The sequence below is a fragment of the Salibacter sp. genome, assembly GCF_031581065.1.
GTDB lineage: Bacteria > Bacteroidota > Bacteroidia > Flavobacteriales_G > Salibacteraceae > Salibacter.
Map to the genome: position 1 here is coordinate 1 of NZ_JAVLBN010000013.1, position 52,191 is coordinate 52,191.

The 52,191-nt window shown below is 38.7% G+C and carries 55 protein-coding genes and 1 tRNA gene; 35 read left to right on the plus strand and 21 right to left on the minus strand.

The genetic code is table 11. The features are described from left to right. From RI557_RS04975 to RI557_RS04985, 3 genes are all read left to right on the plus strand, one after another. The coding region (locus tag RI557_RS04975; RefSeq protein WP_310682536.1) for a hypothetical protein at positions 1-1,271 on the plus strand (1,271 nt) is incomplete at its 5' end. Positions 1,272-1,276: 5 nt separating this feature from the next. Continuing rightward, a complete protein-coding gene (locus RI557_RS04980) occupies positions 1,277-2,530 on the plus strand; it encodes a dihydroorotase (RefSeq protein WP_310682538.1) in 1,254 nt (417 codons plus the stop codon). Positions 2,531-2,537: 7 nt separating this feature from the next. After that, positions 2,538-3,206: a hypothetical protein gene (locus RI557_RS04985; RefSeq protein ID WP_310682540.1), complete on the plus strand. Its 669-nt coding sequence runs from the start codon at positions 2,538-2,540 to the stop codon at positions 3,204-3,206. Here RI557_RS04985 and RI557_RS04990 read toward each other — a convergent pair. Genes RI557_RS04990 through glmM form a run of 3 tightly spaced genes read right to left on the minus strand, consistent with a single transcriptional unit; the run spans position 3,203 to position 6,511 of the window. Next, the gene (locus RI557_RS04990) at positions 3,203-3,964 is read right to left on the minus strand and encodes an MBL fold metallo-hydrolase (RefSeq protein ID WP_310682542.1); all 762 of its coding nucleotides are present in this window, start codon (positions 3,962-3,964) and stop codon (positions 3,203-3,205) included. The two genes, RI557_RS04985 and RI557_RS04990, sit on opposite strands and share 4 nt — an antisense overlap. Further along, positions 3,964-5,115 (minus strand): cysteine desulfurase family protein, encoded by a 1,152-nt coding sequence (locus RI557_RS04995; RefSeq protein ID WP_310682544.1) that lies wholly within the window; start codon positions 5,113-5,115, stop codon positions 3,964-3,966. The genes RI557_RS04990 and RI557_RS04995 overlap by 1 nt, the downstream gene beginning before the upstream one ends. Before the next feature lie 4 nt (positions 5,116-5,119). Then, complete coding sequence (gene glmM, locus RI557_RS05000) at positions 5,120-6,511, minus strand: phosphoglucosamine mutase (RefSeq protein WP_310682546.1); 1,392 nt, start codon at positions 6,509-6,511, stop codon at positions 5,120-5,122. Between the two features lie 267 nt (positions 6,512-6,778). On the opposite strand from glmM, the gene RI557_RS05005 reads away from it, so the two are divergent. The 6 genes from RI557_RS05005 (at position 6,779) to RI557_RS05030 (ending at position 12,406) form a co-directional block, all read left to right on the plus strand. Further along, the gene (locus RI557_RS05005) at positions 6,779-7,933 is read left to right on the plus strand and encodes an ATP-binding protein (RefSeq protein WP_310682548.1); all 1,155 of its coding nucleotides are present in this window, start codon (positions 6,779-6,781) and stop codon (positions 7,931-7,933) included. 204 nt (positions 7,934-8,137) lie between these two features. Then, a complete protein-coding gene (locus RI557_RS05010; protein ID WP_310682550.1) occupies positions 8,138-9,577 on the plus strand; it encodes a tetratricopeptide repeat protein in 1,440 nt (479 codons plus the stop codon). Then, entirely contained in the window at positions 9,574-10,359 is a 786-nt protein-coding gene (locus tag RI557_RS05015) for a phosphosulfolactate synthase (protein WP_310667770.1), read from the plus strand. Before RI557_RS05010 ends, RI557_RS05015 begins: the two co-directional genes overlap by 4 nt. Positions 10,360-10,365: 6 nt before the next feature. Next, positions 10,366-10,683: a rhodanese-like domain-containing protein gene (locus RI557_RS05020; protein WP_310667771.1), complete on the plus strand. Its 318-nt coding sequence runs from the start codon at positions 10,366-10,368 to the stop codon at positions 10,681-10,683. Next, a complete protein-coding gene (locus RI557_RS05025; protein ID WP_310667772.1) occupies positions 10,680-11,627 on the plus strand; it encodes a DUF368 domain-containing protein in 948 nt (315 codons plus the stop codon). Before RI557_RS05020 ends, RI557_RS05025 begins: the two co-directional genes overlap by 4 nt. Positions 11,628-11,683: 56 nt before the next feature. Beyond that, positions 11,684-12,406, plus strand: coding sequence for a shikimate dehydrogenase (locus RI557_RS05030; RefSeq protein WP_310667773.1), 723 nt, complete (start codon positions 11,684-11,686; stop codon positions 12,404-12,406). Here RI557_RS05030 and RI557_RS05035 read toward each other — a convergent pair. Genes RI557_RS05035 through RI557_RS05045 form a run of 4 tightly spaced genes read right to left on the minus strand, consistent with a single transcriptional unit; the run spans position 12,400 to position 14,213 of the window. Then, a complete protein-coding gene (locus RI557_RS05035) occupies positions 12,400-12,999 on the minus strand; it encodes a hypothetical protein (protein ID WP_310667774.1) in 600 nt (199 codons plus the stop codon). The genes RI557_RS05030 and RI557_RS05035 overlap by 7 nt on opposite strands. Then, a complete protein-coding gene (locus tag RI557_RS05040) occupies positions 12,999-13,235 on the minus strand; it encodes a hypothetical protein (protein ID WP_310667775.1) in 237 nt (78 codons plus the stop codon). Before RI557_RS05040 ends, RI557_RS05035 begins: the two co-directional genes overlap by 1 nt. Next, positions 13,235-13,402, minus strand: coding sequence for a DUF6728 family protein (locus RI557_RS11740; RefSeq protein WP_409079675.1), 168 nt, complete (start codon positions 13,400-13,402; stop codon positions 13,235-13,237). The genes RI557_RS05040 and RI557_RS11740 overlap by 1 nt, the downstream gene beginning before the upstream one ends. Before the next feature lie 52 nt (positions 13,403-13,454). Next, positions 13,455-14,213, minus strand: coding sequence for a hypothetical protein (locus RI557_RS05045; RefSeq protein ID WP_310667776.1), 759 nt, complete (start codon positions 14,211-14,213; stop codon positions 13,455-13,457). Positions 14,214-14,442: 229 nt separating this feature from the next. Here RI557_RS05045 and RI557_RS05050 point away from each other — a divergent pair, with 229 nt between their 5' ends. Then, a complete protein-coding gene (locus RI557_RS05050) occupies positions 14,443-17,067 on the plus strand; it encodes a lectin-like domain-containing protein (RefSeq protein ID WP_310667777.1) in 2,625 nt (874 codons plus the stop codon). A gap of 35 nt (positions 17,068-17,102) precedes the next feature. Here the strand turns inward: RI557_RS05050 and RI557_RS05055 are convergent, their stop codons facing one another. From RI557_RS05055 to RI557_RS05070, 4 genes are read right to left on the minus strand one after another with little or no spacing between them, the layout of a single operon-like run. Further along, a complete protein-coding gene (locus RI557_RS05055; RefSeq protein ID WP_310682552.1) occupies positions 17,103-18,206 on the minus strand; it encodes a hybrid sensor histidine kinase/response regulator in 1,104 nt (367 codons plus the stop codon). After that, the gene (locus tag RI557_RS05060) at positions 18,196-20,349 is read right to left on the minus strand and encodes a 7TM diverse intracellular signaling domain-containing protein (RefSeq protein WP_310682554.1); all 2,154 of its coding nucleotides are present in this window, start codon (positions 20,347-20,349) and stop codon (positions 18,196-18,198) included. The genes RI557_RS05055 and RI557_RS05060 overlap by 11 nt, the downstream gene beginning before the upstream one ends. A gap of 2 nt (positions 20,350-20,351) precedes the next feature. Continuing rightward, complete coding sequence (locus RI557_RS05065) at positions 20,352-21,059, minus strand: hypothetical protein (protein WP_310682556.1); 708 nt, start codon at positions 21,057-21,059, stop codon at positions 20,352-20,354. After that, positions 21,056-22,084: a ThiF family adenylyltransferase gene (locus RI557_RS05070; RefSeq protein ID WP_310682558.1), complete on the minus strand. Its 1,029-nt coding sequence runs from the start codon at positions 22,082-22,084 to the stop codon at positions 21,056-21,058. The genes RI557_RS05065 and RI557_RS05070 overlap by 4 nt, the downstream gene beginning before the upstream one ends. Positions 22,085-22,261: 177 nt before the next feature. Between RI557_RS05070 and RI557_RS05075 the strand changes: the two genes are divergently transcribed. The 9 genes from RI557_RS05075 to RI557_RS05115 all read left to right on the plus strand — a co-directional run bounded on the left by RI557_RS05075 (position 22,262) and on the right by RI557_RS05115 (position 29,391). Next, complete coding sequence (locus RI557_RS05075; protein ID WP_310667782.1) at positions 22,262-22,741, plus strand: response regulator; 480 nt, start codon at positions 22,262-22,264, stop codon at positions 22,739-22,741. Positions 22,742-22,811: 70 nt separating this feature from the next. Then, a complete protein-coding gene (locus RI557_RS05080; protein WP_310667783.1) occupies positions 22,812-23,525 on the plus strand; it encodes a head GIN domain-containing protein in 714 nt (237 codons plus the stop codon). Positions 23,526-23,573: 48 nt separating this feature from the next. Further along, positions 23,574-24,092, plus strand: a complete 519-nt coding sequence (locus tag RI557_RS05085; RefSeq protein WP_310667784.1) for an IS1096 element passenger TnpR family protein — start codon at positions 23,574-23,576, stop codon at positions 24,090-24,092. Positions 24,093-24,097: 5 nt separating this feature from the next. After that, the gene (gene miaA, locus RI557_RS05090; protein WP_310682561.1) at positions 24,098-24,970 is read left to right on the plus strand and encodes a tRNA (adenosine(37)-N6)-dimethylallyltransferase MiaA; all 873 of its coding nucleotides are present in this window, start codon (positions 24,098-24,100) and stop codon (positions 24,968-24,970) included. A 98-nt stretch (positions 24,971-25,068) separates the two neighbouring features. Continuing rightward, positions 25,069-25,144 (plus strand) — tRNA-His (locus RI557_RS05095). 49 nt (positions 25,145-25,193) lie between these two features. After that, entirely contained in the window at positions 25,194-25,445 is a 252-nt protein-coding gene (locus RI557_RS05100) for a GIY-YIG nuclease family protein (protein ID WP_310682563.1), read from the plus strand. 452 nt (positions 25,446-25,897) lie between these two features. After that, positions 25,898-26,326, plus strand: a complete 429-nt coding sequence (locus tag RI557_RS05105) for a peptidylprolyl isomerase (protein WP_310667787.1) — start codon at positions 25,898-25,900, stop codon at positions 26,324-26,326. 99 nt (positions 26,327-26,425) lie between these two features. Beyond that, positions 26,426-27,376 carry an aldo/keto reductase gene (locus RI557_RS05110; RefSeq protein ID WP_310682565.1) on the plus strand — a complete coding sequence of 317 codons (951 nt, stop codon included), beginning with the start codon at positions 26,426-26,428 and terminating at the stop codon, positions 27,374-27,376. A 65-nt stretch (positions 27,377-27,441) separates the two neighbouring features. Beyond that, the gene (locus RI557_RS05115; protein WP_310682567.1) at positions 27,442-29,391 is read left to right on the plus strand and encodes a T9SS type A sorting domain-containing protein; all 1,950 of its coding nucleotides are present in this window, start codon (positions 27,442-27,444) and stop codon (positions 29,389-29,391) included. On the opposite strand, the gene RI557_RS05120 is transcribed toward RI557_RS05115, so the two are convergent. Both RI557_RS05120 and RI557_RS05125 read right to left on the minus strand, forming a co-directional pair. Continuing rightward, entirely contained in the window at positions 29,381-30,520 is a 1,140-nt protein-coding gene (locus RI557_RS05120; protein WP_310682569.1) for a T9SS type A sorting domain-containing protein, read from the minus strand. The two genes, RI557_RS05115 and RI557_RS05120, sit on opposite strands and share 11 nt — an antisense overlap. Before the next feature lies 1 nt (position 30,521). Continuing rightward, the gene (locus RI557_RS05125; protein ID WP_310667791.1) at positions 30,522-30,794 is read right to left on the minus strand and encodes a hypothetical protein; all 273 of its coding nucleotides are present in this window, start codon (positions 30,792-30,794) and stop codon (positions 30,522-30,524) included. Between the two features lie 115 nt (positions 30,795-30,909). On the opposite strand from RI557_RS05125, the gene RI557_RS05130 reads away from it, so the two are divergent. Genes RI557_RS05130 through RI557_RS05140 form a run of 3 tightly spaced genes read left to right on the plus strand, consistent with a single transcriptional unit; the run spans position 30,910 to position 31,610 of the window. Further along, positions 30,910-31,098 (plus strand): hypothetical protein, encoded by a 189-nt coding sequence (locus RI557_RS05130; protein ID WP_310667792.1) that lies wholly within the window; start codon positions 30,910-30,912, stop codon positions 31,096-31,098. A 4-nt stretch (positions 31,099-31,102) separates the two neighbouring features. Next, the gene (locus tag RI557_RS05135; RefSeq protein WP_310667793.1) at positions 31,103-31,435 is read left to right on the plus strand and encodes a hypothetical protein; all 333 of its coding nucleotides are present in this window, start codon (positions 31,103-31,105) and stop codon (positions 31,433-31,435) included. Next, positions 31,428-31,610: a CPXCG motif-containing cysteine-rich protein gene (locus RI557_RS05140; RefSeq protein ID WP_310682571.1), complete on the plus strand. Its 183-nt coding sequence runs from the start codon at positions 31,428-31,430 to the stop codon at positions 31,608-31,610. The genes RI557_RS05135 and RI557_RS05140 overlap by 8 nt, the downstream gene beginning before the upstream one ends. Positions 31,611-31,613: 3 nt before the next feature. On the opposite strand, the gene RI557_RS05145 is transcribed toward RI557_RS05140, so the two are convergent. The 4 genes from RI557_RS05145 to recF are packed head-to-tail and all read right to left on the minus strand — an operon-like array spanning position 31,614 to position 34,379. Then, positions 31,614-31,907 (minus strand): DUF721 domain-containing protein, encoded by a 294-nt coding sequence (locus RI557_RS05145; protein WP_310667795.1) that lies wholly within the window; start codon positions 31,905-31,907, stop codon positions 31,614-31,616. Next, entirely contained in the window at positions 31,904-32,572 is a 669-nt protein-coding gene (locus RI557_RS05150) for a PKD domain-containing protein (protein WP_310682573.1), read from the minus strand. Before RI557_RS05150 ends, RI557_RS05145 begins: the two co-directional genes overlap by 4 nt. 2 nt (positions 32,573-32,574) lie before the next feature. Next, entirely contained in the window at positions 32,575-33,261 is a 687-nt protein-coding gene (locus RI557_RS05155; protein ID WP_310667797.1) for a hypothetical protein, read from the minus strand. Positions 33,262-33,266: 5 nt separating this feature from the next. Beyond that, on the minus strand, positions 33,267-34,379 hold the full coding sequence (gene recF / locus RI557_RS05160; RefSeq protein ID WP_310667798.1) for a DNA replication/repair protein RecF: 1,113 nt from the start codon (positions 34,377-34,379) through the stop codon (positions 33,267-33,269). A gap of 122 nt (positions 34,380-34,501) precedes the next feature. On the opposite strand from recF, the gene RI557_RS05165 reads away from it, so the two are divergent. From RI557_RS05165 to RI557_RS05175, 3 genes are all read left to right on the plus strand, one after another. Further along, positions 34,502-35,197 (plus strand): tetratricopeptide repeat protein, encoded by a 696-nt coding sequence (locus tag RI557_RS05165; RefSeq protein WP_310682575.1) that lies wholly within the window; start codon positions 34,502-34,504, stop codon positions 35,195-35,197. 2 nt (positions 35,198-35,199) lie between these two features. Then, entirely contained in the window at positions 35,200-35,703 is a 504-nt protein-coding gene (gene ribH / locus RI557_RS05170) for a 6,7-dimethyl-8-ribityllumazine synthase (protein ID WP_310667800.1), read from the plus strand. An 84-nt stretch (positions 35,704-35,787) separates the two neighbouring features. Then, entirely contained in the window at positions 35,788-36,426 is a 639-nt protein-coding gene (locus RI557_RS05175; RefSeq protein WP_310667801.1) for an outer membrane beta-barrel protein, read from the plus strand. Here RI557_RS05175 and RI557_RS05180 read toward each other — a convergent pair. From RI557_RS05180 to RI557_RS05195, 4 genes are all read right to left on the minus strand, one after another. Beyond that, positions 36,423-37,307, minus strand: a complete 885-nt coding sequence (locus RI557_RS05180; protein ID WP_310682577.1) for a hypothetical protein — start codon at positions 37,305-37,307, stop codon at positions 36,423-36,425. The two genes, RI557_RS05175 and RI557_RS05180, sit on opposite strands and share 4 nt — an antisense overlap. 7 nt (positions 37,308-37,314) lie before the next feature. Further along, complete coding sequence (locus RI557_RS05185; protein ID WP_310682579.1) at positions 37,315-38,091, minus strand: DUF2490 domain-containing protein; 777 nt, start codon at positions 38,089-38,091, stop codon at positions 37,315-37,317. A gap of 44 nt (positions 38,092-38,135) precedes the next feature. Next, entirely contained in the window at positions 38,136-40,076 is a 1,941-nt protein-coding gene (locus tag RI557_RS05190) for a hypothetical protein (RefSeq protein ID WP_310682581.1), read from the minus strand. Positions 40,077-40,205: 129 nt separating this feature from the next. Beyond that, positions 40,206-40,595, minus strand: coding sequence for a nucleoside triphosphate pyrophosphohydrolase family protein (locus RI557_RS05195; protein WP_310667805.1), 390 nt, complete (start codon positions 40,593-40,595; stop codon positions 40,206-40,208). Between the two features lie 228 nt (positions 40,596-40,823). Between RI557_RS05195 and RI557_RS05200 the strand changes: the two genes are divergently transcribed. From RI557_RS05200 to RI557_RS05245, 10 genes are all read left to right on the plus strand, one after another. Further along, positions 40,824-41,786 carry an AAA family ATPase gene (locus RI557_RS05200; RefSeq protein WP_409079676.1) on the plus strand — a complete coding sequence of 321 codons (963 nt, stop codon included), beginning with the start codon at positions 40,824-40,826 and terminating at the stop codon, positions 41,784-41,786. 9 nt (positions 41,787-41,795) lie between these two features. Then, the gene (locus RI557_RS05205; RefSeq protein ID WP_310667807.1) at positions 41,796-42,671 is read left to right on the plus strand and encodes a DUF58 domain-containing protein; all 876 of its coding nucleotides are present in this window, start codon (positions 41,796-41,798) and stop codon (positions 42,669-42,671) included. Then, the gene (locus RI557_RS05210; RefSeq protein ID WP_310682583.1) at positions 42,668-43,603 is read left to right on the plus strand and encodes a hypothetical protein; all 936 of its coding nucleotides are present in this window, start codon (positions 42,668-42,670) and stop codon (positions 43,601-43,603) included. Before RI557_RS05205 ends, RI557_RS05210 begins: the two co-directional genes overlap by 4 nt. Further along, the gene (locus tag RI557_RS05215; protein ID WP_310667809.1) at positions 43,600-44,595 is read left to right on the plus strand and encodes a VWA domain-containing protein; all 996 of its coding nucleotides are present in this window, start codon (positions 43,600-43,602) and stop codon (positions 44,593-44,595) included. Before RI557_RS05210 ends, RI557_RS05215 begins: the two co-directional genes overlap by 4 nt. Then, complete coding sequence (locus RI557_RS05220; RefSeq protein ID WP_310667810.1) at positions 44,596-45,624, plus strand: VWA domain-containing protein; 1,029 nt, start codon at positions 44,596-44,598, stop codon at positions 45,622-45,624. A gap of 2 nt (positions 45,625-45,626) precedes the next feature. Beyond that, positions 45,627-46,454: a tetratricopeptide repeat protein gene (locus RI557_RS05225; RefSeq protein ID WP_310667811.1), complete on the plus strand. Its 828-nt coding sequence runs from the start codon at positions 45,627-45,629 to the stop codon at positions 46,452-46,454. Further along, complete coding sequence (locus tag RI557_RS05230; protein WP_310682585.1) at positions 46,454-48,274, plus strand: BatD family protein; 1,821 nt, start codon at positions 46,454-46,456, stop codon at positions 48,272-48,274. Before RI557_RS05225 ends, RI557_RS05230 begins: the two co-directional genes overlap by 1 nt. Continuing rightward, positions 48,271-49,032, plus strand: coding sequence for a tetratricopeptide repeat protein (locus RI557_RS05235; RefSeq protein ID WP_310682587.1), 762 nt, complete (start codon positions 48,271-48,273; stop codon positions 49,030-49,032). Before RI557_RS05230 ends, RI557_RS05235 begins: the two co-directional genes overlap by 4 nt. A 78-nt stretch (positions 49,033-49,110) precedes the next feature. Then, the gene (locus tag RI557_RS05240) at positions 49,111-50,175 is read left to right on the plus strand and encodes a branched-chain amino acid aminotransferase (RefSeq protein WP_310682589.1); all 1,065 of its coding nucleotides are present in this window, start codon (positions 49,111-49,113) and stop codon (positions 50,173-50,175) included. 334 nt (positions 50,176-50,509) lie between these two features. Next, complete coding sequence (locus RI557_RS05245; RefSeq protein ID WP_310682591.1) at positions 50,510-51,862, plus strand: lysine 2,3-aminomutase; 1,353 nt, start codon at positions 50,510-50,512, stop codon at positions 51,860-51,862. The last annotated feature ends 329 nt before the right edge of the window (positions 51,863-52,191 follow it).

A 52,191-nucleotide genomic window follows, 5' to 3' on the forward strand; every position in this document is an offset into this window, starting at 1 on the left:
CAGGAGATGAAAACATTTCTTCCTCGCTTGAAGTTCGCATAGACGGCAAAATGCAAAATATCCTCAAGGCTGATCTATCTCCCGGTCAAAACGATACCACAATTTACTTTACCGTTCAGGATGCTGGCGCGCACTACGGAATTATTCAAATTGAGAACGATGCTGCAGATTTCGACAACAGATTCCACTTCACATTTGAAGTTCCCAAAGCTTTAAATATTGTCGAGATCCAGCCTCAGGAAAGTACTAAAACAATCGAACGTATTTACGCAACTGATGAAGCTTTTAAATATCTCGGTCAGAGCCAAACGGAGCCGGATTTTGAGTCGTGGAAAAACGCATCGGCACTGATCGCAAATGGCGTTGATTTGAAATCGGCCGGATTTTGGTCAGAGTTTGAATCGTTCGTCTCGCAAGGTGGTACTGGCATTGTATTCCCGGGATCTGACCGTGAAGCAATTAACTTGCTGCTTGAAAAAATTGGAGCCGGAAGACTCGGTGAAGCGGATACGACAAAGAAACGAGTTGGAACGATAAATCTTGAGCATCCAATATTCAGAGGTGTTTTCAGCAAAAAACCAAAAAATCCTGTTTGGCCATCAATCACAAAACAATACCGATTTGAGCGCGGTGCAAAGCCGGCCATACCGGTTATCAAAACGGAAGACGACTCACCGGTTTTACTGGAAATCGAGCACGAAAACGGAAAAGTTTACCTGTGGACATCAGCCATTGAGGAAACAACCTTCAAACAGGGCGGACTCCTACTCCCCATCCTTTTTGAAATGGCATTTCAATCTCAAAATGCGGGTTCTTACTACAACACGATTGGCGAAAAAAGCAATTTGACAATCAATCGTTCGCAAGGAATGAAAGACGAGTTGGTAAAAATGGCTCCGATCGAAAACAGAGAAAACAAATTCATTCCGCAAGTTATTCCTCAAGGTGATAAACTGCTAATCAGTGCACGAGAAAACGTGACCGAATCAGGAGTGTATGAAATCACGAACGATACAGACTCGCTACTCACTTACACAGCATTCAATTATGGCAGTAGCGAGTCTGAACTGTCATTCATGAGCGAGAGTGAAATCGAGCAATTGATCGAGCAAAACAACTGGAATAAAGCACAGGTTTTAACGGGCGACAACACCTCACTGGGTAACTTTGTGAGTTCCATCGGGCAACAAAGTTCGCTTTGGAAATGGTGTATCGTCCTCGCATTGTTATTTTTGGGAATTGAAATTCTGTTATTGAGGTTCATAAAATAAAACGCATGTCAACGCTGCACATCAAAAACGCACAAATCATTTGGCCCGGGAGCAAGTGGCACCGCAAAACAGCCGATGTCATTATTGAAAACGGAATAACAAAAGCTATTGGTCAGAACCTCAACCAGCAGGCCGATGAAGTCATTACCGGCAAAAAACTCATCCTCACACCCGGTTGGTTTGATTTGCATGTTTCTTTCAACGATCCAGGTAATGAGCACAAAGAAGATATCACCTCAGGATCACAGGCAGCACAACATGGCGGCTTTACCGATGTTCTACTCATGCCCGATACACAACCCGCTATCGACTCGAAAAGCGTGGTGAACTATGTCAAAGGAAAAGCCCAACTAACCAAAACAAATATTCACATAGCCGGAGCCGCATCTGAAAGCTTGCTCGGTGAAGACATCACCGAGGTGTACGACATGAAAGATGCTGGAATCGTGGCACTTACCGATCACAAAAACGCCATCCAAAATGCCGATTTACTGAGGCGCGTTCTCTTTTACGCTAAAAATTCGGGAATGCCGGTAATGAGCTTTGCCAGCGACAAATCATTGAACAAAAATGGTCAAATGAACGAAGGCAAGATGAGCACTTCGCTCGGATTAAAAGGCATGCCTTCACTTTCTGAAGAAATTCAACTCAAGCGCGACATTGATCTCGCGAAATACTGCGACTCATCTATCCACTTCTCTTCTATTAGCAGCAAAGAAAGTGTGGAGATTATCAGATCCGCAAAAGATGACGGAATCCCGGTAACGTGTGATGTTTCGTACATGAATTTGGCTCTGACCGATAAAGACCTCGAAGACTTTGACACCAACCTAAAGTTGAATCCGCCACTCCGCACCGAGGCAGACAGGCAAGCTTTAATCGAAGGACTCAAAGACGGAACCATCGATGCTATTTCTACTGATCACACGCCTCAAAACATCGAGGAAAAAGCACGGGAATTTGACAATGCTGCATTTGGCATGTCATCGCTTGAAACTATTTATCCGGTTTACAATACGTTCCTCAAAAACGATATTTCGATTGAATTATTTGTCGATAAATTAGCCGTAGAACCCCGACAACTCATCGATTTACCAATACCGCAACTCGAAGAAGGAAAACCAGTTAGAGCAACGATTTTAGACTCATCTAAAAACTCGAAAATCGATAAAAGCTTCTTCAAAAGTAAGTCCAAAAACAACTACTGGCTGGGCAGTGAATTAAAAGGAATTGTGGTGAAAACTATCAACGGCAAATAGCCGCGTTTTGAAACACCCATTTTACCAAAAGACGAAGAAGGAACAACGCAATGTTCAGATAAAGGTAGGGCTTCTGGCTCTGACCATTATTATCATTTTTTCCGTGATCGGGTTTGTAGCGAACCTTTATTTGTTGCCCGCCCTACTCTTCCCGATTGTCATTACGATTATCGCTCCTTTTTTGGATGTTCCTGTAATGGTTGAGAAAGGCAAACTCACTTATCAATCACTTTTGCTTTTAACCGAAAATGGACAGGACGGAATTATCAAGCTTCACGGTGGAACGCTGCTGGATTATGTTTATGTAATTGATTCTAACTGGAATGCTCAACAACGAAAGCAATTCATCATTAAAGAATTTTTAAACGGACTCATCAACCTTATAGATGAGCAAAAGGAAAAGAAAGATCTCGATATTAAAATAAAAGGGACGAGTTACATTCTCAATGAGCGGACGGCTGAAAAATTAGGCTTTAAAGTTGTGAAAAAAGACTTTTTGCAACAAGCTATCCTAATTTTCAATTACTTCAATCTACTCGTCACAAACTCTATTGGTAAAGGGAGGCTTTCATTCCCCGTGATGAAGCAGATAATTACGATTGAAGCAAATATTTCAACATTGCTTGCAAAAGAATATGAAATAAGAGCTTTAAAAAATAAGATCGAAAACGACTAAAGCTCAATTTTAAGACCGTCATATCCCAAATGGATATTTTGAGGTAACTCGTTTTCAACTTCTTTGTGAAGCCCCATTTGGTGCGAAATATGCGTAATGTAAGCTTCTTCTACATCGAGTTCGTTGACGAGGTCAACAGCTTCATCGAGTGTGAAATGAGAAATGTGATCTGTCTTGCGCAAGGCATTGATCACCATCACTTTTGAACCTTTTATCTTCTCTTTTTCTTTACGTGAAATGTAATTTGCATCCGTGATGTAAGTGAAATCGCCAAAGCGAAAACCAAAGACAGGCATTTTATAGTGCATCACCTCTATCGGGATGATGTTGATACCTTCCACTTCAAAAGGCTCATTGTGTAAATCAGTTAAATGGATTTGAGGAACTCCGGGATACTTTTTCTCTTCAAAAGCATAGAAATAATCGCGCTTTAAAGCCTTTTGAACTCTGTCGCTGGCATAAACTGTCATTTCCTTGCGCTGAATAAAGTTGAAGGCTCTGATGTCATCTAGTCCGGCCATGTGATCTTTATGCTCATGAGTAAAAAGCACAGCATCGAGTTGATTTACATTTTCGCTGAGCATTTGTTGTCTAAAATCAGGGCCGGTATCCACGACTATCGTTTTTCCTTCCGTTTCAACCATGATAGAGGTTCTGAGTCTGTTATCTCTTGGATCTGACGATTGACAAACATCACACTTGCATCCGATAACCGGCACTCCCTGTGATGTTCCTGTCCCTAATAACGTTATGCGCACTAAACTTTTTCCTTTTGATAGATTTTCAACAAACAATCAATTGCGTAATCAACTTCTTCCTTCGTATTGTAGCGGCTAAATGAAAAACGCACACTCGGTCTCTCCATACTTACATCAATACCCCTCAACACGTGAGACCCTGTATTACTGCCTGATGTACACGCACTACCACCCGATACAGCTACTCCCATAAGATCCATATTGAATAACAATAATTCGGCCTTATCTGTTTTCGGTAATGTAACGTTCAGAACCGTGTGGAGCGATCGTTCGTGATCACAACAAATTCCGTTGTAGCGAACTCCTTCGAGTTCAGCATCTAACCTGCTCATCATGTGATCTTTCAATCCTTCGATGTGCTTTTCGTGCTCATCAGCATTTTCATGTGATAATTCGAGGGCTTTAGCCAGGCCAATAATACCGTAAACATTTTCAGTTCCGCCACGCATGCTGCGCTCTTGTGCTCCGCCCTGGATGAAGGGCTTAATTTTTACTTCATTCCTGATGTAGAGAAAGCCAACACCTTTTGGACCGTGAAATTTGTGAGCAGCACAGGTTGCAAAATCGATCGGTAGCTCCTGCAAATCGAATCGGTAATGCCCCATTGTTTGAACCGTGTCAGAATGAAATAGAGCATCGTATTTCCTGCTCATCTCTCCCACTTCTCTCAATGGAAGAAGATTCCCTATTTCATTATTGGCATGCATTAGCGATACAAGAGTTTTTTCATCACTCTGTTTGAGTAATTCTTCGAGATGATTGAGATCTACCTCACCATTGGCTGTCAACTTTACGTGATCTACTTTCACGCCATTGAGTCGCTCAACTTCCTCAACTGTATGAAGCACAGCATGATGTTCGATGGGAGACGAAATGATGCGCTTTACACCACAGTCTCTTACGGCTCCGACTATTGCCATATTATCAGCTTCGGTTCCTCCCGATGTAAAAACGATTTCCCCGGGAGTTACATTGAGCAATTTGGCTACCGTTCTTCTCGCCTGTTCAATTTTTCCTTTTACAGCTCTTCCGTATAAATGCGTAGAACTGGGGTTTCCAAAAACATCTTTTAGCATTGGTGCCATTACATCAAAAACCTCAGGGGCTAAGGGTGTTGTAGCGGCATTATCTAAATAAACCCTTTTTGACATCGCTCTATTCTTTAATAATTTCTCTAATATCTGACATTATCTTTTCTGCAAGGTTGTTCGCAGTTGATGTACTTTCACTTTCAGTATAAATGCGGATAATAGGCTCAGTATTTGATTTTCTCAAATGCACCCACTGATCTTCAAACTCAATTTTAACGCCATCAATCGTGTTGATATCATATTTCGCGTAACGCTGTTGCATACTCGACAAAATCTTATCCACATCAATTTCAGGTGAAAGTTCTATTTTATTTTTTGAAATATGGTAATTAGGATAGTCAGATCGCAGTGAAGAAAGACTTTTCCCCGATTTAGCGAGGTGACTCAAAATTAGCGCTACTCCAACAAGTGCATCGCGACCATAGTGCAACTCCGGATAGATAACGCCTCCGTTTCCTTCTCCTCCGATGATCGCATTGGTTTCCTTCATCTTTTCCACAACATTAACTTCTCCAACTGCCGATGCTGCGTATTGCTGGCCGTGTTTCTCAGTAACATCTCTCAAGGCGCGTGTCGATGAAAGATTGGAAACCGTATTTCCCGGAGTATTTGCCAAAACATAATCTGCAGCAGCAACGAGTGTATATTCTTCACCAAACATTTCACCATCTTCACAAACGAGTGCTAAACGATCTACATCAGGATCTACCACGATACCGAGGTCGGCATTTTGTTTTTTCACTGTTGAAGAAATCTCAGTGAGATTTTCAGGCAATGGCTCCGGATTGTGAGGGAAATGACCGGTAGGCTCGCAATAGAGTTCAATGACTTCCTCAACTCCAAGCGCTTTGAGTAATTTTGGAATTGCGAGTCCGCCCGTTGAGTTGACAGCATCAACAGCTACTTTAAACGTTGCTTTTTTGATCGCCTCAACATCTACGAGTGGTAAATCCAACACCGCCTGAATGTGCTTATCAATATATTTTTCGTCAACTGAATATTTCCCGATTTTATCCACAGGTGCGAATTCAAAATCTGCTTTGTCTCCAATTTCAAGAACTTCTTTACCGTCAGATCCGGAAATAAACTCGCCATTTTCATTCAAAAGCTTGAGTGCATTCCACTGAGCCGGGTTGTGACTTGCCGTGAGAATAATTCCGCCATTTGCTTTTTCATTAGCCACTGCCACTTCAACTGTTGGCGTGGTAGAAAAGCCGAGATTGAGCACATCAATTCCGAGTCCGCGCAGCGTTCCGACCACTAACTGCTCCACCATTTCACCTGAAATGCGCGCATCGCGACCGATAACCACACGTACTTCTTCATTGTTACTGCGATTTTTGATCCACGTGCCATAGGCAGCAGTAAATTTGACAATATCAGTTGGTGTTAACCCTTCGTTTGGCTTTCCTCCTATTGTGCCTCGAATTCCTGAGATTGATTTAATTAACGTCATTGTTAGGTTTTCCTTTAATTAAGGTCGCAAATATAAAGACCTCAATTCGATTAGTAGTGTTGGAATTTGAACTTGAATTTCTGGGATTATATTATCCCTGACTTAAGCTCAATTTAGGAGTTAGGAACTGTCATGATATCAAATAAAAACAGATTTTATTGAAGAATTTTACATTAATTACTTCAACTAACTGAAGGAATTAACGTTAATTTCTTCAGTAGAGTAAATCTTTATAACTTTGAACATTATCAATAACTGTTCTGAAAGATGAGTTTGAAAAAGATCAAAAGAGACATACTCCCGCTGGTTAAAAAGAAGTTACGCCCCGGAAAGGTTCTGATTATTTTAGGTGCTCGCAGAGTTGGAAAAACAGAGTTGATAAAATCCATCCTCAGTGAAATTAACCAATCAGAATATTTACTATTGAATGGTGAGGATTACACAACAATTGATTTATTGAGCGAACAAAGTCAGGGCAATTACGATCGATTATTGAAAAATATAAACCTACTGGTTATTGATGAAGCGCAACACATCCCTGAAATAGGGAATAAACTGAAATTCATAGTAGATACTTATCCTGCCATAAAAGTGATGGTAACAGGCTCATCAGTATTTGATGTGAGTCAAAAATTAGGTGAGCCATTAGTAGGAAGAGAAATTACTCTCAAACTACACCCTCTCTCCCAGTCAGAGTTTTCAAAAACAGAACAATTACCAGAAACCCATGACAGACTTGAAGAACGATTGATTTACGGAGGATATCCAGAACTAACACAATACGATGAACTGGATGAAAAAAAAGATTATTTAGATTCAATTGTCAATGCTTACCTTCTAAAAGACATTTTATCATTTGACGGCATAAAAAAGTCAGATAAAATAATGGACTTACTCAGGCTGATTGCATTTCAAATTGGTAAAGAAGTAAGCATTGAGGAACTAGCCTCTCAACTTAAAGGTATTAGCAGAAATACGGTTGAACACTATCTCGATTTGTTAACAAAGGTTTTCGTGCTGTATAAAGTCAGAGCCTACAGCGGAAACTTGAGAAAAGAGATTTCTAAATCCTCAAAATGGTTTTTTTATGATAATGGAATTCGGAATGCAGTAATTCAAAATTACGCTCCACTTCATTTAAGACAAGATAAAGGAGAACTATGGGAAAACTATATCATGACTGAGAGATTAAAATTCAACAGCTACACAAGAAGACGAGTCAACTCCTATTTTTGGAGAACTTACGATCAACAGGAAATCGATTTAATTGAAGAAGAAAACGGAAAGCTAAGTGCATTTGAATTCAAGTTCAACCCTAATAAAAAAGTAAAAGTGCCGGGTGGTTGGAAAAAAGGATACCCTAATGCAAACTTTCAGGTTATTCACCCAAAAAACTACCTGGACTTCATAACAAGTGATTAGCACTCAAAAAACATTAATTCCTTCAACCAACTGAAGAAATTAACGTTAAAATCTTCAATACGCAAATCAAAGCGCATATCATGATCGCTCGAGCAATTTTCAATAAAGCAGATTCAGCTTTAAAGGTTCTCGCCACATTCGTTAATAAGATTGTGAATAAGTCATAATTATCTCACAAATATTGCAAAAGGCTTTTTTCTAAATTTGAATGAAACCATCTTTGCAAAAGCAATGGAAGAAGATTTTAATTCATTATTCGGCAACTCCCCTAAAGAACTTATCAATCGTTACGAAAGTATGCTCGCTCGAGGCGATCAATACTTCTTTGACGTGGAGGAGTTTCAAAACCTCATTGACTACTATATCAGTGAGCGTAAAAATGCGCAGGCTTTTGAAGTTTTGGACATTGCGAAGAAGCAGCACCCTTCAACTTCAGACTTACTTATAAGAGAAGCTGAATTGCTGGCGCAAAACGAACGATTTACAGAAGCACTTACAGCGATAAACTCGGTTGAGGACTACGAGCCGTACAATCTCGAAGTATATTTAACAAAGGCCTCAATTCTCAGTCAAAACGGGAAGATCAAAGAAGCTATATCAACTTTAAAGAGGGCTCTGACCATTGCCGATGAATCAGAACTCGATGAAGTTTACATGGATATCGCTTTTGAGTATCAGAACCTGGGACAATACGACCCGGCTCTGAAATACCTCAAAAGAGCCTTATTTCGTAATCCTGAAAATGACGAGGCAATTTACGAGATTTCTTACTGTTATGAAGAACTCGACAAAATGACAGAGGGAATTGAATTCTACTCCAATTTTATCGATCAGAACCCGTACTCCTCGCACGCCTGGTTCAACCAGGGAAATATCTATGTACAGCTCGGTTTGTACGAAAAGGCACTGGAATCATTTGACTTTTGCACAATTGTCAACGAGGAATTTGCCAGTGGTCATTTCAATAAGGGATTAGCTCTTCGCAAATTAGAAGAATATGAAAAAGCAATAGATGCATTTCAGAGCGCTTTGAAATACGACCTCATTGAATCGGTTAATCTCTATTACATCGGGTTGTGCTATGAGGATATTGAATATTACCGCGAGGCTGAGATCTTTTACCGCAAGTGTGTAAAGAGCGATGAACGCATGAGTGATGCCTGGTTAGGTTTAGCCAATGTACTCAGCGAGCAGGATCAATGGATTGAAGCACTTCATCATGCTCGTCATGCTACCATCATAGACGAAAATAACCCAAAGACTTATCACAGGCTAGCCCAGCTACAGGGAAAAATGAATTATTTTGAAGAAGCTTTTGATTCATTTGAGATAGCTATTGATAAAGGCATGAAAGGAATTGATGTGTGGATTGATTATTGTGACACATTATATGATGCCGGTGAAGAAAATAACCTTTCTGTAGTTGTAAACAGAGCACTCGATAACTATCCACACAAATCTGAAATTTATTATAGATTTGCTGCCTATTTGACTAGATTAGGGCAATTAGACGAGGCCGAGAATATTTTGTTTCTCGCCCTGTCAATGGATAAGAGTAAAATAAATTATCTCTTTGAATTTACGCCTGAGGCTGAAGATTACGATTTCGTAAACAACATGCTTGAAGAATTCGAGAATAAATGAAAAATTTCGACTTACCCTTTCTTCCTGAAAGAACTCAAAAACCGCGTAAAAGCGGAATTACAATGATGATGGACAAAGGTTTGAGCAATACTCAAACAGAATACATCATTGAATCGTGTGGAGAACTCATCGATTTTGTAAAGTTTGGTTTTGGTACTTCTTACCTGACCAAAAACCTCAAAATAAAACTGGCTCTCTACAAAGAAGCTAACATCAACTGCTATCTCGGTGGTACGTTATTCGAGGCGTATGCAGTTCGCGATATGTTTGATGACTACCGCAAGCTCCTCGATGACCTCGATCTTGAAGTAGCAGAGGTTTCTGATGGTTGTATTCACATCGATCAGGAAAAGAAACTGAAGTATATTTCAGAATTGAGCAATCAGGTTAAAGTACTTTCTGAGGTTGGTAGTAAAAGTGCTGATGTTGTACTCAGCGATGGAGAATGGATTTCTAAAATGAACAGTGAACTGGAAGCCGGTTCATGGAAGGTTATTGCTGAAGCACGTGAAAGTGGCACAATCGGAATTTACGATTCTAAAGGTGGCGCTAAAAGTGAAATGATCGATCACATTTCAGAAAAGGTGAATGCTGAAAACATCATTTGGGAAGCTCCTCAAAAAGCACAGCAGGTTTGGTTTATCAACCACTTTGGTGCCAATGTAAACCTCGGTAACATCGCACCTGAAGAAGTTATTCCGCTCGAAACGCTTCGCCTGGGTCTACGCGGTGATACATTCTTTAGCTTCATCCCAGATGATGTAGCCAAACCTTTTAAGTAAGCAACTATGAACTCCATTACTGTTGAAGAGCTCAAACAAAAGCTCGACAATAAAGAAGACATCAAAGTAATTGATGTTCGCGAAGATTACGAAGTTGAAGAAGCAAACTTTGGCGCTGATCACATCCCGATGGGCAGTATTATCGATCGCATCGATGAAATCCCTAAAGACAAAGAGGTAATTGTTCACTGCCGAAGCGGTAAGCGCTCTGCATCAGTGATCGATAGCCTTGAGAGAATGTACGGTTACGATAATCTCTACAATCTCGAAGGCGGAATCAAAGCCTGGGCAGATAAAATCGATTCTTCACTTGACGTATCATGAGTCGTACCGTTAAAGAGTACTTTGGCATAGCCCTTCGCGGAATGGGAATGGGCGCAGCAGATGTTGTTCCCGGAGTTTCTGGCGGAACAATCGCATTTATTACCGGTATTTACGAAGAGTTAATCGAAACGATTAACAAGTTCGACCTCAATGCTATTAAAGTATTGAGGAAAGAAGGCCTTGCTGCTGCGTGGAATCATGTCAATGGAAACTTTATCGTTAGCTTGCTACTCGGTATCGGAATAAGTGTGGTTTCACTGGCCAAAGCCATTACATATTTACTGGAAAACCACCCAATTCCTATATGGTCATTTTTCTATGGTCTTGTTGCTGCCAGCATTTGGTTTGTAGCCAAGCAGGTAAAAAAATGGACCTTCCCTCCCATTCTTACTTTCATTATTGGAGCTGCAATTGCCTATTACATCACGATTTTGCCTGCCACGCAGGGAGCAATTTCGTATCCGTATTACTTTTTATCAGGCATGGTTGCCATTTGTGCAATGATATTACCCGGAATTTCAGGATCGTTCATCCTCTTACTGATGGGATCCTACAAGGCTGTTTTAGATGCCGTTCACGAAAGAGACTTTGCTATTATCGCTACGGTCGGAGCCGGAGCAATCATCGGGCTTTTGAGTTTCTCTCGCCTACTAAAGTGGATGTTCCACAAATACCACGATGCAACAATCGCCTTGCTTTCAGGATTCCTGTTAGGTTCATTAAACAAAATATGGCCCTGGAAAGAAACTATTTCCTCCATGGTTAAAAAAGCCGGTACGCCTGATGAAGAAGTTGTTCCGGTTGAACAGGTTAGCGTTTTACCCGGCCATTTCGAACAAATTACAGGAGATCCATCACAACTCGGTTTAGCTATTGGATTGATGATTGCCGGTGCTGCTTTTATTATTCTGATCGAAAAAGTAGCGATTCAAAAAGAGGACTAAGTAACGGTCAGAGCCGAAATTTTCCTATCTTGATTCCCAAAATCAATCTCGGATAAATGAAGCACTACGGTTTAATTGGAAAAACACTAAACCATTCCTTTTCTCCTTCTTATTTTAATGAGAAATTTAAAAACGAACATATTGATGCTGTTTATGAACTTCTCGAAAAAGAATCACCAGCCAAACTCAAGGATATTCCTTTTCAGGAATACTCAGGCTTAAATGTTACAATCCCTTATAAAACAGAGATAATAGCATTACTTGACAATCTTTCTTATGAAGCCAGGGAAATAGGAGCCGTCAACACAATTGCAATCAATGAAAACCAACTAATAGGCCACAATACCGACTGGATAGGCTTTAAGGAATCAATTGAGCCATTGCTAATTGGATCTGACCGAAACGCTTTGATTTTTGGAACAGGCGGAGCGTCAAAAGCCGTGAGCTTTGCTCTCAATAGACTCAACATTTCATACGAACTGGTTTCGAGATCGATGAGGCCCGGAATAATGCATTATGATACGCTAACTCCCAACAAGTTAGCCCAATACGACATTTTAATCAACACGACTCCGGTGGGAACCAAAAACGAAAGTGAAAAGTTACTTCCACTGCACTATGAAGCACTTCAATCAACTATGTTGGTTTATGATTTAGTTTACAATCCGCGTAAAACAGAACTACTAAAACGTGCTGAGCTAGCAAATTGCAGAATTAAAAGCGGTTACGAGATGCTTGAGAAACAGGCTGAGGCTTCCTGGAAGATTTGGAATCAATAACGCTCGTTGTAATATTGAGTTAAGTTTTCATTGAGCTCAATAATCATATCAGGGTAAGATCTTCTAAAAAGAGCAATAGCATCTCTTTTCCTCACGATAACGGGCATTTCATCTGGCAAAGAATTAAATTGATCATCGAGAATTACTATCCCTTTCATGTGAGAACCAAATCGGCTGAAGTAAACTTCACCAACATCAATGATGTAAATGTTGGATGTATCTCTTATTTGAATATTAGGATCGATTTTAAAGTCCTCATTTACAAATACATCATTGAAATTTTTATTGCTGATTTTCTCGCTGTCATAGCTGAAGAAAAATAAAACCGGTGCAAAGTCGAAAGTATTTTTGAATGAAGTCATAATTGACTTATTTGTTTCAAGTTGCTTTCGGTAAGTTTTATCAGCTCGATCTTGCTGTCCCTGAACCTCCATCATTAAAATGGAGTTTTCTTTTGTGTGTAAACGAACCAAAAGAGTTCCATTTTTCATAGCTTTTATATGCTCAACAGGCGTTATCGTTTGAGCCTGTGACATGACAGAAACAGTGAGAAACAATACTGAGACGAATAATTGTGGAAGGTGGATTTTCATTAAAAGCTTATGTTGAGTTTGACATGATCAGCATAGGAATCAAGGACTTTATGGTCGGTTTCCTCAATCCAGCAGATTTGGTTTAGCCCTACTCTGGTCCAAACTTCTGTAAGAAAGTCTTCAACTCTGTATAAGTGTATATGAAATGAGCCGTGATAGCGGGAAGCTATGTAATGACCTTCATCTTTAACCAGTTTGTATTTTTCTGTAGTAGATAACTTTTTAAACTTCGACATTACAAAACAAATTTAAAAAGCATGATAATCAGGCAAATGATGAAAAGTAAAATTGATATTCGGTTAATACCATGCATCATTTTCAAGTTGAAGTTTTGAGACTCAGACTTCTTGAATGCGCTTGCAGGATTTAAATAATTGAGAAATTTAGACCACACTTCTTTCATATCACAAGTTTACGAATTTAACAGATGCTGCGTTTGAAAGTTTAAATCTTAATTAGAAGAAGTCATCAGTTTCAGAAAGAATAGAAACACCGAGTCTAACTCTCAATAAATCTAAAAGGACATTGTAGTTTTCTTCTACAAAATCAGGCCCCAATCTTTGATTGACATACCATGTTTTATCATACATACTGTAACCCACCCCCAGGTTAACTCTTGTATTTTCAGAAGACTTTAAACAGAGATCAACTCCAGAAAAGAACCCAAACCCAGAAGCGCTTATTTCTGATAAAGTGTAGCTTTCCTCTGTAGCTCCTCCTGATGAATATTTCACAAATGCATTTTTAGTTCTGGCAGATTCAACAGTTGAGGACCATGAACTAAAGAAAAAACCAGCGCTCAATTCCAGATCAAACTTTTCATTTAATTGAATATTGTACCCAATTGGCAACCCGAGTTCAACATTGAGACCATTGTGATTAAGGAAGGATGAAAGTTCAACATTCTCTCTGTAGCCTTTCACACTTTCACCTTTAAAGCTGTAGTTTATATAGTCACTGAAGTTTTCTCTGTCAATTGAAGAAGTCCCAATTAAACCATACAATCCAAAAAAATACTCTTCATTAATACGAACATGCCAATTAACCCTCATGCTATTAACACTATTCGTATTGAGATAATTTTGATTATTGAATTCGTTTATCGACATAAAATCAACTCTCAACTCTAATTCGTTTTTACTCGATTCATTATCCTGGGCATGCAGGACATGGTTCATAAAAACAGCTATAAAACAAAAGAGAAGTGTTCTCATAATTTGAATTTCATCAACTATCAGTTTATAAAATTAGAAAGATATCATGTACCTAAAGTCATATTGAATACAATAATTTGAACAAAGTGTTAATGCTTATTAAAAATCAAGTTATTATTTTAGCAAACCGCTTGAGTATTTACTCGTTTATCAAAGCAGGATTTTTGCACGGAAAACTGGAGAAACATTGGATAAAAGGGATTTATTACTTAAAAGTTTCATTATATCGTTGGGCATACTATTTAATAGCATAGCTCATAGCCAACAATATCAGCTTAATAATAATGCAACAAGCACAGGAAACGATTGCTTCACATTAACTACTGATCAGGCTAATATCACAGGCCAAGTTTGGTATAATCAACAGATAGACCTAACAGAACCATTTGAATTATATGCCACTTTAAATTTTGGTACTAAAGATACTACAGGTGGTAATGGAATGAGTTTTTCTTTTCACCAGGGTGGCGTTTTAGCTGGTGTTCCTTCACCTGGTAACATGGGTTATAATGGTATTCTACCGAGTTTAGTCGTGGAAATGGATACTGATCAAAGCACAGGTAATTCAGACCCAACGGAGGATCACATATCATTAATGAGAAACGGAAATAATTCTCATACATCAGCAAATAACTTAACTGGCCCTACTCTCTTACCCAATATTGAAGATACTGCAGATCACTCCCTCCATGTAAAATGGGATCCGGCAAATAATAACTTTAAGGTATGGTTTGACTGTAACCTGGTCATCGATTACAATAGCAATATTATTAATTCAGTTTTTGGGTCAGACCCAAATGTGTACTGGGGTTTTACCGGAGGAACTTCATCTAATAGTAATGAACAAACTGTTTGCATTGAATACACGACTCTACAGCCTGATATACCTGATGTTACAACCTGTCAGGGAAATCCGGTTGCATTAGATGCAGGTTATGGCAATGTTTATGCCTGGTCTCCTTCAAACGGACTTAGCGATGATTCTATTCAAAATCCTGTTGCTTCCCCAAGCAATACAACAACTTACACGGTAAGCATTTACGATTCATGTGGTTACTTCAGGACAGATAGCTATACTCATACAATTATTGACAGTAACACTGCTACCCTATCAGGAGATACAGTTACTTGTGAGGGAACTTCAGTTCCTCTAAATTTAGATATTACCGGTACAGGCCCTTTTACTGTTCAAATATTTGACGGTACTAATGCTAATTTATACAATGTTGATACTAACGGTAGATTAGTTTCAAACGGTCAAAAAATCATGGTTTCTCCCACAACTACAACCACTTATACTATTACAAGTTTTACCGGACAGGGCAACTGCGCTAATGGTTTTTTTGGGAGCGCTACCGTTACTATTGGAATTTTAGACGGATTGCAATCAACTACTCAAGATGTAACCTGTAATGGATATTGTGACGGAGCAGCTCAGGTATATTTACCTCACTCAAACTCAGGTTATACCTATATATGGCCAAACCAAACCGGAGGAACATCAAAAAGTGGTTTATGTGGTGGAAACTATGATGTAGTCGTCAACAATAGTGGTGGCTGCCAGGATACAATACCTTTAGTCATCAATGAACCAGCTCCAATTTCAATTAGCCCACTAAATGACATAGTTGCTTGCCAAAACGAAACCATATCTGTTTTTACTAATGTCACTGGCGGATCAGGAAATTATAATTATACCTGGAATACATCAGAAATTTCTTCTGCGATAAATGTCTGGGGAACAGACACTACCACGTACTCTGTAACTGTCACTGATGATAATGACTGTCCTGAAGATGTGGCTTCTTTTGACTTAAATGTTCTTCCTCCATTGGATCTAACCGTTAGTCCTGATACTGGACTTTGCATTGGTGATACAGCCAACTTGTGGTCTATTGGTGCTGGAGGTGACGGCAATTACAGCTTTGTTTGGAACGATCCAGATACTACTACAAATTTAACTATAGATGTTGATCCTGATTCTACAACATACTATACTGTAACACTTACCGATGGTTGCGGTTCAACACCTCAAGTAGATTCAGTTGAGGTCTTTATTGATAATTACGCTTCTCATGCCTACACTTTTTTACAACCGGCTTGTGTAGATCAGGGCGTGCTGTTTGAAATTCCTGAGTTTGATACATCGGCTGATTACGAGTTCAACTTTGGGTTTGGCGACTCATATTTTCCTTCAGACTCATCCTTTTACTACCCTTTTCCTGATACAGGTTGCTACGATATAACATTCTCAATAAGTACTGAGTATTGTGACAGTGTAAGAACAGATTCATGTGCTATTGAAATTTTCGAAACTCCTGAAGCTGACTTCACTTATACCCCTGATACTGCTTCAAAACTAACCAATTACGAAGTCTTCTTCCAGGATGAATCTGAAGTTGAAACTATTCAAACGTGGTATATAGATGGAATGGTAGCGTCAACTGCTGATACTCACAGATATGAATTTCAGGACTCTGGTTATTACGATGTTGAGCTAATTGTATCAAACGACTCAGGCTGTTACGATACAACCATTAAAACAGTTTACGTTAAAGGTGAAGATCGTGCATTTTTTATTCCTAATGCATTTACACCTAATGGAGATGGATTGAATGATTCATTTGGTCCTCAAATTGTTGATCGCAATATCAGGAATTATCGTTTTGCCATTTACAGCAGATGGGGTGATCTGGTGTTTGAAACCAGTGATTTTGAAGAATTTTGGGATGGAACAGATTTTGAAAATGACAACAGCAACAGGAATCAGGAGACCTATCTCTGGAAAATTCAATACCGTGATTACAGCGGACAAATGAGAGAGTACGATGGTACCGTTCTTCTATATCGTTAAATCAGGAAAAATTTCGGTCAGAACCGTGAGTGAGGTTAGTCGGTAATATTGGGAATTGTTACATTGAAAGCTGTCCCTTTACCGAGTTCTGATTCTGTTTTGATGGAACCTCCAAGCCTTTCAACTGCTTCTTTGACGATGTAAAGACCAATGCCGGCTCCACGGCTCTGACTGTGACCACGGTAAAACATTTGAAATACTTTATCAGCCGTTTCTTCATCAAAGCCCACACCATTATCTGAAATAGAAATGTTTGCCTCTTTTTCATCTACCTGTACCTCTACTCTAATAGTTTGATTGTTAATCTCCTCATTTTGAAAATGACAGGCATTCCTGAGTAGATGTTCAAGAATGATTTTTATTCTATTTGAGTCACTTTTAAAGTCGGTATCCTGACTAACAACCTTTACAACCTTTGTGTTTTTATTCATCAACTCTCTTGAATTGACGTTGTATAAAACATCTTCTATTAGCTCATCAAAATGGATGTAATCAATTTTGTATTCAATTTTGAGGTTTTCAGAAAAGTGAGCAATTCCCTGAAGAATATTTTCAAGTTTATTGACACTGTCCTCAATCATGCTGATATAAGTACTTTGCACAGAATTATCTCTTTCATTCTTGATAAGTCGAGTAAGCCCAAGTATAGATGTCAATGGTCCTCTCAGATCATGCGAAGCACTGTATAAAAGTCTGTCTAATTCATTATAGGCTTTTGTTAGTTGCAGGTTTTGATTGTGAATTTTCTTTTGATCACAATAGCGTTCAAATGCCTGATCGATGATGATTTTCACCTGATCATTATTCCAGGGTTTATGAATGTACTGGTATATTTCTCCTTTGTTTATGGCTTCTATTGCAGGTGATAAGTCATCGTAGCCAGTGATTAACATTGTGATTAGATCAGGGTAATGCTCTTTTACCCAACATAAAAATGAAGATCCATTCTCACCAGGCAGGCGTTCATCACAAATTACAATGTGAAATTCGTTTTCAGATAATTGTTTCTTTCCTTCTTCGGCTGTTTCTACTGTTGTAATATCATAAAGCTTTCTAAAAGCAGCTATGAATCCATATCTGTTGGGTTCCTCATCATCGATGAAGAGCACTTTTGCTTTATGTGGGATATTATTTATCATCTGATACCTGGTATTTAGGTAATTTGATTGTAAACGTTACTCCTCTGTCTTTGTTATTTTCAACTTTGATATCACCATTGTGCTTTTGAATGATGCTTCTTGTAATTGATAATCCGAGGCCGGTTCCTTCCCCAACCGGCTTGGTTGTGAAAAATGGCTCAAATACTTTACTGATTACTTCTGGATCTATTCCGGGGCCGTTGTCAATAATCTGGATGAAAACTTCATCTCCTTCAGAAAAACTTTTAAGCATAATTTTACCCGGCTCTGACCGTGACTTATCTTCTTTAACTGCCTGAACTGCATTGCTGAGGATGTTCATGAAAACCTGGTTAATTTTACCTGCGTAACATTCCACTTTTGGGATATTTTTAAAGTCTCGCTCTACTTTAATTTCGTTTTTAATTGTGGAATTAAGAAGTGTGACAGTTGATTCCAAACCTTCTAAAAGATCAACTTTTTTAATATCTTGTTCCTCGGCTCTTGAAAATACTTTTAAGCCTCTTACAATTTCAGCTGTTCTTCTGGCTCCTTCGTCTATCCCTTTTAGGAGAGAGTTAATCTCATCCTTGAGGTAATCGACTTCTAACTCCTCTATTAGCTCGTTAATTTCTTCTATTTTAACTTTAAAATCATCTACGCTTTTGATTGATTGATATTTTTCAAGTACTTCAATGATATCCTCAATATCTCTTTTGAGCGGATTTACATTGGCCGTTACAAAGTTGATTGGGTTATTAATTTCATGTGCAATTCCGGCTGTAAGTTGACCGAGTGATGCCATTTTTTCCTGCTCTACAAGTTGAGTTTGGGCTTCTTTCAATTCGTCTAATGCTTCATTGAGCTCTGAGTTTGTAAGACTTAACTCTTTTGTTCGCTCCTGAACTTTTTGCTCGAGCATAATGTTTTGGCGCTTAATCAAACGTTCGTTTTCTTTTGATACATCAAGCGCTTCTTTTTGGGCTACTTCATTCTGTTTTCTCAATACATTTATATAATCGGCCAATCCAAATGCCAGCATTATAGTTTCTAACCCAGATCCATATTCGAGAACATTAGCAGTGAATAAGTTGTACTCTAAAACTCCACCGTCTTTCAATACAAAAATGATGACTGATGTGAGGAAAAAACCCCAGGCAATTGAAAAGTAAATAGCTGTTCTCGACTTTTTAAATGCTGCATATACAGCACTAACAAGCATTGAGAGAGCTAGTAATAATGCGGCAATATTCATGACACTGTAAGCATCATTGAAGTTACCGGAAAAGACAAGTACTAACTCTATAATGTAAATTGATCCAGCTCCAATTACAATGTAATAAAGCGTTTTCGATACTTTTTTGATCGATACAAACTCAAAGAAGAATATTATAGAGAATAATGCTGTTAAGGCATTGATCACATAAAGGCTATGTTGAGCAACTTCAGGAGAGTTTGGCCAAAAGAAGCGAAAAGAATACCCATTGAGAGTAGCCTGAACTAAACCCACCATTGCAATGTAGAGCACATAGTAAAGGTAACTCTTTATTCGGGTTGTTAGATAAATGAAAAAGTTATAGAAAAACATTACGAGCATTACCCCTGCATATATACCATAAATCAATGATCTGGTATTGAGAGTGCTCAATATATCTTCATTTCCACCTACAAAAATTGGAAGATTGATAACCTCTCCACTTTTAGCTTTTAAGAAAAAGGTTTTTGTTTCACCTTTGGGAATATCGACTTTAAATAAAAAACTTGGATGGTTGTTATCACGTTGTGCAAAAGGAAACTTCTCGCCTTTTTTGCCTAACATTCTCACTTTACCATTATACTTCTCATATAAAGCTATGTAGTCTAAAACCGGATAGTCTAACTCTATGATCACATCAGATGATGGCAATTCATTTTTTAAACTAAACTGTATCCATTGAGCATGTTGAGAGGGCTCAAAACTTACTACTGAACTGTTGTTCTCACTAAAACTTTTGTCCAAAACATCTAAAACACTCATGGATCCGGTAGAGTCAGTAAAGACACTGACCCTGGATCCTATAAAGCGTTCTTTCATTTCATCTGTAACTCTAATAGTATCTGATTCAGCACTTAGCTGAATAGCTAAAAGAAAGAAGTAAATGAATAAAGTGGCTATTCTATTCATGGTTACAAGTCTTCAATGTATAAATCGTACGATACAATTAACTCCCCTTTTGGTCCTTTTTCTACCAATTCCTGTTTTGGATCTTTGCGCAAACTCATGATCTCTTTTCTCTCTTTATCACTCGCTTTTGACAAGTCATCTGTATCACTCAAGCGCAGTACTGTAGCGGGCAAATCTGGCTTGGGATATGGAAACTGGCCATCATTCCCCAGGGATCTGACCACTTCAAAACCTGCCTTTTCAACCATGCCAACAGTATAAGGAGCACAAAGAACCCAAAGGATGTTGATTTTCAAAAGATTAGCAATTTTAACGCCTGCTTTAGCCACACTGGCTTTTGTGAGGAATGTACTCACTCCGCTTCCCCTAATTTCTTTAGCATTCCAGAGCGCACATAATTCTCCTACACCTATAGGAATATCAGCTTTTACCATGGAGTGGATATCACCATCCATTTCACCAACCGCATCCTGAACCGGAAGCTTCTCGTTTTCATCTCCCACTACATGTATGCGAGCTCCTCCATAAACTTTTGAACTATCCTCGTTTTCAACGGTGATTACATAAACATTGGGGTTTTTCATCCATGATCGATCAGCACTTGTCACCTTTTCAACACCAAAATCACGCAATACCTGTTCGTGACCATCAGCAAAAAGCTCACTAGACTCCTGATTTTGGGTAGTACGAAATGCTTTTATCTTGATCATGCTCCTATAATCTGCTCAAAATCTACATAAAATCTTCCTGATTTTTTATGTTCATTGAGTAATATTCTTCTACAAACATTTGTTGTTGCTGCTCCACCTAACATAACTCCAGATGCTAATTGTGGCCAACTTGAAATAGTTTTACCAATTTCAGGCATTGATTTTTTCAATCTTTCTGATATATCATTGCCAACAATTCGTTGAACTAAATTTAGCTTGTTTTCAGGCTTCTTGAGTTCTTCATTACTCATATTCAGATCCTCTAAATAGCCGTGAAAAACAGGTCTCTCGGGCTCGAGGTCAAACCGCTCAATGTCAATCATTCCCCTGTCATTAGTGTCCATGATAACCGGAATTTGAACATTTTTGGCTCTTTCTCTCAATGTCAATTTTAGGTCTAAACTATCACAAACCTCTACCAGAATGTTTACATCTTCATATATAAAAGAAGTAATATTTTCATCGGTAACTCCTTCATCAAATAGCGTTACTTTAATGTAAGGATCCAGTTCTGCAATTTGTCTTTTAGCAATTACACCTTTGTGTAACCCTATTTGTGGTATTCCGGTCCTTAGCCTATTGAGGTTGCTGAGCTCGAGTTCATCGTAATCGGCTAGAATCAGGTGTCCTCCCACTCTTTCCATTGCCATGGTCAGAGCCACAGAATTACCAACCGACAAGCCTGCGATAGCTATTGTCGCCTCAGAAAGCTTCTTTTGTTCATAAGGCGTTATTTTTAGTTGATTTCGATTGGTTCTGACCTCAATGAATTCCTTTTCATTTAATATTTCATAAGCACTGTTTAGCCAGGGGTAATAAACCCAGTTTGATGACACGGTTTTACTGAGCTCATTAGCGAAGTCTTCAACTTTGGATGAATCTCCTTTTATCGATACATCCCTGCATACTGCCAACTCTTTGAGTTGTTCACTGAACAAACTTTTAGTTGATAGATTAGATTTAGAAATAGACTCTAGTTCGTCAAGTGAATTCGTAATAATCGATTCAGAAAGCTGTTTATCCATTTTCATGATTTTGGTGGAATTTGGAATGCACCAAAATAACAATTCCTTTCGTGTGACTATTTTTGTATACACGTCAATTCCTTTAAAGGATCAGGTTTTTCGCTTTATTAACGGTCTTTTTTGATCAAATAATCGCAGGAATAACTTATTATTGTATTGCAAGCATAACACTCAATCATGACAGACGCTAATAAGGAAAAGGAAAAAATTCACGTGCTATACGTTGATGACGAGGAGCACAACCTGGTTTCATTTAAAGCTAGTTTTAGAAGAAGCTTTAAGATTTGGACGGCTATCTCTGCCGATGATGCACGCGATATTTTAGAAAAAGAAGAAATCCATATAATTATTACTGACCAAAGAATGCCAGATGAAACAGGTGTTGAATTTTTAGTGTCTATATTGGATAAACACCCAGAGCCCATTAGAATGCTACTGACCGGCTATTCTGATATTGAAGCTGTAATCGATTCCATTAATAAAGGACAGGTTTACCGTTATATTACGAAGCCGTGGAATGATAAACAGCTCGAACTAAGCATTAGAAATGCACATGAAGTTTATTCACTCCGTAAAGAGAATAAAATTCTTTTTGAAAAACTGAAGAAAGCTAACGAACAGCTCGAATTCCTCCTCCGTCAAAAATTACTCGATTAATTTTCATTTATCTGATCATTGCTTTTTCGGGCAGAGTCATTTAAAGAACTGCACTATCTTTGCTCCGTTCATGATGAAAAGATTTTTGTACTTTATTGCAATTGTTTTCGCTTTCTACTCTTGTGATGACGAGTGTATTTCAGGTTCAGGTCCGCGAAAAATCAATATTAGAACGCTGCAACCTGCAAGCTATGTTGATGTTTCAATATCTGGCAATGTTTATGTTGAAATTGACACTTCTTTAAGCGAGACTCAAATTCAAATTGAAGGGGAGGAAAACATCCTCGACATTATTGAAACAAGTGTCAACAATAATATCTTATCAGTCTCCTACTCTTCTTGCCTCCAAAATCACAAAGAAGTTTCCATGACCGTCATGACGCCTTCATTAACTGGTGTTACGATTGACCAGGTTGGAAAAATCATCTCTCAGGACATTATTGATGCGGAGGATTTTCAGGTTGTCATCAATGGATCGGGAGATTGTGATCTGACCATGAGGGTTGACCAATTGACGACTTTGATCAATGGATCAGGACAAGTTACTTATCGTGGCGAATGTGATCAACACAACCTTACAATCAGGCAATCTGGCGATATTGAAGGATTTGAAATGCCTACACGAATTCTCGATGCTGATATTTCAGCTTCGGGAAATGCTTTGGTTCGAGTATCTCAAACGATTAATGCCAATATCACTAGTAGTGGTGATATTCGTTACAAAGGATCTCCAGCTATCAATAAATCAGGTGATGGATCAGGCGAAATTATTGATGATAACTGATGCCCTTTTTTTTCGTACAACTCCTAAAGGAAAACTACATTTGCAGCCATGGAAAAAGCCTTTAAATTTCGCGTACTAATCGATACTGCTGAAAAGCAGGATGTTTTCAGAGACATTGAACTCAAAAACAACAACTCTTTTTTAGATCTTCACAATCAGATCCAGGAAGCATTTGGATTTGATAACTCAGAAATGGCCTCTTTTTACCTCAGTAATGAAGACTGGGAACGCGGTGAGGAAATCGCTCTAATGGATATGGGAGCAGGCAAACAAGGCCCATCAAGGTTGATGGAAGACACAGCTATACACGACATTGTTGAAGATCAAAAACAAAAAATTCTATACGTTTTTGATTTTCTTAGAATGTGGACATTCTTTGTTGAAGTAGCTGAAATTCGCGATGCAGAAAAAAATGAAGAATTTCCAAAAATCTCACTTTCTTACGGGGAAGCACCAGACCAAAATTCCAAAACGGCTGAAGATCTTTTTGGAACAATGAATGCTTATCCTGATGATGACGACAGCGAAAAGTCAGATTTTGACGAGCCATTTGAGGAAGAACTCTAAAATTCATGAAGGAGCTCTTTGTTATTACAGGTCCAACAGCTGTAGGTAAAACTGATTTCACAATTGAGCTGGCTAAAAAATGGAATACCGAAATTGTTTCCTGCGACTCAAGACAGTTTTTTAAAGAGCTTTCAATCGGTACGGCTAAACCTACCGATGAAGAAATGCAGGGAATCCCACACCACTTTATCAATTCACACAGTATTCTCGAAGAATACAATGCCGGAAAATACGAAATTGATGCTGTTGAAAAGATCAACAGCTTGTTCAAAGCTCATGATAAAGTTATTCTCACAGGTGGATCTGGCCTTTATTTAAACGCTGTACTTTTCGGTATTGACGAAATGCCAACGGTTCCGACCAAAATAAAGGAGCAAGTTACTTCAGACTATAAAAATCGCGGATTAGCATTTTTACAAAGTGAAATAAAAAGATTAGATCCTCAGTTTTACAGTGAAGTTGACGATCAGAACCATACCAGGCTTATTAGAGCCCTGGAAGTTATGAGGGCCAGCGGTAAGTCTTTTAGTTCATTCAGGAAAAACACTCACCAATCAAGACCGTGGGAAGCCAAAATTTACATTCTCAATCGAGACAGAAAAGAACTTCACGATAGAATTAACCTGCGAGTAGATATGATGATTGAGTCTGGCTTAATCGATGAAGTTAAATCGGTTGTAAAATACAAAGATCATAGAGCGCTTAAAACAGTTGGTTATCAGGAAGTTTTTGAATTCTTAGAAGGTTCAATCTCAATAGAAAGAGCAATTGAGTTAATCAAGCGTAATACCCGCAGATACGCAAAGCGACAACTCACCTGGTTCAGACGACTTGACAATACAACATGGCTCTATCCACCTTTTAAAATTGATAGGTAGTTATAGAGCATATTTATTTTCTTATTTCAAAACTATTTCTAATTTTGCATTCCCTCATTCAAAGCGGTCTTTCAAGGCTCTTTAGAGGGTTTTCAAATGGTGGTTGTAGTTCAGTTGGTTAGAACGCCTGATTGTGGTTCAGGAGGTCGTGGGTTCGAGTCCCATCTTCCACCCATCAATTTTCAAAAGCTCCTTTTTTAGGGAGCTTTTTTAGTTTTGACTAATGAAGTTTTTCACTTACATCCTGGAGTCTTCAACAACTGAAAGATTTTACATCGGCTCTACTAACAACCTGGAAAAACGAATCATTCAACACAATAAAGGGTATAATAAATCTACTAAGAGTGATACCCCATGGAAACTAATTCACTACTTTTCATGTAGTACAAGATCTGAGGCTTTTAAACTTGAAATGAAACTAAAAAAGATGAAAAGTAGAAAGAGGGTTTTAAGTTTCATCAACAATTCAAAATAACAGAGGTCGTGGGCCCCGCACTATTCGAGATTTTCAATCTCGCAAAGGTGCGAGGGTCCTCGTTGACAGAAATGTCAACGGGATTCGAGTCCCATCTTCCACCCTTCAAAATTCAAAAGCTCCTTTTTTAGGGAGCTTTTTTAGTTTTCAGGTAAAGTGAACGATAAATATATTTGGTTAAAATGAAATTAAAAACTTGTTTGGTGACTGGATGACCGTTAAAATTTTTAATTTATAAAATATCTTATTTTGTGGTAAAAGCAAGATATAAAAAAAGCGGGAAATCCATTTTAGGAAATCCCGCTTTTAATCTTTCTAACTTTCAACTTTTTCTCACGTTAATATCTCTAACTTTCATGGATTGACTTAGTGAGGTAAATAATTAATTATACCTTCGCGTCAATTCATTTAGTAAATTGGAAATCAATTTTATAATCTGAGAATATCACTTTATGAGTAAAGTAAAAAACAACGACACTGTAAAAGTACATTACACAGGAAAGTTGACATCTGGCGAAGTATTTGATAGCTCTAAAGATAGAGAGCCTTTAGAAATCACAGTAGGTCAGGGACAACTTATCCCTGGATTTGAGAATGGTCTTATCGACATGGAAGAGAACGAAAAGAAAACACTCAATATACCTTCAAGTGAAGCTTATGGAGATGTTCGCAAAGAACTCGTTCAGGAAGTTCCAAAATCACAGCTCCCAGAAGAAATTAAACCTGAAGTAGGAATGCCATTGGTATCTAAAACTCCTCAGGGGCAAGAAATTCAATTGGTTGTTACTGAAGTTAAAGATGAAGCTATTACTGTTGATGCTAATCACCCACTCGCTGGTAAAGATTTAGTATTTGACATTGAATTAGTAGAGATCAAGTAATATTATATTTTTCCAAGTATTTCAAAAGCAACCTCGAGGGGTTGCTTTTTTTGTTTCTAAACTTTTGTAAATTGACTGCGCTCAACAAAAATAAAACTCATGAATACACTAAACTTTCGAAACGGAGATAAAATGCCTGTAATTGGGTTAGGCACATGGAAATCGGCTCCAGGAGATGTAGAAAAAGCCGTTTATCATGCTATCAAAAGTGGATACAGACATATTGACTGTGCTGCCATCTATGGAAATGAAAAAGAAGTAGGTAATGCTTTGGTCAGATCCATTGATGAAAATATCGTTTCAAGAGAAGAGTTGTGGATTACCAGTAAATTGTGGAATACTGCTCACCTCAGCAATGATGTGAAACCGGCTTTACAAAAGACACTCGAAGACTTACAATTAGATTACCTGGATCTCTACCTCATACATTGGCCTGTAGCGCTTCAACCAGATTGCAGTTTCCCCAAAAAACCTGAAGATTTTTTGTCACCTGATCAGGCTCCTCACCACGAAACATTTAACACTATGCTAAACCTCAAAAAAGAGGGCCTGATCAAACATGCCGGAGTTTCAAACTTCAACATTCAGAACCTAAAGGATCTGATCAATAAAGCAGATGAAAAACCGGAAATGAACCAGGTAGAACTCCACCCCTATTTACAACAAAAGGAGCTGCATAAATTCTGTACTGAAAGCGGAATTCATCTAACAGCTTATAGTCCGCTCGGGTCAAATGACAGAAGTGAAAAAATGAAAAAGGATGACGAGCCTGTTCTTTTAGAAAATGATTTGGTAAATGAAATTGCTCAATCAATGAACACTACCCCTGCACAAATCCTCATCGCATGGTCAGCTCAAAGAGAGAATGCCGTTATTCCAAAATCGGTAACACCTTCCCGAATTGATGAAAACATTAAAGCTCAAGGCATTCAACTAACCGATTCTCAAATGAAAGAAATTGAAAAAATCGACAGAGGTTACAGATTCGTTGACGGCAGCTTTTGGGCAATGGATGGAAGTCCATACACGATGGAATACCTTTGGAGTTAAGAATTATGCTTACCTTCAGCAGGTAAAATGGTATTCGTTTTGTAGAAAAAAACAAAAATATTTCTATGATGACCACAAAATACTTTTCTGTTTTATCTGCTGTGTTGATATTTATCACAATTAATATCCACTCTCAATCAGTTCAGTTTATTGATGGTATTCCTACCTCTAAAAAGACTGTTGAGCTAACTAAACTAAAGGGAGATACTGTATTCTGTCAGGGGAACTTCAATCAATTATATGATGTTGTTCAATCTACACAGGGTAAAGATTCATTATCTCCTATTATGAATACAGGTGATTTTTATATGGTTGATTTAATTTCCAAACAAGCTCAGGGGTTTGATTTAGACATTATTGGGCGCGTTTGGGATTTTGAAGTCAACGACAGCTTGATTTTTATTGGCGGAGCTATTGCTGAAGTGAACGGTATTAGTCACAGAAATTTTGCTCTGTATAATTACAAAACCGATTCTTTAATTACTGATATACCCCAGTTTAATGGAATTGTTTTTGACCTGGAATTGAAAGGAGACTCCCTTTTCTTATCCGGTTCATTTACAGGTGGACATCAACACAATGTAAAAAGATTAGCAATTTGGGATTTCGCTAATGACACTTTAATAGAGCCATTTAATATGAATAACTATGGGGAGCTCGAATGTGATGATGATTACTGTATTTTAAGTGGTCAAATTCATAATGTTAACGGGAATCAATTTGATGATTATTTCTTTTTTAACCAAAGTACTACTCAAATTGAACAAGGATTAACTGATACATTTCAATATGAGTATCCATATAAATCTCGATACTTAAATGATCCAAGGGCACTTATTCAATTTGAGAAAGGTGAAGATGATTTATGGCCTTATATCAAGATTAATTATTCAGATAACCTTTTTAATCACAGTCGGAAGTTATTGTTAACCCACAATGATTGTGATAATTGTTGGGGAATCAAAGAGGTTGTGTCAAATGATAAAGTAGGTTTAGCAGTTGGTGCTTTTAATAAAATCGGTCCGTACTATTCTCAAAACAATTATGAGTTCGATAATAAGAACTTTGGAAATATGGTTCTTTTTTACCACGACTCAGGTTATGTGAAGCTCAGGAAACAAATTAGACCTTTTGCATTTACAGATTCTAGATCGGCAGATATCAATGATAAATATGCATCTATTGGAAGCTCGGTAAGTTACATGTTTAACTATGATAATGAATATGATTTTGCCAGAGCATTAGAAGTTTATAAGATAGAAAACTTGCGCCCTTCTTTGATTGGTCCTTTGAAACAAACTATTTGCCGAAATGATAGCAATCTTCAATTTAACTTTAAGCTAACTGGATCTGACCAGTATTCTATTTCAGTTTCAACTACTGATTCGATGGCCATTCATAATAATAGCTATCAACTAAACTCAAGCTCAAATATTCACACTCTTAATGTAAATGCATTTGATAGTTCAATGACTGTTCGATTTAAGTTTGAAATACAGTATGGGCAGGGACAGATTTACAACCGCTTTTTTGAAGTTAAAGTGAAGGATATTCCAGAGACTCCTACTCTATCGTTTACCAACGATACATTATTCAGTAGTACAGATTCTCTCCAACATGTTTGGTACACTCAAAACGGGGAATTTACCGGCTATGATCTTCCATTTATTTATCACCCTGATGATAATTATACATTTAGAGTGAGATCGATAGGCGAAAACGGTTGTTTGTCTAATTTCTCGAATAGTGTTTTTGTTTCTGGAAGGGAAAAAATCGAGGAGAATAAGATCATCAACATTTACCCTAACCCTAATGATGGCACTTTCTCAATTGAGAATAATGCTAACGTTGATAAAATTGAAGTTTATGATGCTACAGGCAAGATGGTTTACTCATTGAAAATCAATGGTCAAAAACAAAAGATCTCGACTAATTTATCGCCAGGGATTTATTTCGTAGTGTCTAAAAATACAAATAATACAGCCAGTAAATCAAAATTGATTATTACTGAATAATGAGCTTTTTTGTTTGAACACTCTGCTCTGACTCAGATTTAATTTTTACGATGTAAACTCCACTGTTCAATCCTGAAATATCAACTTTTTCGTTGTCGCTAATGGTTTTAGATATGATCAACTGACCTTTCATATTCAAAATTTGCATTTCAACATTTCTCAATTCAGAACCAAAAGAGATACGAAATTGATTTTCAGCCGGGTTTGGCAACATCTCAAATGATGTTGCTTTTTCATTTTCTAAACGGTCAGATCCAAGCGCAACGGACAGCGATTCACTCTTTTTGTATTTTGCCATATACATTTTGCCATCTCGTTTTCCTGAAATGATGTACCCATCATCAACTAACTCTACATTTTTCAATCTAAAAGGTTGAAAACTCAAAAACTCTTTAGTCCATAACTGCTGTCCGTAGAGATCATAAATACTCCATATTGCCGTATCTCCTCTATTCATGTAAAAATGAAGTCGATCATTGATCCATTCATATTGATGAATTGAGGTTTCTTTATCAAAATATATACTGACAGAATCAATCTCTTGAGAAACAAAATCATAATTGCCCATCACAAAAGCGCTATCGTATCTATTAGCATATGGGTAGTTGTCAATTAAGCTCTCATACCAGAAAACTGTACCACTACTCTTCATTCTCGCATCACCTCTCCACAAGTATGATACAGATTTATTTAGATCGTGCACTTCTGATATATCTGATACTCCTCCTGAGTTTCTGGATATGACAAAAAGTGAATCCTTCTCAGTAGTATCATTATATGTCTTTGCCTGATAAATAAAAAGTGAATCATTTCGTTCCATGATGAAGTCAACATCAAATCCGTCAATCAAATGATAAAACCATGCAGATGTATTACCTGAAATTAAATCATGATCTAACCGGTTAATTCTATCTCTATACCACTGTTTTTGAAATGATTGGAATTCTGTATTTGATGTTTTCTTAAATTCAAAATTTCTACTTCTACCCGTTACAACATCGTTTACAATTTTACTTGTGTACTTATTAAAGTATAAATGATGACAGCCATCATCATGATTTCCATCAAGGGATAATTGAAGGTATATATTATTAGCCTCATTAGAATATGTAAACTGCCTAAAAAGCATCTTAACTATAAAAAGACCCTATTTCATTTGCTAAACAATATACCCTTGTGGCACTCCAAATCTCATTACGGGAAGAGTCGAGCTTAATCATTTTAAAGTTACGGGCACAACCATCATAAAAACCTACTAAATAATAAGACCCGGAAACAGAGTCATACGTTACTTCTTCAAGTGTTCCATCCTCAAGGTATTTCTCCCACTCAGCACTTTGGATCTGACCATTAGAAATAGATGTCATTGCTGAGCAAACCAATAGTATTAGCAGTCTTTTCATATAGTAGAAACTTTAGGTGTTCTAATTTTACATAAATTTACAAAAATTCGTGCCATAAACTTGTTTAGCTCACCACAATCACGTATATTCCGTTAGATTAACAAATCAAATTCAAATGGAAAAAAACGAATTCAAAACACTTAATGATCTTTTCAGTTCAATTGCATCAACAATTGAAGAAAATAAGAAAGTCGATTACAATTTTGAAAATCTGGAAGTTGAAATACCAAGTGAAGTTGACAATGAAAAGTCAACAACCTGGAAGTTTAACGGTAAAGTAAGTATTGAATCTGCAGATAAGTAAGAATATGGGAAGTTTCATAATTGATCCAAGCGATTTATACATTGATCATACCTTTGGTAAGGTAGAGTTTGTTTCAAGATCTCACTTTGTTGAGTGTTTTATATCTGACGAACGAATTCTAGAAGATTTCATCAGTCATATTCCGGTGAGCAAACACATTGAATATCTTGAGTTGCTCAAGCACTTTGAGCAGGAAATTCGTTTCAAAGTAGCAGGAAGTAATTACATTACTATCAAAAAGGGTGAAGTTGTTGAAATGAAAACTTCTAAGATCATATCTCTTTTATTAAAATCCGGGGCAGATAAACTATCAGAATATTTGACTGAAGATGATTGAACATGAGTTTACCTGTCCTTATTGTTTTACGAATGTCAGTATCTTGATTGATGTCGGAGCACCAAATCAAAAATTTATTGAGGATTGCGAAAGGTGCTGTAATCCAATTGAATTTACTGTTAAAATCGAGGGAAATCAAGTAGTCGAATTTGATTATCAGCCAATAGGCCAGTAAAAGTTATTTGAGTACAATCTCTTTAACAACTTCTTTTGAAAAGTGATTGTTGATGGATTCCACGAGTTTTGACTTTGCCATGCTCAATTCATTTTTAATGATTGAGCTGTCAATTCGCAGGATGAGCACTTGTTTTTGAAGAAACATGCTCGTTGTGTGCTTAGCAATGCTTGGCCCCACAATATTTGACCATTCCTTTTTAAGGTCCATGGCCGACAACTTATCCTTCATCTTTAAAGACTCAAGATAGCGATCAATTACTTCTTTGAGTGACTCCTGGTTGCTCCCTTTTTTCATTCTACTAAAGTCCAATAAATTTCTAACCTGAGTGACAATGGAATTTCCCAAACCTGTGGATTTTCCATGTCGCTCAATGCCTCTGAATCAATATCCTCTATCAACAAATCATTAATACCGGGAGAACTGTTGTAGTCAAACAACTGAACTTCATCACCAATCGACAAATCATTATAAACGGCAGTATCAAAACGAAACACAAACGGATCTGACTGTGAAGCATTTCTCGGTGCATTAAAAATAGTGTCTTTACTCACATAAGAACCAAATGTGCAATAAACATCTGGTCGTGTTTGGTCATTATCTTTTTCCTCTACTCCATTTAAAATTAGCTGCGTAACCACGATTGAATCAACTCGCTTGTAACCAACTTCTACAAGTTTAGTAGCCTCATCAGTTTTGCGGCCATCATCACTGTAGCCGGTCAACTTCACCTCATAAGTTCCTGTTCGCTCAAAAATATGCTGAACATTGTCGCCCCTGGCTCCAGCTGAATCGTTTCCAAACTCCCAAAAGAAAACCTCTCCTTCTCCACAGGTTCTGAACTTAGCTTCAATATTTTTGTAATATCGGTCAGATCCCTCAATGCAAGCATCAGGCTTATCGGCACATCCAAAGGCAATTACCGAAAGCAAAATAGATATATAAAGTGCTGTTTTATTCATTTCTAAAATTTTAACCGAAGACTCGCATTCATTCCGCCCATCCTGTTTGGAGAAAGACCAACTCCATCTAGCACAAAACTCTTATCGTCTCCTAATTCCGGGACTTCAACCTGCCTGGCCTTGATCAGCTTCCAGGTGCAGTATGTAAGGCTGCCGGCAATCAATCCATACATTGCGTATTGAGCAATTCTGCTGTTTTGCAAACGCCTTTCATCTTCGTTTCTATCATCCTTACTAAATCCTTCAATATTTAACCGAACAGCTTGATTAGAGCGAACATATTCCAAATTACGAGCTCCTATTTCATTGTAATTAATAGCAGCTGCAATACCCAAAACAATAGCTGATGTAGCTCCAATGAAAGCGTGACCGTGTAACCTTCCTTTTTCGTATTGAGCTTTACGCACAGCTTTCAATTGAGCAGATGGCTGCAAGTCTATCTTGACAATCACTTTACCGGTCATGTAAGTGAAAGCGGTGTCGTATACCTGATAATTTGGAGACCACACCTGAATTTCGTGGTAGCCGGGTTTGATCAAAAATGAATAGCCGGGCTTTTGTAGCTCACCGTCTATCTTTACTCTGTATTGATCACTGGGTATAGCAAATATACCGAGGTTCCAGTCTTTTCGCTGACTGTAACTCAGTGTAGAAATCAATACAAAAACTATTAAAATAAATTTTTTCATCAATCTTATTTTTCTGTAATAAGCATTATCTCATCAGGCTGAACCTCAAATATACGCAGTGGAGTTTCTATATCTTCAAATAACTCCTGAATCCTGGTTTTGTTGGCATCAGTCACGAAAACCTGCCCAAAATGATGCTCGCTCACTAACGACATGAGTGCCTTAACTCTATTTTTGTCGAGTTTATCAAAAATATCATCAAGAAGCAAGAGCGGTTTGATGCCTTTTTTCATTTTCATGAAATCAAACTGTGCCAATTTCAATGCAATAAGGAAAGACTTTTGCTGTCCCTGTGAGCCAAATTTCTTTAGCGGATGCCCTTTTATTTCAAATGTGAGGTCATCCTTGTGAACACCTACTGTTGTATATTGGGCTCGAGCATCTTTCGGTTCTGACTGTTTTAATAACTCTTCAAATGATGAGTCATGCAACTTCGATTTATAAACCAGTGACACTTCTTCACTTTCATTTCCTATCAAGTTGTAATACTGCTGAAAAATGGGAATAAATTCGTCTAAAAACTCCTTACGGGCTTCGTATATTGGCTGGCCATACTGGAGAAGTTGCATGTTCCACACATCAACTGACGAAGCATCCCAGCGTTGCTCTTCACCCATCTTTTTGAGTAGCGCATTGCGCTGGCTCACTGCTTTGTTGTATTTCAGCAAATTATTGAGGTATGACGAATTAAATTGCGAAATAACACCATCCACAAACTTTCTCCTCACTTCACTGCCATCGTAAACGAGCTCAGTATCGGCCGGTGAAACCATTACCAGAGGCAAAAAACCAATGTGATCTGAAAAGCGCTCGTAATTCTTCTTGTTGCGTTTAAACTGTTTCTTATCTCCCTTTTTAAACCCACAGTAGATTTTTTCGTCCTTCTCATTGCGATCAAAAGTACCTTCAATCACGAAAAAGCCTTCATCGTATTGAATATTTTGAGAATCAATAGGATTGAAAAAACTCTTGCAAAATGCCAAATAATAAATTGAGTCTAATAGATTTGTTTTACCAACTCCATTGTTGCCAACAAAGCAATTTATGCCGTCTACAAACTCTAAATCGGCCTGATCACGATTTTTAAAATGAACTAAATGAAGGTTTTTTAAATGCATGGAAATCCCGCTAAGCAAGAGTTAACAATGATATTTTTATAACTCGTGCAAATTACGTCATTCATTACCAAAACCAAAAACGATAAAAAACTATATTTGCACGCATTAAAACACGCCTTAACATGTCTAACAAAAAGAAACAAAGCGAAGAGGAAATTCTTGACGTAGGAGAAGTTTACTCGAAAACTGAACACTTTTTTGAAAATAACAAGCAAACGATAACCTACGGGTTAACTGCTGTTTTGATAATTGTGGCCGGTATCGTTTACTATTTTAACTTTTATATGCCGCCACTTCAAAAAGAAGCTGAATCTGAAATGTTTTACGCACAGCAACATTTCGCAAGAGATTCATTCCGCTTAGCGATGTACGGTGACAATGAAGGTCACTTAGGTTTTGAACAGGTAGCTAGTGACTACGGCTCTACAAATGCCGGCAATGTAGCAAATTACTACATGGGGGTTTCTCTACTCAGAACCGGAGACTACGAAGGTGCAATCGCATACCTGGATCGTTACAGCGCAAATGATGAAATCACTCCATCACTCAAACTGGGTGCTATTGGTGATGCATACAGCGAATTAGGCGATTACGAAAAAGCGCTCGGCTATTACGAAGACGCTGCAAATTCAGAGAGCAATTCATTTACTACTCCAATTTACCTCAAAAAAGCTGGAATTGCAGCTGAAAAATTGAACAAATATGGAGATGCTCGTGATTTTTACGAATCTATCAAAAACGACTATCCTAACTCACAGGAAGGTCGCGGAATAGACAAGTACATTCAGCGTGCTAAACTCATGCAGGAGAAAGCATAATCATGGCAACTGAAAACAAAAATCTATCACAGCACGACCTGAATGATCTCCCGGATTGTTCAGGTCTTCGTGTTGGAGTTGTTTTTAGTGAATGGAATGAGGAAATTACACATGCTCTAAGAGACGGAGCTATCGAAGTCTTAAAGTCTCAAGACCTTTCAGATCACAACATTGTGGTAAAAAGCGTACCGGGAAGTTTTGAACTTCCGCTGGGTGCACAGTTTTTATGTGAACACGATACAGTTGATGCTGTCGTATGTGTAGGCAGTGTTATTCGTGGTGAAACAAGCCACTTTGACTACGTTTGCCAGGGAGTTGCTCACGGCATAAAAGATGTGAGCCTGAAATACAACAAGCCGGTTATCTTTGGGGTTCTGACCGATGACAACATAGAACAATCACGTGCCAGAGCCGGAGGTAAACACGGCAATAAAGGAGTTGAAGCTGCCGTAGCTGCTCTCAAAATGGTCGCGCTTCAAATGGATCTTTCGCAATCTAATTACTGATTCTTTTAACTTTTGTTGTTTGCTTTTCAAGCTGTAAATTGAAATTGTTTTCGTAAAATTGAACTCGATTTTCAATTTTCATCAATGATTCCCAACCTGTTGAAATACATACTCTTTTTAGGCTTTTGGTTCTTTTCCTTTCAACCAACTATTGGACAGGATTTTGGTATAAAAGCTGGCTTAATAACTTCTACGGTCAAAGGCCAGGGATCAGGTAGTTTTAAACCCGGTTTTCAAATTGGAGCTTACAAGACTTTTGGCAGTAATGAGCGACTTTACATTCAACTTGAAGGGCTGATTACTCAAAAAGGATCCTGGAACTGGAATAGTAGTAATAAAAGTAATATCAATCTCTACTATCTTGATGTTCCCATAATGTTCAACATTGTGTTGAGTGAACGGCTCAATGCCAATATTGGTTTTCAGCCAAGCTTGTTTATTGCCGGTAATTACCAGTACTCTATTGATGGTGAGTCACAATCAATGGGCTTGAGAAATGAAGTACCTGCTATGGATTATTCAACTTTATTTGGGCTGGAATACGAGTACAAAAAAGACCTTGTATTTGGTGTGCGGTACAATCACAGTTTTGTACCGCTTCAATCTTACGAAAACGACTTTGCTGATAATAACAAACTGCCAGCATCAATGGTTGTTCAGTTTTACGCCAAAATGCCTTTAAATAAAGTTAGTTCTTATATTGAGAAATTGAATCTGGACTAATTTTCTTTATCAGCTTCACGTACAAACTCATCGTCTTTCCATATTCCTTTAAACTTGACAATTCCATTTTTATCGTAAAGAATTCCGTAGCCGTTTCGTTTATCATTCTCCCAGCTACCTTTGTATTTTTCGCCTGTATTCCAGTAGTAAGTTCCTTCTCCTTCTCTCTTATCCTTCACATAATCTCCAACATATTTGTGGCCATCAACCCACTTGTAAGTTCCTTTCCCGTGTTTCATGTTATTCTTCCAGTCACCATCATAAACGCTATTTGAGCTGTAATGCCCCATTCCTTCACCATTTGCTTTACCAAACTTCACTTCTCCAAAATATGAAATGCGCGTTCCATTAGCATTGTAAAAATTAAGCCTGTCAATATTTGGCTTACTGTTCAACTTCGACTTTAACTGGCTTATTTGATTCTCTAAAACACTAATTTGCCCACGGTAATATCTCGACAATGAATCGTGTTCATCATTGTATTTTTCTTTGATCACTTTCTCGCGTTTTTCCATCTCCTCCTCCATTCTGGCAATTTGTGAGGTCGTCATCGTTTGCGTGCTGTCGAGAGCATCTTTCAAATTGTGAACCCGCTTCATTCGCGCTCTTCTTTCCTCGATAAACGAGTTGCTGGAAATGGAATCTTCAATACTTGTATAAATTGACATTGCCGAATCGTATTCTCCTCGGATAAAAAGATTATCGGCCATTGACTTTCGCTCAAATAGCTGATGTTGTTGTTTTACATTGGTCAGATCCGAGCGAAGAGAACTGCGTTCATTCTTGAATTTGTTATTCCTGAACAGCACAAAAGTCAGTGCTCCTAATAGTATAGCAATGATCAAAGAAGCTATTAAAAATTTATGTTTTCGTGTGAGCATGAATTTATTAATCTGAAAGTTTAATCGAAGGTATTTTTTCTTCTTCTTTTCTGAAATCGAGTGAGATGTATGCACTTACACGGAAAACCCATCTGCGCCTGTAAAAGGTAGGATCACTCAGGTTCTGACCAGTGGTGTACATTACACCAGCTGATGTTGAAACTCTGGGGCTGGCAATGTAGCCAACATTGGTATAAAACCTGATGTCTTCCATAAAGCTCCCTACAACCGATTTACCTGTTTGTGCGATAGCTTCAATACTGGGCGATAAATAGATAGTGCCTGGCTTCAACTGTTTGTTGTTGAGCGGAATTTTCATGTAAAAATTGTAGCGCCAGCGATTTCGGAATTGCCAATCTGTGTTACCTACTTCAAAGCCTCTTGTCCAGCGGTGTTCTATTCTAAAACGGTGATAAACCATGAATCGCGAAAAAGGGATTGCAAAGATGTACTGGTGCCAAATTCTGGGTTCTAAAATAATTGGTTCGAGATCATTATTGCCGGGATCAGGAGTGAAATCTAAACGGAGAACTCCACCAACTGTGACATTGAATCTATTGGAAAACACATAATTGAGACCATGCCGGTTGTATATTTTTGACATCCGGTCGACAAACGGTGTGTTTGATGCTTCACCTGCTCTACGGTAGTGCATCTCTGCAGCCCAATACAGCTTTTCAGATAATTGAAATTTATTGTAAGAGCTCAGCCATGTATTGTATCCCATTTCATCAAAACTGGCTTTTAACTCCTCACTTTCCTGACTGTAAATGAAGGTACTCATCAAAGTAAGGGAACTGAAGAGCAAAATTATTTTAAAAGCTTTGATCATTGAAATTTGAGTTCAAGATTTAAAATTTCAGCAGCTTCACGCGGATTATCAGCTCTTTTTACTTTCCGCTCAACTCTATTGGTATTTTCTTCTTTTAAAAAGTTCATCATCCCATTAAATAAAACAGAAAAATTATTCCTGTATTGGTTGATATTATGACAGTTCAGCCGGTTGAGATTATGAAAAATACCGGGCAGCAGTAAATTGCTAAATGAATTGTAAATTGAGGGTTTTGCTTTTTCCTCCATGTTTGTGTAAGTGTATGGATTGAAAACTTCTCTGGTATAAGCGTCATTGATCTTGTAGATGTTATCAGTTGATTGATGTACTGTGTAAATTAGATCTTCAGTTTTTTGATAGCAATTGAGCAACATTTGCGCACGCTTCATTTTCTCATTTTCATCTGTAAGGGCAGAATAAACTTTAAGCGAGCTATCAGCAAAGTGAGCAATTGCTTTATTGACGTTCATTTCAGCAAATGAATTGTGCTCTGCTGTGATCAATGAATCATTCAAGTATTTTACAGAATCATACTTTTCGATAAGCTCTGATTCTATATCTACCAGTTTCTTTTTGCGTTTGTACTTACTGACGAAAGCATCTACATTAGAATTTATCAACTCCAAATCTTTTAGGATATTTTCAGAGTAGAGTTCGAGTTTTTTCAGTTGGCTCAAATCAGCTTTTTCGAGATGATCGTAATTTGCTTTGAGTAAATAATCCTTTGAAATGGAATCGCTTTTTATTTCGATTACTTTCTGTAAATCAAACTTGAAATCGACAACTTCATTTCTATCAAAGTATGGCAGGTAGTTGTTTTGATAAAGTTCTATGAAGCTTTTTTGACTAGAGTAGAACCCTTTTCTAATACTTTTTAAAACAGCTCTGTACCTGGCAATTTCTTCATCTGAAATACTGGCTATGTTTACTTGCGGATCATCTAAAACCGAGTTGATGATTTCACCACTTTTTTCGTGATTTTTGATAATTGTTTTCAGGCTCACCTCTTCTTTATCTAAATACGGAAGCCTTGAGATATTAACTTTGATCTCTGGAAAGATTGTATTATCCCTAAGTGGAAAAATTAGATCATCAATCTTGTTGTACTGATCAAGAAATTGAAAATACAATTCATTATGACCCACTAATTGATTGTACTTTTCAAAAACATCAGGTTTTTGAATGGCTATTTTTAACTTGAGTATTTCAAGGTAAGCCCTGTCAAGTTCTTTTGTTTCTTCAAAACCATTAAACCCTGCTGAGTCCAAAAGTGGTATTGTTAAAACCTGTCCTTCTTTGCTGATTTCTACTTTTGCTAAATGGCCATTTTTGAAAACCCAGTTTTTAAGTGTTTTTTCTCCATCACTGAATAACTCGAATTGCCATTTTCCTTTTGCTAGAGAACCAGAATCGAGTTCTCCAACTAGCGAATTGCTACTGTTGTAAAAACTAAATTTATTGATGGAATTATTAACATACGAAACGTTCCCTTTGAGTGTAGTATCTGAAATTTTAGAATTTCTTATTTCACAATCGTAAAATTTCCAGTTTCCCGTTTCTTTTCCCTCATCAAAAAATACCTCAGCCTTAAACTCATTTCCATTGACATTGAATGAAAAAGTGTAATCATTGTAAACACCATTACCTTCAGGTTCAAAAATACCGGTTTTAATCAACCACTTTGAATCCAGCTTATTTGCTGTAAACTTTCCATTTAACGAAGTGTAATCGTATTCAGCCCTGCCGCTCTCAACCTGGTGAAAAGCATCAAAGTTACCGTCTAAAACGGTATCTCCCTCACTGAAATAATAGTCAAACTTCACCTCGTAATCAACACCGCCAAGCCGATAAAGACCGCTGTATTCATTGAGGTTCTGACCAATAGCATTGCTATTGAATGAAATAACGACTATCAACGTCAGCAAAAAATTAATCACTACCCTTCGCATATCAACAATGGTAAAATTCTAAAATTAGAAAGCGCACAAGATAATTGATTTTTCACTTTGTAACTCAATTTAACAAACTCAAATAAAGCTTTCGCAATCAAGCTGTTAATCGAAATTCTATTTCAGTATTTTCCCAATATCAGGCTTAAAATACTGGTCGCTTTTCAAGACTTTTCCATCTTCCCTGTAAATCGGTTTGCCGTTTTTATCGAGCTTGCTCATGTTGCTGCTTTGTATTTCCCTAAAAACATCTTCAATCACATCCTGCATTCCGTGTGATAGAATCGTTCCGCACAAAATATAGAGCATATCACCTAGCGCATCAGCCACTTCAACCATGTCGCCTTCCTGAGCAGCCTCGAGATACTCTTCATTTTCTTCACGCATCAATTTATAGCGCAAAAGAGCTGTTTTCTCTGATATATCAACCGTTGGCTTATCCTTATTTTCAATACCAAATGCATCGTGGAACTGGCGAACCAAATCAATCGTTTCCTGTAATTTCATATCGCAAATTTTGCGGCTAAGATAGCAAATGACTCAACAAATGAGGGTTAACAATATTTAACAGCCACATGTGCCGTCACAGGCGTATTTCAACCAAATTTGTATTCGGTCAAAAACGGTTGAATCACATTCAAAAAATACATCATGGAAAATTATTCACAGTCAGAACCGAAAGCCGAATCTGTCTCGTCCACAGGCAGCACTTCAGATATTCGGGCTCTGAATGAAATGATCGAGAAGGAAAGTTCGTTCATCGAACTCGTGCGGATGGAAATGAAAAAGGTCATCGTGGGGCAAACCTACATGGCTGATCGGTTATTAATCGCACTACTGGCTGATGGCCACATTCTGCTTGAAGGTGTTCCAGGACTTGCAAAGACTCTTGCCATCAACACACTTTCCAAAACAGTTCACGCAGATTTTAGCCGCATTCAATTTACACCTGATCTCCTACCGGCCGATCTCGTGGGAACAACAATTTACAACGCTAAAACAGGAGAGTTTTCCAATAAAAAAGGGCCAATTTTCGCCAACTTCGTACTCGCTGATGAGATCAACCGTGCTCCGGCAAAAGTGCAAAGTGCTTTACTCGAAGCCATGCAGGAACGACAAATAACAATTGGCGAGCAAACGTTCATTCTGCCCAAACCATTCATGGTGATGGCCACTCAAAACCCCGTTGAGCAAGAAGGAACTTACCCTCTCCCTGAAGCTCAAGTTGACCGTTTCATGCTTAAAGTCGTGCTCGATTATCCTTCACGTGAGGATGAACGCAATATCATCCAAATGAATGTCAACAAGGGAAGTTTCCCTGAGCCACAAGCGGTTTGTACGCCTGAAGATATTTTGAGAGCCAGAAAGGTTGTACGCCAGGTTTACATGGATGAAAAGATCGAGCAGTACATCGTGGATATTGTTTACGCAACTCGTGAGCCCCGCGAATACCGACTCGAAAAATTTGGACAATTAATCAGTTTTGGTGGATCTCCACGTGCTTCAATCAGTCTTGCAATGGCTGCAAAAGCATATGCATTTATACAGCGCAGAGGGTATGTAATTCCGGAAGATGTGCGCGCAATTTGTAAAGATGTATTGCGCCACAGAATTGGCCTCACTTACGAAGCAGAAGCTGAAAACATCACAACCGAGGATATTATCAACGAAATCCTCAATACTGTAGAGGTACCGTAGAGCTTGAAAATGGATACGCAGGAAATACTAAAACGCGTTAGAAAAATCGAAATCAAAACGCGTGGACTCTCCAGTCAGCTCTTTTCAGGTGAGTACCACTCTGCGTTTAAAGGACGCGGTATGGCCTTTAGCGAAGTCCGCGAATACCAACCGGGTGATGAAATCCGCTCGATAGACTGGAACGTAACAGCCAGACTCAACCATCCTTACATCAAGGTATTTGAAGAGGAACGCGAACTCACCGTTATGCTTCTCATAGATGTGAGCAAAAGTGAATCGTTTGGTACCCGTGAACAGCTCAAGCGCCAACTCATTACTGAAGTAAGTGCCGTGCTGGCTTTTTCTGCAATTCAAAACAACGATAAGATTGGTGTGGTTTTCTTTAGTGATCAAATCGAAAAATTCATACCACCCAAAAAAGGGAGATCTCATATCCTTCGCATTATTCGCGAACTCATCGATTTTGAACCTGAACACAATGAAACGGATCTTTCAGAAGCGTTGAAGTTCATCAACAGTGCCATCAAAAAACGATCAATTGTATTTCTGTTGAGTGATTTTATCGATGATGATTTTCAGAACGCGCTTAAAATCTCGAATAAAAAACACGATCTGGTAGCACTTCACGTACGCGACAGACAAGAAGAAACATTGCCAAACATCGGATTGGCACCATTGCAGGATCCAGAATCAGGAAAAACGCAATGGGTTGATACATCGAGTAAGCGTATAAGGGATGAATACGAAAAGCAACGCAAAATAGCTGTTCTCAAGTTACAGGATATGTTTACCAAATCTGGCGTTGATACTGCCTCACTCTACACGGGTGAGTCTTACACAAAGCCGCTCATGAACCTCTTTAAACAACGTGAATTGAGAAGATGAGATTGATACTCACCATATCGCTTTTGCTCAGCATTGTATCACTGTCCGTTGGTCAGTCGATTGAAGTGAATCCCTACTCCAACAGCATTCAAATTGGCGAGCAAATCAAGGTTGACTTAAAAGTTGAAAGCTCTAAAAATGCCAATATTCTTTGGCCAAAAGCAGGCGAGAGCTTTCACAAGAAAATCATGGTGGTCAACTCTGCCGGCCTGGATACGGTTCTGACCAACAACTCAAAAAAGATTACTGAACATATTACGGTAACGAGCTTTGATACTGGTGTTTGGGCTGTAGAACCAATCGCATTTGTTATCGATAAAGATACTTTTCGGTCAGAGCCTTTCCTGATAGAGGTGCTACCCGTAGAAGTTGACACAAGCCAGGCTATTAAAGATATTCAGCCTATTAGTGAAGTACCTTACACTTTTGAAGAAATCATCAAATTCGTTGGAATTGGTGTAGGTGCTTTGTGGGTATTGATTTCGCTGGTTTCACTAATTCTCTATCTGATTGGAAAGGATAAAAAACGGGCTGAGGCTAAACCTCAAATACCGCTTGAACCACCACATGTTGAGGCTCTCAGGGATCTGACCGAACTTGAAGAACAAAAACTCTGGCAAAACGAAAAACACCGCGAATTCCACATCAGGTTGTCTGAAATTGTGAGAAGATACCTCGAACGCAGATTTGGTATGCACGCTCTCGAGTACACAACGAGTGAAATTGAAGCGCAAATGCACCTTACAAATGTTGCTCAGGATTACAATGAGAGCTTGATAAAAGCGCTGCGCATTTCAGATATGGCAAAGTTTGCCAAAGCCAAGCCGTTACCAAATGAAAATGAATTTGCTTTTGAAGCTGCTGAGAGTTTTGTTGAAGTGACAAAACCGGTTGAGGAAAAGAAAAATGAAAAGGAGAACGATCAGGAATGAGTGAGCAAATAGTTTTTGCACATAAAGAGCTTTTTTGGTTGCTGGCGATTATACCGCTGCTCATTGCGTGGTATGTCTTTAAACAGGTTCGCAAGCAAACACAGGTGACCTATTCTACTGCTTCGTTTTTACCTAAAACAACATCTTTGAAGCCTGTATTGAGGCACGTAATGTTCGCCTTTCAAATGATCGCAATCGGTTTGCTCATTACAGCTATGGCTCGCCCGCAGAGTTCTACTTCGAGCCAGGAAGTTTCAACCAAAGGGATTGACATCGTTCTCGCAATGGATATATCGGGTAGTATGCGAGCAAAAGACTTTGAACCCAACCGTCTTGAAGCTGCTCGCGGACTTGCACTCGACTTTGTTGACGGCCGCAAAACTGATCGCATAGGACTGGTGGTTTTTGCCGGAGAAGCCTTTACTCAATGTCCGCTCACTACAGATCACAGCGTGCTCAAAAACCTGTTTCAGGATATTGAATTCGGAATGATAGAGGACGGAACTGCGATGGGCTCCGGTTTGGCAACTGCTGTGAACAGGCTCAACGAGAGTAAAGCCAAAAGTAAGGTTGTTATTCTGCTCACTGATGGTGTCAACAATTCGGGGAACATCCCTCCTCTCACAGCGGCTGAAATCGCTGAAACATACGGAATCAAAGTTTACACGATTGGTGTGGGAACGAATGGCAAAGCTCCAATGCCTGTACAAACGATTACGGGACAAACGGTTTTTCGCAAAACGGATGTTTACATCGATGAAGAAACGCTGAATCAGGTAGCTGAGCAAACTGGCGGGAAATATTTCAGAGCCACAGATAATGAGAGCCTCAAAAAGATTTACAGTAAAATAGATGAATTGGAAAAGACAGAAATTGAAGTAAAAGAATACCGCAAGCGAAAAGAAGAGTTTTATCCCTTTGCTGCTGCATCGGGGATTTTATTGCTCCTCTCCTTTTTCGTTCAACACACAACATTAAAGTCAATCGTATAGATGTTTCGCTTTGAACATATCGAGTATTTGTGGGCTTTAGCCATTTTACCTGTGCTAATTCTCGTGTTCATTCTGTGGAAAAGATGGCGAAAAAACTCCATCGAAAACTTTTTGAGTCCGCAGTTGAAAGAGCACATCCTACCCAGAATGAGCAACAGCAAACCCACAATTCAATTCATCTTTTTCCTCATCGCAATGGTGTTGATCATAGTAGGATTTGCCGGACCACAGGTGGGCACAAAATTAGAGGAAGTGAAACGAGAAGGTGTTGAGCTCATAGTGGCGGTTGATGTTTCCAACAGTATGACTGCTGAAGACCTATCTCCAAACCGACTGGAAAGAGCGAAAAGAGCCATTGAAAAATTAGTTGATCGGTTACAGTCAGATCGCATCGGGATGATCGTGTTTGCCGGAAATGCGTACACACAGCTGCCAATCACGACAGATTATGCAGCAGCAAAACTCTTCCTCGATGCCGTGAACACTGATATTGTACCGGTACAAGGAACTGCAATTGGTGATGCAATCGATTTAGCGATGGAATCATTCGATATGGAATCATCAACCAGCAAGGCAATTATCATCATCAGCGATGGTGAAGATCACGAAGGCGGAGCTGAAGAAGCTGCCGAAAAAGCGTCAGAGCAAAATGTTGCGGTACACACAATCGGGATGGGTTCTGAAGAAGGCGCTCCAATTCCCATTTACCGTGGAGAACGCAGATTGGGATACATGAAAAATAAAAATGGCGAAACGGTAGTCTCAAAACTAAACCCTGAGATGCTGGAAGAGATTGCCGATGCCGGAAACGGAAAATTCGTTCAGGCTACCAATGCCGATGCAGGACTCAACTACATTTTTGATGAAATTGGTAAGATGGAAAAAGCTGAGTTTGGATCTAAAGTCTATACCGATTACGAAAACAGGTTTCAATACTTCCTGGGAGCCGGATTGTTGTTTCTCGTTTTTTCGGTTCTGACCGGAAAGAGAAAAAGTAACATATTTGGAATCAATAAAGGGGAAAAATAGCAATGAGATTAATCAGCATATACATATTGCTTTTTTGGTCTGCTGTGTCAGTTGCACAGGAAGAGCGATCTCATGCTCGTGACGGAAATGACGACTACAGTGAGAAAAACTATGCAGGGGCTATTAAAAAATATGAAAAAGCCCTCTCTGTAGATTCTAATTTCCTCGATGCTAAATACAATTTGGCCAACGCCCAGTACAAGTTACAGAAATACGACACGGCTGCAAGCCTATTCAATGAAGTAGCAGAAAATGCTGATGACAAAAAACTGAAGTCAAACGCTTATCACAACCTGGGGAATGCGAAATTTGAACAAAAGAAATACCAGGAAAGTGTTAATGCTTACAAGCAGGCTCTTATCAATGATCCTGAAAACGAGGAAGCCCGCTACAACCTGAGCTACGCGATGCGTAAACTGCGCGAGCAACAGGAGAAAGAGAAAAAGAAAAATCAGGACAAGAAAGATCAGAATAAAGACGACAAGAAGAAAGATCAGGATCAAAAAGGCGATCAAAAGAACGACAAGGACAATAAGGATAAAAACAAGAAAGACGATAAGAAAAAAGACGATCAAAAGGAGAAGGACAAGCAGGATCAGGACAATAAAAATGGCGATAAGGATAAAAAGAAAAAAGAGCCTCAAGATGGCGATCAAAAGAATCAGGGAAAAAAGCCTCAACCACAAAAACCTAATCCACAAAAGCTTTCCAAAGAAGATGCTCGCAGAATGTTAGAAGCAATACAAAATGACGAGCGACAGCTAAAAAGAAAGCTGGAAAAGAAAAAAGGTAAAGCTGTGGACACTGATAATAACGAGAAAAACTGGTAATGAAAAAATTACTGTTACACATAATGCTACTCATATTCTCTTTTGCAGGTTTTGCACAGGATGCAAAATTTGAAGCAAAAGTGAACAAGCACGAGGTGAAAGTTGGAGAGAGCTTCCGGTTGAGCTACACACTTAATAGCTCAGGGAACAACTTCAGGGCTCCAACCCTAACTGATAATTTCAAGGTTTACAGCGGCCCCAATCAAAAATCTTCGATGTCTTTTGTCAACGGAAAAATGTCAGCAAGCTTGAGTTTCAGCTACATCCTCTTTCCCATAAAAACGGGCGAATTCATTATAGAGCCGGCTCGCATAAATGTTGACGGAGAAACGGTATCCTCAAACGCAATCAAAATAAAAGTTGTTGAAAAGAAGTCGAATACTAAGCAGCCTTCCTCATCAAAACAAAAGCAAAATAATCGTTCTTCAGGTGGTAATGGTCAGAGCCAAAAATTGAGTTCTTCTGATAAACTCTTTCTACGTCTTGAACTCAGCGATAACAATGTTTACAATGGTGAGAGTTTAGTAGCCAGTTATAAACTCTACAACCAGCTGAATATTGGCGGAATTACAGGCCAAAAATTACCGGATTTCACAGGCTTTTACACCGATGAAGTTGACATCGGTCAAAATTTCAACGCATCTCGCCAAATCATTGACGGGAAAGTGTTTGAAGTTTACACACTCAAAAAATACGTGCTTTTTCCTCAGCGATCAGGTAAACTCACTCTCAAACCTTTTGAGATTGAGGCAAAAGTGAGAACACGATCTGATGAACCAGTGCAAACATTTTTTGGCAGACGCTATAAAATGGTAGAAAAGAATGTTCCGCTCAAGAGTAACAGCGCTACAGTTAACGTAAAAGCACTACCAAATCCTCCTCCATCCTTCAACGGAGCCGTTGGTGATTTCACATTTACCCCAAAACTCGATAACAACATTGTCAACGCAAACGAAGCTATAAACCTGACACTTGAAGTCTCAGGAATGGGAAACATCAACCTAATAGAATTAATAGATCCTGAGTTTCCCGCAGATTTTGAAGTTTACGACCCAAAAATCAACCTTTCCAGCAAGAATACCGGTGCTAATTTGCGAGGTTCCAAGACATGGGAATACCTCATTATACCACGTCATGAAGGTGAGTTTGAAATAACAGTCCCTTCATTTACTTTCTTCAACCCAGCCACAGGAAAATACGAATCTACTGAAGAGAAACTCTATCAGATAAAAGTAAACCGTGGAGTTGGCGGAAATGCACAAGTAGGCCAATCTGCAACAACAAAAAGAAATGTTGAGCAACTGGCAAAAGACATCCGCTACATCAAAACCAGCGACACCGAATTGCGCACAAAAGAAAATATGCTCGGATTGAATATCGGCATTATCCTTGGCCTGTTTGCGCTTCCCGTTATTTTATCAGCTGTTATTATTGCAATTTTCCGCAGACAGGAAAACCTGAAGAAAGATGTTGTAGGCTATAAAAAACGCAAAGCATCCAGAATGGCACAACGTCACTTAAAACGAGCTACACAACTCATTGAAGAGAGTGATAAAAATGCCTTTTACGAAGAGCTGTACCGCGCTTTACACGATTATTTATCAAACAAACTCAATATAGCAACCAGTGAGCTTGATTTTGAACGTATCAACAAAACACTGGGAGAGCAGGGAATTGAAGAATCCTCGAGAGGAAAGCTAAAATCAGTATTGGAATCGTGTCAAATGGCGCGTTTTGCTCCCAGCCAAACTGAGGAACCGCAAAAACTCCTCAGCGATGCAACTGATGTAATTGAAGAATTAGAGAAAGAACTGAAATGAAAAATGCACTAACATACTTCATTACACTCCTCATTATTGCTTGTCAGTCTGCTATGGCCAGCAGTCCTGAACGACTGTTTGAGCAGGCTAATGCAGCTTACGAAGCTGAACAGATCGACTCTGCAAAAACGCTCTACAACCAACTCATCCAACAGGGCTACACATCGCACCAACTTCACTACAATTTGGGGAATGCTCATTTTAAATCAGGTGAAGTTGCCAAATCGATTCTGCACTATGAGCGCGCATTGAAATTAAAACCAAACGATGAAGATACACGCCACAATTTAAACGTAGCTAATGGTCAGATCACAGATGAATTTGAAGAACTTCCCTCCCTCTTCATTACCAACTGGTGGAAAGGACTCATCACACTCTTTGCACCGGCAACCTGGTGGGTAGTTGCAATTGTGCTGTTTTGGATTTTCGTAGCGTTCGTTACGTTCTTTGTCTTAGCCAAAGATGTGGCTGTAAAAAAACGTGTGGCAGGCGGAATCGTAACATCGCTTACGCTTACGGCTCTGACCGTTATCATAGCCATTTTCAGTTACATGGAAATGCAAAACCGTGATAACGCAATTGTAATGAAAGCAGCAGTTTCAGTTTACAGCGAGCCACAGAGTAACGCTACTGAGCTATATGTAATCCACAGCGGATTAAAAGTTGAAATACAGGAATCAATCAATAACTGGATTGAAGTTCGATTGCCAAACGGAAACAAGGGCTGGATTCCTCAAACAAGCATAACACGCATTTAGCTAAAACGTTACACTCAACCCCTGAAAAACGAGTAAAATTCCGTATTTTCGCGCTCGCAAACCTTTATTCGAAAAGCAATGAATAATTCATTAGATATAAAGATTCAAAAGACTGAAAATTCGCGATTGAAAGATTTTGATCCGTCTAATTTAAAATTTGGACACACCTTCTCTGACCACATATTCGTGGCAGACTACAAGGATGGCGAATGGTCAGACTTGCGAATTGTACCCTTTGACGATTTTTCTATTTCACCGGCAAACTCTGCTTTACACTACGGGCAAAGCATTTTTGAAGGTATGAAAGCTTTTAAAAACAAGGATGAAGAAATCCTTCTCTTCAGACCCGAAATGAATGCAAAGCGTTTCAACAACTCTGCTGAGCGCATGTGCATGGCTCAGGTTCCCGAAGAGCTTTTCCTGAAAGCTATCAAAGAATTGCTCAAAGTAGATGAAGAATGGATTCCAGAAACTCCAGGAAGCTCGATGTACATTAGACCATTTATGTTTGCGACAGACAACTTTTTGGGTGTTCGCCCATCTGAAACTTACAAGTTTGTCGTGATCAATTCTCCCAGTGGTCCTTATTATGCAGATCCTGTTCGAGTAAAAATTGAAACAAAATACACGAGAGCTGCTAAAGGTGGCACCGGTTCTGCCAAGACTGCCGGAAACTATGCCGGTTCTCTCTACCCTGCTCAACAGGCGAAAAAAGAAGGATTTGATCAATTGATTTGGACTGATGGGGCAACTCACTCTTTCGTTGAAGAGGCCGGAACCATGAATGTGATGTTCCTCATCGATGGCAAGCTCAGAACCACTCCTCTCACTTCTACAATTCTGCCCGGTGTTACGCGCGACAGCGTTCTCCAACTGGCTAAACACTGGGATGTTCCGGTTGAAGAAGCTCCGGTAAAAGTTGATGAAGTCATCAAAGCGGCAAAAGAAGGTCGTCTTCAAGACGCATTTGGAGTTGGAACAGCAGCTACAATCGCTCACATCAAAGAAATAGGCTTTGAAGATCAGCTCTACACATTACCAAATGTAGAGAAAAGAGAGTTTTCATCGAGACTGCGCGATTACTTAGAAGACGTAAAACGCGGCAAAATCGAAGATGAACACAACTGGATCACGAAGTTTTAAAAGACTGGATCTGACAGAAATACATTAAAAAAAGAAAGAGGGAAGTTTTTCTTCCCTCTTTGCACCTACTAACCACGTCCTTCAACCCCTTGAAGAGACGAAAACGATTAACTTATTAACACACACTTCAAATATAGGATTTGAAATGTAGAGTTGCAAGAATTTGTTTCCTGCATGTGAAATTTTCTTTGTCCTAATTTGGAAATACAACGATTAATTTTGTTTTCATCTACCACTTAATGATAGTTTAATAGTGACAGCATTGCGAGTCCAGCTATTCCCTCCTACTTTAGCAAGATTTTAAATTTTCAAACAATCAAATAAAAAGAGGCCTATGAAACAGGAAAGGTACAGAACCTTTGGAGTAAACAATTTTAGAAAAGTACCTCAGGTAGAGGAATACCTCACAGAAGATCAAAGATTTGCCATTGAGGTAGTGGGAAATGTTCTTCCATTTAAAGTTAACAACTACGTAATCGACCAACTTATCGATTGGGAAAACGTTCCCGATGACCCCATATTCGTACTCACCTTTCCACAAAAAGACATGTTGAGTGAAGAGCACTTCAGCAAAGTTGCTGAAGCACTCAAGAGTGAAATGCCCAAAAAAGAATTCAAAGAGCTCGTGAATGACATACGCATGGATCTCAATCCGCACCCTGCCGGACAAATGGAAATGAATGTTCCGGAGATCAACGGCTACAAGCTCACCGGTATTCAGCACAAATACCGCGAAACAATGCTCTTCTTCCCTAACCAGGGACAAACATGCCATGCTTATTGCACTTTCTGTTTTCGCTGGCCACAATTCGTTGGAATTGACGAATTGAAGTTCGCCATGAAAGAAACAGACCTCATGATCGAATACCTCAAAGAACACCCTGAGGTTACCGATGTACTCTTTACCGGTGGCGACCCAATGATCATGAGTACAAAACGTCTCGAGCGCTACATCCTGCCACTCATCGAGGCTGACCTGCCCAATCTCAAAACGATTAGAATTGGTTCAAAAGCTCTCGGATACTGGCCTTACCGCTTCACGACAGACAGAGATGCTCAACCTCTCCTCGATCTGTTCAAAAAAGTGGAAGATGCCGGAGTTCACCTCGCGTTCATGGGACACTTCAACCACCCCAACGAACTCAAAACCGATGCAGTTAAAGAAGCCGTGAAAAAACTACGTGAAGTGGGAGTCCAAATCAGAACACAATCGCCTATCATGCGCAACATCAACGATTCAAGCGATGAATGGGCCGAAATGTGGCGCAAACAGGTAGATTTGGGTATGATTCCTTACTACATGTTCATCGCTCGCGATACAGGAGCCCAGGATTACTTTGCCGTTCCATTGGTCAGAACCTGGGAGATCTTCAAAGGAGCGTACGAAAAAGTAAGCGGAATTTGCCGTACCGTGCGCGGACCCAGCATGAGTGCTGAGCCCGGGAAAGTTCAGATCCTTGGCGAAACAGAAGTAGCCGGGAAAAAAGTCCTCGGACTGCGATTCATACAGGGAAGAAACCACAAATGGGTTCACAAACCATTCTTTGCAGAATACGATGAAGATGCCGTTTGGTTAGATGACCTCAAACCGGCATTTGAAGACCAGTTCTTCTACGAAGAAGAATACGAACAAATCAAAAACGGAAAAATAGAAGAAGCTAAAAAAACAGAAGAAGTTCCGGCTTAACCAATTGATTTCAATGATTATCAAAAGCCAGTCTCACAGTGAAACTGGCTTTTTTTGGTTTTAATACCTTCTTCCCCTAAGCAAATGCGAAATGATTTATTTGAAATTGCTTATTAAAATATCCACTGAAACTCATTGACGTCAATCATCATTCTTGAAATACAGGTATAAGCTGAATAATTAAACTTCACAAAAAACATTAAATTTGAATAAAAACAAATAATCATGAGTACTCAATCGATATCTATAGATTTTCCTACCGATATTCTTTTGGCTATCAACGAATCGGAAAATGATCTTAAAAAAAGGATAAAGATCATCCTTGCCAT

What these genes read in the sequence shown, in the direction of transcription:
- RI557_RS04980 (WP_310682538.1), top strand. Translation starts at nt 1,277, where the DNA reads ATGTCAACGCTGCACATCAAAAACGCACAAATCATTTGGCCCGGGAGC.
- RI557_RS04995 (WP_310682544.1), bottom strand. Translation starts at nt 5,115, where the DNA reads ATGTCAAAAAGGGTTTATTTAGATAATGCCGCTACAACACCCTTAGCC.
- glmM (WP_310682546.1), bottom strand. Translation starts at nt 6,511, where the DNA reads ATGACGTTAATTAAATCAATCTCAGGAATTCGAGGCACAATAGGAGGA.
- RI557_RS05005 (WP_310682548.1), top strand. Translation starts at nt 6,779, where the DNA reads ATGAGTTTGAAAAAGATCAAAAGAGACATACTCCCGCTGGTTAAAAAG.
- RI557_RS05015 (WP_310667770.1), top strand. Translation starts at nt 9,574, where the DNA reads ATGAAAAATTTCGACTTACCCTTTCTTCCTGAAAGAACTCAAAAACCG.
- RI557_RS05020 (WP_310667771.1), top strand. Translation starts at nt 10,366, where the DNA reads ATGAACTCCATTACTGTTGAAGAGCTCAAACAAAAGCTCGACAATAAA.
- RI557_RS05025 (WP_310667772.1), top strand. Translation starts at nt 10,680, where the DNA reads ATGAGTCGTACCGTTAAAGAGTACTTTGGCATAGCCCTTCGCGGAATG.
- RI557_RS05030 (WP_310667773.1), top strand. Translation starts at nt 11,684, where the DNA reads ATGAAGCACTACGGTTTAATTGGAAAAACACTAAACCATTCCTTTTCT.
- RI557_RS05035 (WP_310667774.1), bottom strand. Translation starts at nt 12,999, where the DNA reads ATGAAAATCCACCTTCCACAATTATTCGTCTCAGTATTGTTTCTCACT.
- RI557_RS05040 (WP_310667775.1), bottom strand. Translation starts at nt 13,235, where the DNA reads ATGTCGAAGTTTAAAAAGTTATCTACTACAGAAAAATACAAACTGGTT.
- RI557_RS11740 (WP_409079675.1), bottom strand. Translation starts at nt 13,402, where the DNA reads ATGAAAGAAGTGTGGTCTAAATTTCTCAATTATTTAAATCCTGCAAGC.
- RI557_RS05045 (WP_310667776.1), bottom strand. Translation starts at nt 14,213, where the DNA reads ATGAGAACACTTCTCTTTTGTTTTATAGCTGTTTTTATGAACCATGTC.
- RI557_RS05055 (WP_310682552.1), bottom strand. Translation starts at nt 18,206, where the DNA reads ATGATAAATAATATCCCACATAAAGCAAAAGTGCTCTTCATCGATGAT.
- RI557_RS05060 (WP_310682554.1), bottom strand. Translation starts at nt 20,349, where the DNA reads ATGAATAGAATAGCCACTTTATTCATTTACTTCTTTCTTTTAGCTATT.
- RI557_RS05065 (WP_310682556.1), bottom strand. Translation starts at nt 21,059, where the DNA reads ATGATCAAGATAAAAGCATTTCGTACTACCCAAAATCAGGAGTCTAGT.
- RI557_RS05070 (WP_310682558.1), bottom strand. Translation starts at nt 22,084, where the DNA reads ATGGATAAACAGCTTTCTGAATCGATTATTACGAATTCACTTGACGAA.
- RI557_RS05075 (WP_310667782.1), top strand. Translation starts at nt 22,262, where the DNA reads ATGACAGACGCTAATAAGGAAAAGGAAAAAATTCACGTGCTATACGTT.
- RI557_RS05080 (WP_310667783.1), top strand. Translation starts at nt 22,812, where the DNA reads ATGATGAAAAGATTTTTGTACTTTATTGCAATTGTTTTCGCTTTCTAC.
- RI557_RS05085 (WP_310667784.1), top strand. Translation starts at nt 23,574, where the DNA reads ATGGAAAAAGCCTTTAAATTTCGCGTACTAATCGATACTGCTGAAAAG.
- miaA (WP_310682561.1), top strand. Translation starts at nt 24,098, where the DNA reads ATGAAGGAGCTCTTTGTTATTACAGGTCCAACAGCTGTAGGTAAAACT.
- RI557_RS05100 (WP_310682563.1), top strand. Translation starts at nt 25,194, where the DNA reads ATGAAGTTTTTCACTTACATCCTGGAGTCTTCAACAACTGAAAGATTT.
- RI557_RS05105 (WP_310667787.1), top strand. Translation starts at nt 25,898, where the DNA reads ATGAGTAAAGTAAAAAACAACGACACTGTAAAAGTACATTACACAGGA.
- RI557_RS05110 (WP_310682565.1), top strand. Translation starts at nt 26,426, where the DNA reads ATGAATACACTAAACTTTCGAAACGGAGATAAAATGCCTGTAATTGGG.
- RI557_RS05115 (WP_310682567.1), top strand. Translation starts at nt 27,442, where the DNA reads ATGATGACCACAAAATACTTTTCTGTTTTATCTGCTGTGTTGATATTT.
- RI557_RS05120 (WP_310682569.1), bottom strand. Translation starts at nt 30,520, where the DNA reads ATGCTTTTTAGGCAGTTTACATATTCTAATGAGGCTAATAATATATAC.
- RI557_RS05125 (WP_310667791.1), bottom strand. Translation starts at nt 30,794, where the DNA reads ATGAAAAGACTGCTAATACTATTGGTTTGCTCAGCAATGACATCTATT.
- RI557_RS05130 (WP_310667792.1), top strand. Translation starts at nt 30,910, where the DNA reads ATGGAAAAAAACGAATTCAAAACACTTAATGATCTTTTCAGTTCAATT.
- RI557_RS05135 (WP_310667793.1), top strand. Translation starts at nt 31,103, where the DNA reads ATGGGAAGTTTCATAATTGATCCAAGCGATTTATACATTGATCATACC.
- RI557_RS05140 (WP_310682571.1), top strand. Translation starts at nt 31,428, where the DNA reads ATGATTGAACATGAGTTTACCTGTCCTTATTGTTTTACGAATGTCAGT.
- RI557_RS05145 (WP_310667795.1), bottom strand. Translation starts at nt 31,907, where the DNA reads ATGAAAAAAGGGAGCAACCAGGAGTCACTCAAAGAAGTAATTGATCGC.
- RI557_RS05150 (WP_310682573.1), bottom strand. Translation starts at nt 32,572, where the DNA reads ATGAATAAAACAGCACTTTATATATCTATTTTGCTTTCGGTAATTGCC.
- RI557_RS05155 (WP_310667797.1), bottom strand. Translation starts at nt 33,261, where the DNA reads ATGAAAAAATTTATTTTAATAGTTTTTGTATTGATTTCTACACTGAGT.
- recF (WP_310667798.1), bottom strand. Translation starts at nt 34,379, where the DNA reads ATGCATTTAAAAAACCTTCATTTAGTTCATTTTAAAAATCGTGATCAG.
- RI557_RS05165 (WP_310682575.1), top strand. Translation starts at nt 34,502, where the DNA reads ATGTCTAACAAAAAGAAACAAAGCGAAGAGGAAATTCTTGACGTAGGA.
- ribH (WP_310667800.1), top strand. Translation starts at nt 35,200, where the DNA reads ATGGCAACTGAAAACAAAAATCTATCACAGCACGACCTGAATGATCTC.
- RI557_RS05175 (WP_310667801.1), top strand. Translation starts at nt 35,788, where the DNA reads ATGATTCCCAACCTGTTGAAATACATACTCTTTTTAGGCTTTTGGTTC.
- RI557_RS05180 (WP_310682577.1), bottom strand. Translation starts at nt 37,307, where the DNA reads ATGCTCACACGAAAACATAAATTTTTAATAGCTTCTTTGATCATTGCT.
- RI557_RS05185 (WP_310682579.1), bottom strand. Translation starts at nt 38,091, where the DNA reads ATGAGTACCTTCATTTACAGTCAGGAAAGTGAGGAGTTAAAAGCCAGT.
- RI557_RS05195 (WP_310667805.1), bottom strand. Translation starts at nt 40,595, where the DNA reads ATGAAATTACAGGAAACGATTGATTTGGTTCGCCAGTTCCACGATGCA.
- RI557_RS05200 (WP_409079676.1), top strand. Translation starts at nt 40,824, where the DNA reads ATGATCGAGAAGGAAAGTTCGTTCATCGAACTCGTGCGGATGGAAATG.
- RI557_RS05205 (WP_310667807.1), top strand. Translation starts at nt 41,796, where the DNA reads ATGGATACGCAGGAAATACTAAAACGCGTTAGAAAAATCGAAATCAAA.
- RI557_RS05210 (WP_310682583.1), top strand. Translation starts at nt 42,668, where the DNA reads ATGAGATTGATACTCACCATATCGCTTTTGCTCAGCATTGTATCACTG.
- RI557_RS05215 (WP_310667809.1), top strand. Translation starts at nt 43,600, where the DNA reads ATGAGTGAGCAAATAGTTTTTGCACATAAAGAGCTTTTTTGGTTGCTG.
- RI557_RS05220 (WP_310667810.1), top strand. Translation starts at nt 44,596, where the DNA reads ATGTTTCGCTTTGAACATATCGAGTATTTGTGGGCTTTAGCCATTTTA.
- RI557_RS05225 (WP_310667811.1), top strand. Translation starts at nt 45,627, where the DNA reads ATGAGATTAATCAGCATATACATATTGCTTTTTTGGTCTGCTGTGTCA.
- RI557_RS05230 (WP_310682585.1), top strand. Translation starts at nt 46,454, where the DNA reads ATGAAAAAATTACTGTTACACATAATGCTACTCATATTCTCTTTTGCA.
- RI557_RS05235 (WP_310682587.1), top strand. Translation starts at nt 48,271, where the DNA reads ATGAAAAATGCACTAACATACTTCATTACACTCCTCATTATTGCTTGT.
- RI557_RS05240 (WP_310682589.1), top strand. Translation starts at nt 49,111, where the DNA reads ATGAATAATTCATTAGATATAAAGATTCAAAAGACTGAAAATTCGCGA.
- RI557_RS05245 (WP_310682591.1), top strand. Translation starts at nt 50,510, where the DNA reads ATGAAACAGGAAAGGTACAGAACCTTTGGAGTAAACAATTTTAGAAAA.